This window comes from Acinetobacter sp. NIPH 298, from assembly GCF_000369505.1.
Classification (GTDB): Bacteria; Pseudomonadota; Gammaproteobacteria; order Pseudomonadales; family Moraxellaceae; genus Acinetobacter.
Genome location: NZ_KB850053.1, coordinates 435,995 through 493,665, shown reverse-complemented (window position 1 = coordinate 493,665; position 57,671 = coordinate 435,995). Strand labels below are relative to the sequence as shown.

Genomic DNA, 57,671 nt, shown 5'->3' with positions numbered 1-57,671 from the left:
GAGTGGATTACTGAAACCATGTTTAGCATCTTCAAAGATGATCACCTCATGATCCACCTGAGCATCATGCATTTCCTGACGGAAACTTGCCACATCATCTAAAGTTACCATGCTATCAAGTTCACCATGCAGCACTAAGATCTCAGCTTTCACTTGATCTTTCTGTGCTGGCGCTTTAGGACTGAGCACTGCATGGAAGGTTGCGACGGCTTTTACATCTGCACCAGAACGGGCTAAATCAAGCACAACCTTACCGCCATAACAGAAACCAATAGCCGCCAGTTTCTCAGCATTAACCTCCGGTTGAGCTGCTAGTGTTGCTAAACCCGCTTGCGCACGACTGACAATGGTATCGGCATGTTCAAAAGTCTGATTCATCCATTCAGATGCTTGAGGAACAGCAGTTGTGACTTTTTTATCACCATACATATCGATCGCTAAAGCCGCGTAACCATGCTCAGCAAGCTCACGGGCACGTTGCTCAGTATATTCATTACGGCCCCACCATTCAGGTGCAACAATGACACCTGCAATAGGCGTAGCAATCTCTGGGGCTGCAAAATAACCAATCAAACGTTGACCATCGGCAGCGGTGTATTCAATTTCACGTGTGGTAATCGGGAAGCTCATTTTTAAATCCTAATCTGTATTTTTAGAATGTATCGATTAAAGCATAAAATCGGAAAATTGAAGACCTCGCCAAGGTACAAATTTTGAGGTCTTGGATCACTAAGAGGAAAATGATGAAGCATAAAAAAAGAAGAATACCGAGATTCTTCTTTTTTTATTCATTGTTAATAAATATCTAGACTTTACCTCTAGATAAGAAACCAACGATTGCCAAAATAACAGCAACGACTAGTAAAATAACTGCAAAATCTTTTGATAAGCCCGCAACACCACCGAAACCTAATAAACTGGCGATCAGTGCGATTACTGCAAAAATAATGGCCCAACGGAACATAATGTGTTTCCTCCTAATTTATCGTTATGTTTCCACTATAGCGTGTGTTTTTTGAGCTAAATGTGGTGTTTCTGTGGTTGAAATGTTGAATAGATTAAGAAATGTTAATCGGATAATCTGTTTGAAAACCAAGTTAATGATGGATGAATGCTATAATAAAAAGCTCGCTTAAAATGAAAGCCTTGGTATGTCCATCGAACTTCGTCCAAATTTTTGGAAACAATACACACTTGATCAGCTCACGCATGCTGAGTGGGAAGCATTGTGCGATGGCTGTGGTTTATGTTGTTTGATTAAGCTTGAAGATGAGGAAACGGCTGAGGTTGCTTATACCAAAGTGGCGTGCAAGTTATTGGACTGTACAACAGCCAGTTGTTCTGATTATGCACAGCGTCAGCAGCATGTTCCTGACTGTATTCAGCTCACGCTTGAACAATTGCAGACCATCACATGGTTACCACCAAGTTGTGCTTATCGTCGTTTAAGCGAAGGGAAAAACCTACCCTCATGGCATTATCTCAATACAGGTTCACGTCAAAGTGTGATTCGGGCCAAGAAATCAGCAGCAGGACGATGTATTTCAGAAAGTGATGTCGATGAAGAACAGATCGAAGATTATATTGTTCGTTGGGTGCGTTGATCTGGATTGCAAATGGATTCTTTATAAATAAAAACAACACTTTTACAGCAGTTTTATTCGTCAATCCCCGTACTATTAGAACAAATAAGAGGGAGATATAAAATGATGATGAAGCGAGTCGCAACCCCACTTTTATGTGGTGGTTTTATATTTTTACAAGCCTGTGGTGCAAATAATACCAACTCTAAAACGCCAGAATCGAATGCTGCACAGCAGAGCTCAAAAACAGCAATCCAACAACAATCTTATCAAGTAGAAACCATTGCTCAATTCAATGAACCGTGGGCGATGACCACCTTACCTGACCAACGCATATTGCTTACTGAACGCAAAGGAAAATTAAAAATAATTGACCCGAAAACTAAGCAAAGTCTGGATGTGCAAGGTGTTCCGACGGTGAGTTATGGTGGTCAGGGTGGTTTAGGTGATGTTGTTTTACATCCGAAATTTCAGCAAAACCATTGGATCTATTTGAGTTACGCGACCAAAGGGCAAGGTGGCTATGGCGCTGTGATTTCACGAGCGAAACTTGATTTATCAAATCCAGCACAACCGAAACTTACGGATGTAAAAACAATATGGCAACAAGTGCCTAAAGTCTCAGGACAGGGACATTATGGTCATCGCATGCTATTTGGTTCTGATGGCAAGTTGTGGGTGAGTTCAGGAGAACGACAAAAATTTGATCCAGCGCAGGATATGAAAAGTAATCTGGGTAAAGTTTTACGGTTAAATGATGATGGAACAGCAGTGGCAGATAATCCATTTAGCCAACAAGGAGGCGTGACTGCGGAAATATGGTCCCTTGGGCACCGTAACCCACTCGGCATGGCATTTGATACGAAACAACAGCTCTGGGTGGTCGAAATGGGCCCTGAAGGCGGCGATGAACTGAACCTCATTGTTAAGGGTGAAAATTATGGTTATCCAATTGTCTCGAATGGAGACCACTATTCAGGTTTGAAGATTCCAGATCATCAAACTCGCCCAGAATTTAAAGCACCTGAAATTGATTGGACACCTGTTATTTCACCTTCAAGTATGATCATTTATACAGGCAAAGAATTTCCTTTATGGCAGCAAAAGGCCTTAATCGGTGGTTTGTCCTCTAAAGCCATTGTGGTGGTGGATTTAAATACTCGACCTGTAAAAGAAGTTCAGCGGCTGGATATGAAACAACGAATTCGGGGCTTGCACCAAGCTCAGGATGGCTCGATTTGGGTGATCGAAGATGGTCCGCAAGCCAAATTACTCAAACTCAGTACCAATTAAATTTTAACTTAAAGTGAAATGATGAATGATGAAGTCGAACCCTCTCGCGATGCCTTCGAAAAAATTATTGTTGATTGCAGGACTTTTGTCGTGCAATTCGATGCTTTGGGCACAACAACTGACGGAGCAACAAGTCAAACAGGTGCTTGATCAACAATTTAAACCATTGTTAGAACAATATAAAATTCCAGGTATGGCAGTCGCAGTGACTTTGAATGGTCAACATTATTTCATCAACTATGGTCTGGCTTCAAAGCAAAGTAAACAAGCTGTTAGCAGCGATACTTTGTTTGAATTAGGTTCAGTCAGTAAAACCTTTAATGCAACCTTAGCGGGTTATGCTCAGGCGCAAGGGCGATTATCTTTCTCTGATCATCCTGCCAAGTATTTTCCTGAACTAAAGAATACCGCCGTCAACCGCGCCACCATCCTCAACCTTGGCACTTACAGTGCGGGTGACTTCCCACTCCAGTTTCCTGATTCGGTCGTGAAACAGCAGGATATGTTGAAGTATTACCAAACATGGCAGCCGAAAAGCCAAGTAGGGACGACACGACAATATTCCAATCCGAGTATTGGTTTGATGGGCTATGTTACGGCTTTGGCGATGAAAAAACCGTATCCAGAATTGGTTGAGAAAACGCTTTTTCCTCAATTGGGAATGACACAAAGTTTTATCAATGTACCAGAACAGCACATGTCGAAGTACGCATGGGGATATAAAGCTGATCAAGCCATGCGTGTTTCTGCGGGTATGCTGGATGCAGAAGCCTATGGCGTGAAAAGTAGTAGTTCGGATATGCTAAAATTTCTGGATACACAGATCAATGTGCAACAGTTGCAACAGCCCATCCGTAAAGCCATTGAAAATACCCATGTTGGTTATTTTAAAGTTGGCTCAATGACTCAAGGCTTAGGCTGGGAACAGTATCAATACCCAGTGAAACTAGAGACCTTGTTGGATGGGAATTCCAGCAAAATGGCATTGGAAAGCCATGCTGTTACCCCAATCAAACAGCCGAAGATCGCTTCACCAGCAACGTTCTTTAATAAAACTGGTGCGACCAATGGTTTTGGTGCATACGCTGCGTTTATTCCGCAACAAAAAATTGGGATTGTGATGCTCGCCAACACCAATTTCCCAAATGCAGAACGCATTAAAGCGAGCTATCGAAGCATCGAGCAGCTCATTCAACTGCAACAAGTTCGATAGAATGATCAGTTGATCGCAGATTCAAATTGTAGATTTGAGTCAGACACAATAGACTACGGTAAAAGACCATAAAGCCATTGATAATGTCCGATACGCATATTCCTCTACCTGAACGTTTACGTCCTCGTGACTTGTCCGAAATTATTGGACAAGATCATTTGCTCGGTGAAAATGCACCGTTACGTCAAATGATTGATCAGGGACATCTACCTTCGATTATCTTCTGGGGACCACCGGGTGTGGGGAAAACCACGATTGCATTATTACTGGCTCAAGCGGTAGATCGTCCTTTTATTAGCTTATCTGCGCTCAATACAGGCGTGAAAGAGTTACGTGAAGTGATTGCGGAAAGTGGTGATCTACTCAACTTGACACCAGTGGTCTTTATTGATGAGATTCATCGTTTCAATAAATCGCAACAAGATGCCTTACTCAATGCCGTTGAGAAAGGCAAGATCACCTTAATTGGTGCAACCACTGAAAACCCCTCTTTTGAGGTCAACAGTGCACTTTTATCACGCTGTCAGGTGTATACCCTCAATAGTCTGGACGCGGATGCGATTCAAACACTGCTGAACAAGGCCATACAAAGCGATCAATTCTTAAAAGAACGTTTTATTCAAATTGAAGAATATGATGCGCTGACTCAATTTGCTGCGGGCGACGCTCGTAAAGCATTGAACCTGATTGATTTGATCGCCAGCACATTTGAGGCTGATATCGAAAATATCATCACTGATGCCATTGTGATAAAAGTAGCGCAGCAAAATATTGCGCGTTATGACAAATCGGGTGAGCAACATTACGATGTGGTTTCGGCATTTATTAAGTCTATTCGCGGCAGTGATCCAGATGCAACCTTGTATTGGATGGCACGTATGCTCAAAGGCGGCGAAGATCCTGTGTTTATCGCGCGTCGTATGTTGATTGCGGCTTCAGAAGATATTGGTAACTCCAATCCGAATGCATTATTACTGGCAGGTGAATGCTTCCGTTCAGTACAAGCAGTGGGCATACCTGAGGCGCGTATTATTTTAGGACAGACCGCTGTTTATTTAGCCACTAGCCCGAAAAGTAACAGTACTTATTTAGCGATTAATCGGGCTTTAGAGTTGGCTGAAAAGACCGCAAATCTACCAGTGCCATTACATTTGCGGAATGCACCAACCAAGTTAATGAAACAACAGGGCTATGGTGTGGATTATCAATATCCACATAATTTCCCAGAACATTTTGTGTTGCAGGAATACTTACCGCCAGAGTTGAAAGGTACAAAGTTGTATGAATCAGCGCGAAATAAACGTGAGGTTGAGGCCGAACGTTTACAACAACGTCGTTGGCAGCAAGAACAACAGCAACAGTAATGAACCCCAAAAAAGCCACACTCATTGGATTACTTGCGATCTTCTTATGGAGCTTGATCGTTGCTTTGATCAAGGATGTTAGTAGTCATTTTGGCGCAGTGGGTGGTGCAGCACTGATCTATACGCTCGCTTCAATCTTTCTATTTTTCTCGGTTGGTTGGAGCAGCCTCAGAACATTCCCTAGAACATATTTAATTTGGGGTAGTGTTTTATTTGTGGCCTACGAAATTTGCCTATCGCTTTCGATTGGTTATAGCAACAATAATCGAGAAGCAATTGAAGTTGGAATGGTAAATTATCTATGGCCCACGTTTACCATGGTGGCCGCCATTTTGTTTAATCAACAAAAAGCCAATTTTTTGATCATTCCTGGCTTTGTCATCTCATTATTGGGGATTTGTTGGGTTTTAGGCGGTGAGCAAGGCTTTGATTTAATTGGTATGTGGCAGAACATTCAAAACAATCCACTTAGTTATGGGTTAGCATTTATTGGAACGCTTTTGTGGGCAGCCTATTGCACGCTTACTGCAAGAATTGCCAATGGCAGTAATGGCATCACCTTATTTTTTATTCTGGTTGCGATTGTGCTCTGGATTAAATATCTACTCATGGGGGGAGGCGCGTTCCAGTTTGAATGGCAAGCTTCAATTATTTTGCTAATTGCAGCCGCAGCTATGGGCTTCGGTTATGCGGCATGGAATATTGGCATTTTGTATGGCAATGTAACGTTGTTGGCTGGGGCTTCTTATTTTATCCCAGTATTTTCTGCATTTTTTGCCGCGATCCTGTTAAATACCCCACTGGGCTTATCTTTTTGGTATGGCGCTTTTATGGTGTGTTTGGGTTCGATCTTATGTTGGATGTCGACAAGGGCACAACATTCGCATGCTGAAGATGTATAAATAAGACCTAATCCTGATATGTTCTCATAACCATAAAAAAACCAGCCGAAGCTGGTTTTTTTGACATTTCAGAGTGGCTTAAAGATCGTCTAAATTAATGCCTAAACGTGTCGCCACTTCTTCATATGCTTCAACCACACCACCTAAACCTTGGCGGAAACGGTCTTTATCTAATTTTTTCTTGGTGTCTTTATCCCACAAACGGCAACCATCTGGAGAGAATTCATCGCCTAGTACGATACGGTCATGGAATACACCAAACTCAAGTTTGAAATCAACCAGAATCATATTACCCGCATCAAATAATGCTTTAAGCACATCATTGACTTGGTAAGTGAGCTCTTTCATTTTTTCAAGTTGGTCAGCAGTTGCCCAACCTAACGCAATCGCTTGAGATTCGTTGACCATTGGATCGCCAAGCGCATCATCTTTAAAGAACAATTCAAAAGTCGGTGGTGTTAACACTTTGCCTTCTTCAACGCCTAAACGACGGCACAATGAACCAGCAGCGTAGTTACGAATCACGCACTCAACAGGGATCATCTCAAGTTTTTTCACCAGTACTTCTGTTGGTGAAAGTAACTTCTCAAAATGTGTTTCGATACCCGCTTCAGCCAATTTTTCCATGATGAAGGCGTTAAAACGGTTGTTGACCTTGCCTTTACGATCTAATTGCTCGATTTTTTCGCCATTGAACGCAGAGGCATCATCGCGAAAGACTAAAATCAGGTGGTCGGCATTGTCTGTTTCATATACAGATTTTGCTTTACCAGTATAGAGCAAGGTTTGTTTTAACATGGGGGAACCTTTTTGAAAAAATATGCCTAATAAACGACTAGGCTGGCCAATTTTGGTAAATCTGGGTTAACACTTCTGTTGCAATGGCTTGCTCTGCAAAGGTTGTGTCAAGTTTGAAGAGGGCAACGGTATTGTTTGAGCCTACCGCAGAAAGCTTCAATAAATAGCTTTGTTCATTGACTTGAATCGTGGCTTCATAACCATTGTTTGATTGTGAAATCACTTTGTAGTTCAAGCTATTTAACGTTGCAAAGGTATATTGCCACGCTGCAGCGGTTGGGCCTTCCACTTTCAGTAATGGATTTCTATTTCCATCCATCACTAACTGAGGACGACCAAGCGCGGTCATACTCTCTTCGGTATTACTCGCTTGTATTTGGATACCATCTGGACGAGGAAGTGCATAACGGTTGCCAGTTTTGTTTTCAAACGTTGGTGCATGTTCGATCGCCAGTGGATCAACTGTTGGAGCAGGATACAAAGGTGTAAATGGTCTAACCGTTGCGCCCTCAGGGAATTTAAGTGGTTCAAGTGCTTCTGCCTTCTTATAATCCAAAGAATGATTATTGAGGGCGAAACGGCCACAACCAGCTAAACTTAACGCTGAAATGACTAGGACAACACCAACACGTAATTGCATCATAAATTGCTCGTATTAAATAATTCCCGCAGCTTTTAAATCTGTGCGGAGAGGTTCACGATATTGTTCTGCAAGCGGGGTCAATGGTAGGCGAATACCTGTGCTCATATATCCCATCTCATGCAAAGCCCATTTCACAGGAATTGGGTTTGATTCGCAAAACAAAATATTGTGTAGATTTGCAATTTGTTGATTCAAACTTTGTGCTTTTGCTTTATCGCCAGCCAATGCCGCTTCACAAACATCACTCATTTGTTTAGGTGCCACATTCGCAGTAACAGAAATATTGCCTTTCGCACCGAGTAAAATCAGTTCCCAAGCAGTTTCATCATCACCTGAATAGACGGCCATTTTACCATTTAAACCTTCAATCAGTGCTTGTCCACGTGGGAGGTCGCCTGTGGCATCTTTGATTCCGACAATGTTTGGAACATCTGCAAGACGAATCACAGTCTCATTTTGCAAATCTACCCCAGTACGGCCTGGAACATTATAAAGAATTTGTGGAATATCAGCAGCTTCAGCAATTGCTTTGTAGTGTTGATATAAGCCTTCTTGGGTCGGTTTATTATAATATGGCGTCACCAACAGTGCGGCATCTGCACCGAGTTCTTTTGCAGCTTTGGTGAGTTCAATCGCTTCACGAGTCGAATTTGCACCTGTGCCTGCGATAATTGGAATACGTTTATTGGCAACACGAACCACTTCTTTGATGACTTGCGTATGTTCTTCCATGCTTAATGTAGACGCTTCGCCTGTTGTTCCAACAGCAACAATACTATGTGTGCCTTGTTGGATATGCCACTCAACAAGCTTCTCAAGGCTCTTCCAATCTACACCACCATGTTCAAACATTGGGGTAACGATTGCGACAATTGAGCCTTGTATATTTTGTGCTAGCTGAGTCATTTTAAAAAAATATCCTATTTTCCCATCCGAGATTGAAGTAATTAAAACGAAATATTGGATGGATGCAGTATTTTGATTGGTCGTTCAACAATTAAGCCACGTTGAATGACAATTATGCAAATTATGACTGATCGGAGACATAAGAACAATACGCTTTCGTTAAACTGTAAGAAACTTTAATGCATCTTTCGCTTGACTGATTTTCATCTTATAAAGTTAATGACTCACTGTAGTCAGATGCTTGAGAGCAGCGTATGGTACAAAGAGAGGCTTTAGCTGAAATGTTGGATGATCAAATGCAAGTACACTTGAAACATACTGCACTTATCGTGGTGGATGTACAAAATGGATTTACGCCTGGTGGAAACTTAGCAGTTGCCAATGCAGATCAAATTATTCCATTGATTAATCAACTTGCGCCAAGCTTTGAACATGTGGTGCTGACTCAAGACTGGCATCCTGAGCAGCATATTTCGTTTGCAGAAAATCACCCTAATAAAGTGCCATTTGAAACCATTGAGTTGGCTTATGGAACGCAAGTGTTGTGGCCTAAACATTGTGTACAAGGTTCGCATGATGCGGCATTCCATCCTGAGCTAAATATACCAACGGCTCAGCTCATTATTCGCAAAGGATGTCATCAGGACATTGATAGTTATTCAGCCTTTATGGAAGCCGATCGCAAGACACCGACAGGATTAAATGGCTACTTAAAAGAGCATCAAATTGACACGGTTTATATTGTGGGGATTGCTACGGATTTTTGTGTGGCGTGGACGGCTTTGGATGCGGTAGATTTTGGTTTTAAAACCTATGTGGTTGAAGATGCATGTAAAGCAATAGATTTAAATGGTTCATTGCAACAGGCTTGGCAAGCGATGCTGGCGCAGGGCATTCAACGGATTCAATCCTCCGCGATTTTTCCATGAACTTGTGAGGTTCGCGCTAAAAACGTTAAACTGCTCATCACCATGTATTTTCATTGTTTATTTAGCAATGCAACCCCATAACTGAGAGTTTCATGATCGAAGAACTTGATGATTTTGACCAGAAAATTATTCATCATTTACAATTAAATGGTCGTTTGGCCAATCAAGAATTAGCTGAATTAGTTGGGTTGTCGACTTCACAATGTTCACGCCGTCGAATTTATCTTGAGCAGAAAAAAATAATCACAGGCTATTATGCTCAGGTTGCTTTATGCGCTGATCCAACCCCGATCATGGGTATTATTGAAGTAAAGTTGCAGAATTATAATGATGCAACACATGATCGCTTTGTTGACTTTCTTTTGCATGAGCCCGCAGTCAAAGATATTCATAAGTTGACGGGGAGTTATGATTTTGCACTCAAGGTTGCGGTTAAAAACTTAGATGAGATGGTCAAGCTGATTGGGATTTTATCGTCGAGTGATTTTGGTGTCAGTAACTTAAATACGTCAATTGTCTTGGAGAAACTTAAAGAGAATGGGATTGCAATGAAATAAAAAGAGCAGGCAATGAAATGAAATCAGTACAAAATAGTCTTTTGCATTAAGATGGGGCAGTACATGCGAAAATCATTATTCTGAATATAAATTGCATTTATGACGAAAATATAAGAATAAATTGCGAAAAAACAATAAAAATGATCAAATATGCCATGTCTTTCCTTGAAAGATCTCTCCCTTTGTTGTTCTCCTGTTGAGTTGTACCGTTATGAATACCGATCAAAATGTATCTTTGGTAAGTCCTGTCACGCCTGTGATCGAACAACACTCAAAGATTGAAGATGCATTGGCGATGTTGATTGGAACATTTATCTTATCTTTTGCCATGGTGCTATTGAAACAAGCAGGGATTATGACGGGTGGAACTGCGGGCTTATCTTTGTTGATTCATTACATTACCGACATTCAGTTTGGTATTTTATTCTTTCTGATCAATATTCCATTTTATTATTTTGCTTATAAGAAAATGGGGCTTGCCTTGGTGGCCAAGACCTTTATTGCCGTGGCGTTATTGGCAGGTTTTACTGAAACCATTCCTCATTTTGTTCAGCTTGCCACTGTGCACCCAATTTATGCGACCGTTTTTGCCAATGTACTGATGGGCGTGAGTTTTTTGATTTTGTTTCGCCATCGCTCAAGCTTGGGTGGAATCAATCTACTGGTGCTTTATTTACAAGAACGTTTTAAGATTCCAGCAGGAAAGGCGCAGATGGGAATCGATGTGGCGATCTTGCTGGTGTCGTTATTTTTTGTGGATTGGACATTAATTCTGATTTCAATTTTTGGTGCGGTGATTCTAAATTCGATTATTTTACTGAATCATAAAACCAGTCGTTATGTGGCTTAGCATATTTTTTTAGATTTTTTTCAGCTTGATAAAACAGAAGGAGGCTTAAAGCCTCCTTCTATCTATTTGATTATTCTACAGTAACGCTCTTGGCGAGATTACGTGGTTGATCGACATCGGTTCCACGTAATACTGCAACATGGTAAGACAACAGTTGCACAGGAATACTGTAAACAATTGGTGCTAACCATTCATTGATCGTTGGAATATGCACGACATGTTGACGATCTTTGCCTTGAATGCCGCTATTTTCATCCGCAAACACAAACAATTCGCCGCCACGCGCTTGTACTTCTTCCATATTCGATTTTAATTTATCGAGCATTTCATCTTTTGGCGCTAAAATCACGATTGGCATTTCATTGTCCACTAACGCCAGTGGTCCATGTTTTAACTCGCCCGCAGCATAGCCTTCAGCATGGATGTATGAAATTTCTTTCAGTTTCAACGCACCTTCAAGCGCGATTGGGAAATGGGTACCACGACCTAAGAATAAGCAGTGATTTTTCTCAACAAACAGTGTGGATAAACGTAAGATTTCGGTATCACACTGTAATGTGTCTAAAATGACTTTAGGACAGTGCCACAATGCCGCTATGATTTCGGTGAGTTGTGCCGCAGAAAGCTGTTGCTTGACTTGTCCTACTTTGAGGATCAGTAACATCAATGCCGCAAGCTGTGTAGTGAAGGCTTTGGTTGATGCAACCCCAATTTCAGGGCCTGCCAACGTCAATAAATGATGATCTGTTTCACGAACCATTGATGAGGTCGCAACGTTACAAATCGTCATGGTACTAATGTCGATATTTTGCGCTTTCGCACGTTTTTGGATTTCACGTAATGCCGCTAAAGTATCTGCTGTTTCGCCTGATTGAGAGATACAGAGATATAAGGTATTTGCGACAATGACAGGATTGCGATAGCGGAATTCGCTGGCAATCTCAATTTGACAAGATACCCCAATCAACTGCTCAAACCAGTATTTTGCGATCATCCCTGCATGGTAGCTGGTACCACAGGCAATGATTTGTACTTGTTGAATTTGACTAAAATCTGCATTGGCGTGGCTGAGGAAATCTTCGCGCAGGGTGTTGCCATTCAATGCTTGAGCAATGGTCTGTTGCATCGCTTCAGGCTGCTCATAAATCTCTTTCAGCATGAAGTGCTTATATGCGCCTTTGGATACATTGCTTACGGTTGCGTCCAATTCTTTTACAGGACGTTCAACGGCTTCACCATTAACAAAAACCTCAATACTGCTACGTGTTAAACGTGCAATATCACCTTCTTCTAAATAAACGAAGCGGTTGGTGACAGGTAATAATGCCAATTGGTCTGAGCTAATAAAATTCTCGCCAATTCCCACACCGATGACAAGCGGTGAACCTTCACGTACAGTGATGAGTTCATCTGGATGTGCAGTGTGAATAATGCCCAACGCATACGCGCCTTTAAGCTGAGGTGTAACCTTTTGTACCGCTTCTAATAGGCTATCCGTTTGTTTCAGTGCGTCATTGACCAGATGTGCAACCACTTCAGTATCTGTCTGAGAGCTAAACACATAGCCTTGTGCTTGTAATGCATCCTTGAGTTCTTGGTAGTTTTCAATAATACCGTTGTGAACCACTGCAACATTACCAGATACATGTGGGTGAGCGTTGTTCTCCGTCGGTTTGCCGTGAGTCGCCCAACGCGTGTGTGCAATCCCGATATTACCCGTTAATTTTTGTTCAGAGACCGCTTCATCTAAATTGGCGACTTTTCCTACGCGGCGTTCACGTAAGATTTTTTGATTATTTAATAATGCTAAACCTGCCGAATCGTAACCACGATATTCGAGACGTTTAAGACCTTCAATGAGAATATCGGTTACACAACGTTCAGCAACGCCACCAACAATACCACACATAATTTTATCCTCTTATTTTTTCAACTTCTGGGGACGTTGATAATTCGCTTTTTCAAACTGCTTAGATCGTTCGACCGCTAAACTATGCCCAGTTACATCTCGGGTTAGGGTTGAACCAGCGCCAGTAGTAGCACCTTGACCAATTTTGATCGGTGCAACCAGCGAGTTATTGGTGCCAATAAAGACCTGATCTTCAATGATGGTTCGATGTTTATTTGCACCATCATAATTACAGGTAATCGTGCCAGCGCCGATATTACAATCCGCACCGATATCAGCATCACCTAAGTAGGTAAAGTGGTTGGCTTTAGAACCCTGACCGATATTCGAGTTTTTAACCTCAACAAAGTTACCAATATGCACCTCATTGGCTAATTTTGCACCGGGACGTAGACGAGCAAAAGGCCCGATCTGCGCATTTTCACCAACAACCGCATTTTCAAATACACTATAAGCTTGAACTTGGGTGCCCGCAGCAATACGGGTATTTTTTAAAATACACCCTGCACCGAGCTGGACGTTATCGCCAAGCTCACAATCACCTTCAATGATGACATTGACATCAATCAGTACATCTTGACCGCAGATTAAGCGACCACGGAGATCGAAACGACTCGGGTCAATCAAGTGAACGCCTTGTTGCATCAGCTCTTTGGCTTGTTGTTGCTGAAATTGGCGCTCTAGGGTTGCAAGCTGTAAACGATCATTGACACCCTCAACTTCAAATGCCAATTCAGGTTGAATAGATGCAATTTCTAAACCATCAGCAACCGCCATCGCCACAATATCGGTCAGGTAATATTCACCTTGTGAATTGTTGTTGGATAGTTTTGGTAACCATTGATGCAATTTGGCATTACTGACACAGTAAATGCCCGTATTAATTTCTTGAATTTGACGCTGTTCTTCATTCGCGTCTTTATGTTCAACAATCGCTTGAATTTTTCCTGCTTCACGAACGATACGGCCATAGCCTGTTGGATTTTCAACATTGAGCGTGATCATACCAATACCTGATTGGCTAGAAGCATCAAGCAGTTGTTCAAGAGTACTTTGACGAACCAAAGGCACATCACCGTAGAGAATCAAAGAAACGCCATCTTGAGGTAAAACGGGCAAAGCCACTTGAACGGCATGGCCTGTTCCAAGTTGTTCGGCTTGTTCAACCCATTCAATTTGTTCTTCAGCAAAGCTTTGTTTGACCAGTTCTCCACCATGTCCATAAATGGTAATAATATTTTGAGCCTGTAGCTTTTTTGCTGTTTGAACTACATGACCGAGCAGTGGACGACCCGCGAGTGGTTGTAATACTTTTGGTCGTTGTGAACGCATGCGCGTTCCTTTCCCTGCTGCAAGAATAATAACTGTTGTTGACATGATTAACTCTAATATCAATAGCTTAAGTTAGAAAATAAAAGTGAATAATAAAAATACAAAGCGCTGCCCAAATTCCAGCAATGATGTCATCTAGCATGATGCCTAGACCACCAGACACTTTTTGGTCCACCCAATTGATTGGGAATGGTTTCCAAATGTCAAAGATGCGGAACAAGATGAATCCGACCAGTACCCAGAGCCAATTTAGTTGTTGTAAATACAGTAAAGGAAGTAAGGTGATGGATTGTCCAGCAAACTCATCCCATACAATACGGCCATCATCATGTACATTGAGGACTTTGGCGGTATGTCCACAGATATAAATGCCGATCAGCGACATCAATAAAACCACCACAATACTTGCCGATAATCCAAGATATAGCCAAAGTGGGACAAACAGCAAGGCGAAAGCAGAACCAAAAGTACCCGGTGCTTTAGGACTGAGACCGGAACCAAAGCCAACACCACAGAAAACGATGCAGCGGTTATACCAAGTCATTTGATTGAAGCGAATGGGTGGTTTATGCAAAGTGTTGGTATCCATGAACATCCAATGGGTAAATCTCGCCCATATACTCAAATAGCAATCCAGTTTGCTGGGCAATTTCGCCGATTATTGTAAGCGGAACATCTAAGTGTTGTCGCAACAGTTTCTCATAATTTTGCGGTGATATTGTAAAGCATAGTTCGTAATCATCGCCACCAGCCAGCGCATAATGCCAAGCTTGCCGCATATCTTGTGCTTTCAGTGATTTATCTATCGGTAGCTGATCGAGTAATAATTTGGCACCGCACTTGGATGCTTTAAGAATATGACCAAGGTCTTGTGCCAGTCCATCTGAAATATCAATCATGCTGGATGCCAAGCCTTTAAGCTGTTGTCCTAAATGACAACGTGGCGTTGGATAGTCGAGGCGTTGTTGTAGAGGATGACCTAAATGTTGTAATCCGTATGCAGCATCACCGATTTGACCACTAACACAAATATAATCGCCGACTTGCGCACCAGATCGAGTAATTGCTTGACCGTGTTCAATCCAGCCAAGTGCAGTAACACTAATCGTCAGTTGTGTACTCTGAGTAGTATCACCACCAACCAATGCAACCCCAAATTGGTCACAGCAGTCAAATAGCCCACGGCTAAATTCGGCTAACCAATCGTGGTCGATCGTCGGAAGGCTTAAAGCCAGTAAAATACTATGTGGTTTTGCACCCATTGCAGCCAAGTCAGATAAGTTGACGGCCACACTTTTCCAGCCAATGGCGTGGGCTGAGGTGTCTAAGGGGAAATGCCGACCCGCAACAAGCGTATCTGCACAGATCACCAACTGTTGTGAGGGAGGTGGGGTGACAATGGCTGAGTCATCACCGATGCCTAAACTGACATCAAGCTTTGATGTGCGTTTAAAATATTGATCAATGATCGAGAACTCAGCCATAGAACATCAAGCCTTTATTTTGCTTGCTGTTTTTCAGCTTCACGTAATTTTGATGATAAACGGTCTAATACACCATTGATGTATTTATGACTATCAGCACCACCAAAGTGTTTTGCTAATTCAATCGCTTCATCCAGCACCACACGATACGGAACTTCGAGGTGATCTCGAAGTTCGTAAGCACCGAGTCGTAACGTTGCAAGTTCAACACCATCCAGTGCGTTCAACTCACGGTCAAGGACTGGAATAAGTAACTCATCTAAAGCGTCATGTTGAGCAACCACTTGCGTGAGCAATTCATGGTAATAGTTAAGGTCAACTTTATGCATGGCATTTTCGACACGGGTACGTGCTTCAATTTCATGGACAGGATTATGACTCATTTGCCATTCATAAATTCCTTGTACAGCAAAACGACGTGCTTTGCGTTTCGCTGCATAAGCGGCCTGAAGTGTTTGCGACATGCTTTAAATTGCCTTTAATAAGTTAACCATTTCGATTGCAGTAAGTGCAGCTTCGCTACCTTTATTACCTGCTTTCGTACCAGAACGTTCAATTGCTTGTTCAATGCTGTCTGTTGTCAAGACACCATTGATGACAGGCATTGTGCTTTCAAGTGCCACAACGCCTAAGCCTTTGGCACACTCACCTGCAACGAAGTCAAAGTGTGGTGTGCTACCACGGATCACCGCGCCTAATGCAATAATGGCATCAAAGTTTTTTGATGCAGCGAGTTTTTTCGCAACAATAGGCAGTTCCCATGCACCTGGTGCATGAATCACGGTGATGGCTTCTTCTGAAACGCCATGGCGTTTTAAAGTGTCGATAGCACCTTCAAGTAAATGTTCAACCACAAAGCTGTTGAAACGACCCACTAAGATCGCATAGCGACCTTCGCTTGCGAGATGTAATAAACCTTCAATTCGGCGAATTGCCATAGCAACCTCGATTATTTTGCTGTGATTTGATCGGCAGTGATGTATTCCACGACCTCTAAATTAAATCCTGATAGGGCATTGAAACGAAGTGGAGAACTCAACAACTTCATTTTTTCAACGCCTAGATCACGTAAAATCTGTGCGCCTACACCAATGGTTTGATATTGATGTGAAAGTGCAGCATTTGATTTGAGCGGTTTTGGTTGATTTAACTGATCGAAAGCATGACCCAAATCTTGTAAATGGTCCTGACCGATCCAAACTAAAACGCCACGTTCGCTTGCTGCAATGGTTTTAAGGGCAAGATCTAAATTCCAAGCAGAAGAACCATCTGCTTTATTTAGCTTTAATAAGTCACGAATTGGGCTGAAACCATGTACACGGACAGTGGTCACACCTTGCTTTGGTTCGCCTTTGACTAAAGCTAAATGAATATCTGGATTACCAAGCTCACGGTATTTATACAGTTCAAATGTACCATATTCAGTTTGTATACTTTCTTGTGACAAACGCTCTACCGTTTGTTCATTGGTCATACGGTAGTGAATCAGATCTGCAATGGTTCCAATTTTTAAACCATGTTTTTCAGCAAAGATCTCCAAATCCGCACGACGTGCCATAGTGCCATCATCATTGATAATTTCACAAATGACAGAGGCAGGTTCTAAACCTGCAAGTCGAGCCAGATCACAACCTGCTTCGGTATGTCCAGCACGATGAAGTACACCACCCGGTTGAGCCATTAATGGGAAAATATGACCTGGTTGTACAATATCACTTGGTTTGGCATGTGCAGCAACTGCAGCGTGAATGGTATGGGCACGTTCAGCCGCAGAAATACCAGTGCTAATGCCTTCCGCCGCTTCAATTGAAAGCGTAAAGTTGGTTGCATGCTGTGCGCCGTTTTGGTCAACCATCAGTGGGAGGTTGAGTTGTTTACAACGTTCGCGACTCAGGGTCAGGCAGACCAAACCACGTGCATGGGTGATCATGAAGTTAATGTCTTCAGGACGCACATGCGTCGCAGCGATGACTAAATCACCTTCATTTTCACGATCTTCGTCATCCATAAGGATGACCATTTTGCCTGCACGAATATCTGCGACAAGCTCTTCAACACAACTTAGCGGCATTCGTTTTCACCTTTTTGCTGCCCTTTAAGGCACTAGTATTCGATAAATCTGACATAGTTTAACGCATTTTAAAAAATTTCGCCTGTGCTTCTTAGCGGCTGTTGATATTTCACCTTAGGAGCTATAGTGCTCATTGCAGCAAAAAAATATTTCTGTCATCGAGCTTCGCCTTGCGCTGCGATCAAAGCAGTGCTTTGCTCTTGCTCAGGTATTGTAAAACGAACAAGACTTTGCGTCAGGGGAGGCGCAAAGTCTTGAATGATGGTGGATAAAACGAGATGACAGTTCTTTATATGAAGTATGCGTATTAAGATTCTGTCGCAGCTTTGGCTTTTTTCCCCATCAGGATTTCAGTACGTAGCGTTTGTGCCAAGGTCGCACACTCTTCATTCATACCATTAATCATAAAGGCATGACGCGTCATGATATTGCTTGGATTTGGCATCGCAACCAATTCATAGCGATGTTGAATGGTTTTGAGCTGATCGTGGTTGAGGTGTAAGGCCGCTTCTTTGGCATGTAAATGTTGGGTTAAACGTTTTGCGGCTTCGATTGCATCCAGTTGCATTGCATCAACAGCGCTAGCAACAGCACCACGGGTTTGTAGCGCAAAGCGTTTATCTTCACGATAGCGTTTGTAAAGTACTTCGGCCAATAATTGGAATACCGCACCAACCATCATCAAACATTCTAGTGCATGTGGTTGTTCCGAGGTGGTCGATAAGGTTGCACCTTCGGCATTGAACTCTTGTACTACGCAAATTTGAGCTGCATCGATTTGATAATGCTTGGCGCAGAGATCGATACTTTTATCTAAGAACAATTGGCACAATTTGAAATAAGGCACCGAAACAGACTGGTTGACACTATTTAAAAGCTGCTTTGGATCATAAAACTGAATATTGAGCGCCAAAGCTTGATGATTCATTTGAGATGGATCTATTGGCATTTTTTCAACACGCGGTTTGGCTTGTGCTTTGGTTTGTTGTTGCGCTTGAGCCACTAAGGTGATGGTATTTTGTTTTTCGAGCGCAAGTGCTTGGGTTAAACGCTGGATCTCATGTTTAAGATGATTTTCTTGATTGATACGTGCTAGGTATTCACTGCGTGTTGGTCGAGCAATCACACGATAAGCCAACCAAATGAGGAAATGTATAAATAAGGATACAAAGATCGCCAACCATTGGGTACGTAGGATTTCACCAATACTGGCTTGGATTAAGGTAATTTCAACCGTTCCAACTTTCTTTTCATTTTGCAATGCATCACGGACGAATACTTCGCCTTGACGTGTTTTGGCCATGCCGCTGGTCGCCAGCACTTGCTGATTTGCATTCAAAATACGAATCGAAGCAACGCTTGGATTGGTGGCATAACGATTGGCAACCAATGCCAACGAAACGGTATTGGCGGGTTCCAGTTCTGCAAGACTATCTGCCACCAGCTGACTGGTCATCAGCTGTCCTTGGCTGGCGCGATTTTCATTGAGTTGATGAGTCGTTGCAATCACCAATAAAAAGGTATGCAATGCAAAACTTACGATCAGTAGGCTAGCAAATAGCCCTTGGCGAGGCGCATTCAAGTTAAATTTCCAAGGCAAATAGATTCATGGGTTATGCTATGATTCTTACACAATAGTTGTCGCTCAAACACGAGTCAATTCATGCGAGAAATCATTCTTATATCCTTTTTAGGACCAGATCAACCGAATCAGTTTACTCGATTAATGCAAGTACTATCCGTACATTCTTTGCAAATACTCGATGTTGGACAGGCTGTTATCCACAATCAACTCACTTTAGGGATTGTTGTTGCTTCGGATAATGAGACTGCAACTGCATTAGCAATGAAAGAGATCCTGATTTTAGCACATGATATTGGCTTAACTGTTCGATTTAAACCAATCTCCAACGCAGAATATGAGCAATGGGTCAGTGAAGGTGGCAGAACACGTTATATTGTCACAGCGCTTGCGCCAGAATTAACCGCAGAACACTTGCAAGCCGTCACAAATATTGTCTCAGGTCAGGGCTTTAATATCGAAACAGTTACCCGACTGTCAGGTCGTTTGGCTTTAGAAGAAGAAAGTCATTTTCCTCGTCGTGCCTGTGTGCAGTTTGGTTTAAGTGGTCAAATGCTAGATGCACAAGCCATGCGTGCTGCCTGTTTAAGTTTATCGGGTGAGTTAAATATTGATGTTGCGGTACAAGAAGACAATGCCTATCGTCGTAATCGCCGTTTAGTCTGTTTTGATATGGATTCAACCTTAATCGAGCAAGAAGTGATTGATGAAATTGCTTTGGAAGCGGGTGTGGGCGCACAAGTGGCTGAAATTACTGAGCGTGCTATGCAAGGGGAGTTGGATTTTCAACAAAGCTTTCGTGCTCGCGTTGCTTTATTGAAAGGTTTAGATGCTTCGGTTCTACCTAAGATTGCAGAACGTTTGACCATTACTGAAGGTGCTGAACGCCTGATTACGACATTAAAATCATTGGGTTATAAGACTGCGATCTTATCTGGTGGTTTTCAGTATTTCGCTGAATATTTGCAAGAAAAACTTGGAATTGATGAAGTTCACGCCAACATCTTAGATGTGCAAGATGGCATCGTCACGGGTGAAGTCCAAGGTGCAATCGTTGATGGTGCACGTAAAGCCGAATTGTTACGCCAATTGGCTGAACGAATGGGGATCTCACTTGAACAAGCGATGGCGGTAGGCGATGGCGCCAATGATTTACCGATGCTTTCGATCGCTGGGCTAGGGGTTGCCTTCCGTGCTAAACCGTTGGTACGTCAAAATGCCAATCAAGCCATTTCTAGCGTGGGTTTGGATGGGGTGCTGTATCTATTAGGAATGCACGATAAAGATCTGAATCGTGCTTAAACACAGCGATAATTGCATTAAAATGGTGCCGCTTTTTGAGCGGCACTGTGCATTTTTATCCTGTCTTTTTTTCTTCATATTTATGTCTAAATGTATAGAAAAACAACGATAAAAAAATTCAGAAAAAAGTTTTTATACATCCGAATTGAGGTCTATTTTTTTGTAATGACACGCTGCAATTGATGCTATATGGAAATTCAGGACTTTTGTAATTTAAAAAAATGTAATGACAAAAGCATATTGCGACAGCTTGTGTCGTGTGGCTAATTTAAGGCTCTTTTTTTCTAAAAAAAACACTCCATAATGCTTAAAGACGCAAATGCAATACGAAGTACTGTTAGAGATACAGAACAATTATGATGAGGTCTGAATAAGAATACAGACCATCTTTTTTAAGACGGAGGTTCCTATGGAAGCAGCGAATTTCACCATGTGGGTTGGATTTGGCTTAATCGCTGTCGCAGTTATTGCTGTTTTCTTTTCTCCTTATCGTCGTTGGTTAGGTTTTATGTTGGCAGGTATGCTCTGTTGGGGACTGTTAGAAGTGGTACGCTTTGGTGTGCAAACCATCTTCGAAATATCAGTCGCTTATAGTTATCTGACGGCCCTGAGCCTCGCGATGGTGACGGTTACATTTATCCTTTTACGTGAAGACAAACAAGCACAAAAACAGTTAGCAAATCGTCAGTATATTGAACATACACCAGTATATAAGGACGATCAGCAACAATGTTCTAGCCGATAATTTATAATAATTTGAACAACAACAAAGGCATGCTCAGCATGCCTTTGTTGTATTCTGTGACAAAGCTTTTACCGACCTTTCTACAATTGTGCTAGGATACGGATTGTCTTAATTTCCACCATATACTGTAGGCATAAATGTCATGAAGCTTTCTTCTTTACCTGTGGTTAAGCTACCTATTGTTGATGTAAGTACTGATCCACTTGATTTGTTAGTGGCAGGTTTGGCGTTACGTATGAAGCAATTAGCACGTACTAGCCCGAAGTTTATTGAGTTGGTACATGATCGCGAATTCCGTATTCAAATCGGAACTGATCTAGGATTGGCGCGTCAAATCCTTGTGAACCATGGCAAGATTGAGACAGTTGCAGGTAGCCCAGAAAAAGCTGACTTTATTTTACAATTTGCTGATAGTGAGCAAGGTGTAAAAACGTTAGTGAAAGGTGATCCAACTGCATTCATGACTGGGATGCAAGATGGCAGTATTAAAATGGAAGGTGATTTTAGTTTGTTGGTGTGGTTCAACCAAGCTGCGAAATTAATTCCACCTAAAGTGCCAAAACCTGTAAAACAGAAGCTTCGTCAAGTTCGTGCATTTATTAAAGAAAAAACGGGCAGATAAAAAAGTTATAAAAAGACGCCCAAATTGGGCGTTTTTTTATTGTTTGGAATTATTCGATTTCTAAGTTAAAAGTCACTGGACCATCATTAATTAAGTGCACTTTCATATCCGCCGCAAAAATCCCTGTTTCAACCTGTTCAAATTGTTGACGACTATACTCAACCAATTGTTCATACAGCGCTTTGGCTTCAGTAGGTGGCATAGCAGGTCCAAAGTCGGGTCGTAAGCCTTTTTGGGTTTGAGCCATGAGGGTGAACTGAGACACTAATAAAATCCCACCCTTGGCTTGGCTGACATTCCAGCCCATTTTGCCTTGTTCATCATCAAAGATTCGATATTTTAGAATCTTATCAATCAACTTTTGCCCTTTCTCAAAGGTATCTTCTTTGCCGAGGCCTAAAAACACCAATAAACCGTGTTGAATCTCACCAGTCGTTTGACCGTCAACCACAACCTTGGCTTCGAGGACTCGTTGGATAACTGCGCGCATAACATTGAAAGAGAATTGAAAAAGACAGGAGATTTTAGCAGAGAAGCTTGATTAAAAAGTGACTTTGCAGCAAAAGTCTACTATCCAACAGCAGCGCTTTGGTTGTATAACGAAAGATATTATGCAAAAGAATGGGTTAAAACCAGCACCTATGTCTGCCATTATTCGATCTTTACTCGACACCGACTTATATAAATTCACCATGTTGCAAGTGGTGTTACATCAGTTTCCGCAAACCCATAGTGTTTATTTATTTCGTTGTCGGAATTTAAAAGATACGGCTTATCCTCTGGCAGAAATTTTAGCTGATTTAAATCATCAACTCGATTTGTTATGCGATTTAAAATTTGCAGAAGATGAGCTGCAATACTTACGCTCATTGCGTTTTATCAAAAGTGATTTCGTTGATTATCTAGAATTATTCCAACTGAAACGTCGTTTTATTCAGGCCAGTGTTGATGAAGCTGGGCGTTTGGATATTCGAATCGAAGGACCCATGGTTCAAGCGATGATGTTTGAGATTTTTGTCTTGGCCATCGTCAATGAATTGTATTTCCGCCGTATTCGTCATGATGGTGTTTGGGTTGAAGGTGAGCGTCGGTTACAGCAGAAGTTGATTCAGTTGCAACAGTACGCTGAATTACAGCAAGAAAATGATCCCCCCTTTTTGGTTTCAGATTTTGGAACACGCCGCCGTTATAGTTTTGAATGGCAGAAGCATGTGGTACAAGCGTTTCATACTGCTGCACCAACCGTATTTCGTGGAACCAGCAATGTGCTATTAGCCAAAGAACTTGGCATTAGCCCCATCGGAACGATGGCACATGAGTTTTTACAAGCCTTTCAAGCATTGGATGTGCGATTACGCAACTTCCAGAAAGCGGCATTAGAAGCGTGGGTACAAGAGTATCGAGGAGATCTTGGTATTGCTTTGACTGATGTGGTCGGTATGGATGCGTTCTTACGTGATTTTGATTTGTATTTTGCCAAGTTGTTTGATGGCTTGCGGCATGACAGTGGTGATCCGTATGAGTGGGGCGACAAAGCTTATGCTCACTACCGTAAATTAAAAATTGATACCAAGACCAAGATGCTAACCTTTAGTGATGGTCTTGATTTAGAAAAGGCATGGTCATTACATCAGTATTTTAAAGATCGTTTCCAAGTTAGTTTTGGAATAGGGACCAATCTGACCAATGATATGGGGCAGACACCGTTGAATATTGTGTTGAAATTGGTGGAGTGTAATCGCCAATCTGTAGCCAAAATCTCGGATAGTTCAGGTAAAACCATGAGTGATAACGAGACGTTCTTGGCGTATTTGCGTCAGGTGTTTGAGATTGAATAAAATAAAAGTTAATTTCTCATTCAGATTATTGTGACTGTTGTTTATTGCTAAGCATGATTTAAACATTAGGATAAACCTTCGGTTCGACCTACTTTTCTTTTGGGAAAAGTAGGCAAAACCATTTGTTTGGCTGATGATACTTCCTTGTATCACAGCCAAACGGACGGCATCCCTGCCGCCTCCACGATAGCTGCTGTCAGGTGCGTTAGCCTTTATTTTTATAAAAGCGAAATATGTGTTGGATGTGATGATTTAGATTATCCATATCCATTTTTCTGCTAAATGAATGCAAAAAATCAGACGAAGATAAAAAGTGAGCTATGCTAAAATCAATCACAATGCTGTGATCACAAGACTCCATAACAATGACTGACATTGATTTTAAACTCGGTTTACTGATTGAACCTGAACAACTTGTTCCGCATTTGGGGCATGAATTGATTCGTGTGATTGATTTAAGTCGGGCATCGGTTTATGAACAGTTGCATATTCCCCATGCGATTCATTTACAACCTAAATATTTAGTTGCGCAAAATGAACAAGCCAATGGTGTATTGCCCGATGTAGAGGGTTTAAAAGCCTTGATTGAAAAATTAAATATTTCACCTCAGCATCATGTGGTGGTCTATGACGATGAAGGTGGGGCTTGGGCAGGGCGTTTGATCTGGAATTTACATTGCCTTGGGTTTACTCGCACCAGTCTAATCAATGGCGGCATTCACGCTTGGTTGGGTGCAAGTTTGCCAACGACCACTGACGTTGAAACAGTTATTCCAGTTCGCGAACTTGTACAGGTGGATTTGAATGCGGTACAACAACACCGTATTGAATACAATGAATTATTAAAGCAGATTCAAGAACACAATATCCAGTTGTGGGACTGTCGTAGTCATGAAGAATATACAGGTCTGCGTTTAGCTGCGCGACGCGGCGGTCATATCCCAAATGCAATGCATTTTGAGTGGAGTACTGCCCTTAATCGCGAAAATCATCTAAAATTACACTCGCTTGAACGCACTCAACAACGTTTAGAGCAGTTAGGCTTTGATTTACAACAACCTGTCGTGGTGTATTGTCAGTCACATCACCGTTCAGGCTTGGCGTATATTTTGGCGAGATTGCTCAATTGGCAAGTCAGAGCCTACGATGGTGCGTGGAGTGAATGGGGCAATCGCCTCGATAGTCCTATTATTTCAGGGGAGTCACCGTCTTGAGTTTTGCAGCAGATTTAAAAAAACAATTCTTTATCAAAGCACAAAATTTAGTACCGCAACATCAGCTCAGTCGTGTTATTGGCAAGGTTGCCGCAAGTGAAAATGTTTTGGTGAAAACTGCTGTTATTCAGGCATTCAAAGCAAAATATGGTATTGATATGAGTATTGCTGAGCAAAGCAATGCCCTGCAATACAAGTCTTTCAATGAGTTTTTTACCCGTGCCTTAAAAAATGGTGTACGTGGTGTAGATGAGCGAGCAGATAGTGTTGTTTGCCCTGCGGATGGTGCGATTTCACAGCTAGGTAAAATTGAAGCGGGTGATATTTTTCAAGCCAAAGGTCAGAGTTTTTCTGTTGAGAAATTGATTGGTGATCCGCAATTGGCGAAGCCATTCCATGAAGGTCAATTTGCGACTGTTTACTTGTCACCTAAAGATTATCACCGTGTGCATATGCCATTGGCAGGCACATTGACGGAAACGTTATATATTCCGGGTGAATTATTTTCAGTGAACCAAGTGACTGCGGAAAACATCCCTGGTTTATTTGCTCGTAATGAACGCATGGTGTGTTTGTTTGATACTGAGCTTGGTCGTATGGCTGTGGTTTTAGTGGGTGCAATGATTGTGGCGGGGATTGAGACTGTTGCAACAGGTAAAGTAAAACCTACAGGTCGTGTTGAGTTACAACATCATCAAATGAAACTTGAGAAAGGCGCTGAGTTAGGGCGTTTCTATCTCGGTTCAACCGCAGTGATATTGTTTGAAAAAGACAAGATGGTGTGGGAAGAACAATTTAAAGCCAATTCGGCTGTGGTGATGGGTGAGCGGTTGGGTCATTCGGTTTAAGTTTTTAAATTAAATTATAAAAAGCCCCGTAAGGATTCTTGAGGGGCTTTTTAAATAATTGTTGTATGGTTATTTTAAAAGTAGTGGTATTTCAATAATACCTAATTGTTGTTTTGTCGCATAAGATAAATCCGAAATATTCTCATAAACCCAATCAACAAAATCAGAACCAACCATAACTCTAATATTGTTTTGAGAAGCTAGATCCAATGATAAATCAGTCATATCTGCTGTAGTAATAAACCACTTTTGGTATTCCATATCCTCAAAATCGTTGAAAGCCATCAATTGCTTAAGTCCGTGATTACCTGATATGTTTGAATGGTGCTTAACTTGTATCAGTAAATTTGATTCCGAAAAGCGGTCTATTCGACTTGCGATAATATCTATATCAGAAATATCAGAAGATTGATTTTTAGGTTGAATAGCCGCTGTATAACCTTCAATAATAAGAAGCTCTTTAACTAGTTGTTCTAGCCCATTTCCACCAGCAGACAACCAAGTTGTTCCAGATGTTATAGAAGTAAGAAGATCCTTTTTAAATTTTTGCTCTGCTTCTGATATTTTCTCTAGCAAGTATGTTTCTTGTTTATATGCGCCATTAGATTCAATAGAATCAATAATTCTAGTAATTTCCTCCTTAAAATCATTCAAACTTGTATTCGACTTTCTTACTTTTAGACGGCTTTCAAAGCCTTGTGTGAGAGATTTTCTAGGTATTCTTAGAATATGTCCATTATTGGTTCTAAAGAAATTTACTGAAATAAGATTGCAGGCTTTAGTTTTGGCTAGGTTTTGATCAAAGGATCTTTTACCATTTACGATACCAATAGCAATTGCTTTAGATAATGGCACGACAACAATATCTCCATTCGCTAAGTTAAAGAATCTTTTTATACTATTGGAATGTCTACCAATACCATTAGTATATTCTTTATTTATTTTGGCAATTACATCAGTGGCATTTTCATGTTCTGAAAAATCTACTTTAGCCCAACCATATCCAATCTGATCTTTTTCTAGTACAGATATTGGGCTTCTAATCATTATTGCTTTCATTAACTTCCCCTTTTGAAATCACCATTATGTAATTGACTGCTGTTTAGAGTAAAGTATGAATTCATCTAGTACGTCAATTGATGTCGTTAGGTTTAATAAAGAATATTGGATAAGACAGGAACCCTGTACGCTTTTTCTTACAAGGATTAGGGGCAATGTCCCATATTCAGACCCAGTCAAATTACCTAATATGAATTCATCAGGAACAGGAAGTTCCAAAACATAAAACAAGAATTATAAGTTTTCGCATCGGGATGTGAGATACAACAGGAATGGTATCTAGTGAAAGGAATACGGAAAAAAGCTCGACAGGATGTCGGGCTTTTTTCTTTCAAATTTTTACTTAAAGTCTGATCTATCACTGAGTGGATGCATTGAATGTCATTAATTTAAGTTTGCATCAACTGCATTACATTAATTCAATCAATTATTAATAATTTAGCACCATTCAAACTGAAGGATTGGTGCGGCTCGGCATGATCACCAACTTGATAGCTCATTCCTTGGGTTAAAATAAAGGTTCGGCCATCTTTTAATCTACTTTCAAGCTCACCTTCTAAACAAAATAAAATATGACCTTTTTCACACCAATGATCGGCTAAGTAATTGGCTGAATACTCGACAATTCTTACTCGAATTTTATTGGTTTCTTCACCAAAATACTGGGTCTTCCAATACGCTTTTCCTGTTTCTCCACTGTATTCTGTGGTTTCTATTTTTTCCCAATCAGTAACTTGAAATGGAAAAGGGAAAATATTCATATTCTGTTCCAAAAATTTAGGTTCATTCTTAAACTATAGATAAATTTAGTTTTTGCAATACGCCTTTAATATAATGGTTACTATATGAACGACAGTTGACTTCATAATCAAAATTAAAAGTTTATTCGCATCGACAACCATAAAAGCGGTAGATTTGAAACAAAATAGCTTTTTTATGGGCAGTTTAGGTACTTGTTGCCAGATATTTAAACGCAACGCTGTACGCTTTTTCTTACAACGATTAGGGGCAATGTCCCATATTCAGGCCCCATCAAATTATCTAATATGAACTCATCAGGAACAGGAAGTTCCAAAACATAAAACAAGAATCATAAGTTTTCGCATCGGGATGTGAGATACAACAGGAATGGTATCTAGTGAAAGGAATACGGAAAAAAGCTCGACAGGATGTCGGGCTTTTTTCTTTTAAAATTCTTTTTCCCAAAGCTCGATCAGCATCTGCACCGCCTTGCTCAACGGTTTATGGCTCGGCCAAATTGCATGAATCGGCATATCTAGTCCATTGGTGGTATCGTTAAATTCTAATCGCACCAAGCTCCGTTTAGAGAAATGCTCACTCACCACCGAAAGTGGAAAATTTCCCCAACCCATGCCTTGTTCCACCATATTGATGGCCATTGATAAATTATCGGTATACCAACAAGAATCAGAAACCAAGACACGAGGATCGGGAAGCGGATAGTTCTTACTGGCAACGATGATTTGTCTGAACTCGGAGAGCATGGTGAGTTCATTTTTATGCTGGGCCTTGAGATGCTGTGCCTCTTGGGGGGAAATAGCCGCAACAAACTGTTCAACACCCAATAATCTGAAACGCTCGTTGATGTCGATCACCGATGAGCTATAAGCAATATATAGATCAATTTCGTTATTTTGCAGACGTACTTTTAATTCTTGCTGTGGCGCACAAACCATTTCAATATTTAAAAGCGGGTGTTGCTGAATCAGATGTTCAATCCCTGCCAATAAAAACTTCTGATTCACATCCGCCGCGACACCGATCGAAAGATGAGTTTCCAAACCAGTAGAAAGTTCGGTCAAATGCAATTCCAGTTGGCGTATTTTGTTGACGATTAATCGAGCATGCGGCTCGATCGAAAGTGTCACTTCGGTCGGCGCAAGATGGTTTTTACTGCGTTCAAATAATTTTAAATTCAATTCGGCTTCTAAATTGGCGATCGCCATACTGACCGCGGAAGGAACTCGATTTAGCGCACGCGCGGCGGCTGAAAAATTACCTCGATCCATAATCTCAAGGATTAATTCCAGCTGTTCACTATTAAGTTTCATGCCTATTACCTTGTCAGTGAATCTGATAACGATTGACTTTTTTTATCAGACTTAAGGCGTAAAATCCACTGATTATTGATTTTAAGGTGTGGTCATGCAAGGAACCAAGAGAAGGGTCACTTACGTATTTTTCTATGAAGTGTTTAGCTTTTTTATCTGTGCGATGATTTTGGCGGTACTTTCAGGTACCACTTTGAGTCATACAGGGCCTTTGTCGATTCTGATTGCGGTGATCGCCGTCACGGTTAACTTCTTTTATAACTATATCTTTGAAATGTGGGAAAAAAACCAAATTTCCAAAATACGAACTGTGAAAAGAAGGGTGGCACATGCAATTGGCTTTCAAATCATATTGGTGATGATTTTGATCCCATTGATTGCATGGTGGATGCAGATTAGTTTGCTTAAAGCCTTCTTGCTAGATTTTAGTTTGATGGTGATCATTCCATGCTATACCTTTGTTTATAATTATCTTTTTGATCATATTTTTGGTTTGCCGAGTCATTTGCTTGAAGCAACGGAACTGGATGCAAAAGTAAGCAGCTAATTTTCAATCAGCTAAAGCTAAACAAGCCGATCTGTTGGGGTCGGCTTGTTTAAATTTAAAATGCACTATAACTATTGCGTAGAAGACTTAGATCATTCGATATAAACGTTCTTTTGGGAAAACAGCAGTAAAGGTCGAGCCTTCATTCTCTTTAGAGGTGATTTCTAAATGTGCGCCGTGCTGCATCAAGACATGTTTAACAATCGCAAGCCCTAAACCTGTGCCACCTGTTTGACGGCTGCGCGCGCTATCAACGCGATAGAAACGTTCCGTTAAACGCGGCAAATGTTTTGGGTCAATACCGATCCCATTATCTTGTACGCTAAAAAGAGCTTGATCGTTTTCTTCATGCCAACCAATGGTAATAATGCCGCCTTTCGGTGTGTATTTAATCGCATTGGTGATCAAGTTGCTGAAAGCACTGGCAATTTCCATATCTGAACCAATCAGATCACAATGACTGTCGATATCTAAGTTGAGCGTATGTCCGTAATCTAAATTATAAGCACGCGCATCATCAAAGATTTGATTCATTAAATTTGCCATATCAATGATCTGTTTTTTGGCGACTTTTTTATTATTTTCTAAATTGGACAGTAACAGTAAATCATTGACCAACGCATTCATACGTTTGGTTTGTGACTGCATTTGTGTGAAGGCACGTTTCCAACGTGGTGTAATATCATCCTGATCAGTAAAGGTTTCGATATAACCACTCAATACGGTGAGCGGTGTACGTAGTTCATGCGAGATATTATCGACAAAATCTTTACGCATTTGTTCGAGGTTGTGTACGCGTGTGGTGTCATAGGCCACCAATAGTCGACTTTCTCCACCAAAGCGAGTCAGTTTGACTTGTACATAACGCTCTTCATCCATCTGTACTTGTAGACGAATCCCATCGGGCGATTGATCACTTTGTTTGAAATATTCAATAAAACTCGGTTGACGCAAAATCGTCAATAAGTTGCGCCCACGATCTAAGGGTTCAATGCCTAATAGCTTTTCGGCTGCTGGATTCCACCATTCGATTTGATGTTGATCATCAATCAATACCACTGCTTCGGCTAAAGCGAACAGCGATGATTGTGCACGGTCTATCAAGCCGACCATTTCTGCCTGAACAATACGCTCTTGGCGTTGGGCACGATAGACATTGAACAGTAATGCACCCCAAATCCCATTTAAGTTCGGCGGCACATCATAAGGTCGATTTGAAATCCATTCATTGACCAAGTAGAGCGAGCGGAGCTGTAAAGTGAAAAACACCACAAAAGCGATGAAAATACAGCTCCCAAAATACCCAACGCCAAATCCGATTAAGCTCGCAATCAATAAGAAAAAAAGCAACAGTCTTAAATCTTGCTTTGCAAAGGCCCATAAACTACTGTAACGAAAACGTTGGTGTTCACGTGCCAGTTCAGGGACTGGATAAGGTTCGTACATAAAGGGTTTTAACCTGCTGCCAAATCAGCTCGTGTAGAAAAACGATAACCTGTGCCACGTACCGTTTGTACAAAACGATCGACACCATAAGGTTCTAACACTTTGCGTAAACGACGAATATGCACATCAATGGTACGGTCTTCGATATAGACATTACCACCCCAAACTTGGTCAAGCAATTGTGCGCGCGTATAAGCGCGTTCAGGATGAGTCATAAAGAAGGCGAGTAAACGATATTCGGTTGGCCCCATCTCTAAAATGCTGTCACCGAAGCTGACACGTTGGCTGACAGGATCAAGCATCAAACCATTGGCATCAATGACTTTTTCGCCACTGAGTGCATTGGCACGACGTAAGACTGCTTTGATTCGAGAAACCAGTTCACGGGTAGAAAAAGGTTTGGTCATGTAGTCATCTGCACCTGCATCTAGACCTTGTACCTTATGATCTTCTTCACCACGAGCCGTCAGCATAATGACAGGGATTTCAGCCAAATTTTCGTCGCGTTTGAGGCGACGACACAAATCTACACCACTGACACCGCCTGGTAGCATCCAATCAAGCAAGATGAGAGCAGGACGCTGATCAACGATAATTTGATGTGCTTGTTTGGCATCCTCTGCTTGTAAACATTGGAAACCTGCCATATCCAAAGAGGTATGGATCATTTCACGAATCGGTAGCTCATCGTCGACAATTAAAATATAGTCATCTTTCACAGCGCAATACCCTCAAATTTATAACGGTAATGTTGAACCGTTTTGTTGTTATGACAGGCTTATTACAAAGATTAATTATGACAATATCATTGCAAAAGAGTGGATAAAGTCGAATTTAGCAATAAATTGTGACAATTGTGCGGCAGCGTAGTGACCAAATGATGACAAGTGATTTATCAATAAAGCAAATGAATTCATTTGGTTAATACCATATTAGTTTAACAGTTTTATTTGTCACAAAACTGTAAAATGATTTTAATTTTTTTGTGATGTTGTTGCGATAAAGGAGATAAATACCGCACAGCATGCTGCTAACACGTCCTCTAATGGTTGTTTAAAGCCTTCTGAGACCCAACGAATAATAATATGCGTGACATAACCATTTAAGCCTGTCGCCATCAAAGACACTTCCTCAGTGCTTTGTTGAACATTGGGCATGGTGATCATCACAAAGCCTTGAATGATCCGATCAAACTGAGTCAAGGTCTCTTGGATCGTCGCTTGATTGTGTAAGTCTTGCACCAACATGGCATCAATATAAATAATCCGAGCCATACGTGGATCGTTTCGAATGGTGTTGAGTAAAGCCGATAGCCCCGCAGTGACCATGTTTTTTGGTTCGGGTGCCGCCAGTAATACCGCCTGCGTTAAACAACTTTGCATTTCACCAACCATTCTTAAAAAAACGGTTTGAAATAGCTCCTCACTTTTTTTAAACGATTCATAGAAATAGCGTTCGGTAAGTTTGGCTTCATTACAGACATCTTTGACGGTGACTGAGAAAAAACCCTGAGTGCCGTAAGTAGCGATCCCAGCTTCAATCAGTTTTTCACGGCGAGCTTCTTTACGTTCAGTTAAAGAAAGACCCTTGAATTGACGCTCTTTGGTTTCGCTGTTGTTTTTCTTCGTTTTGGCTTGCTTTTGAGTTGTCATTGAAAAAACCGTTTCCTAAAAGTCTTTATAGCGTATGTCTAGCTCAGTTTACATGATGCAACTATGCCTTGTATCGCCTAAAAATCTTATCTCATTAAATGTAAATAGACCCAATATGACAAGTAATGTGTGTGTTATTGCCATTTGTCTTAAAAGCATAGTGTACTATATTGACAACGTGTATTGTCAAAATTATATTGGTTACATCTTAAACTGCACGTAATCTAGGCGAATATGTGCATATCATTCGCAACACAAAGGATAGGCAATGAAAAATTTTAAAAATAAAGTCGCAGCGATCACAGGTGCAGGTTCTGGGATTGGGCAACAATTAGCTGTTTTATTGGCCCAACAAGGTTGCCATTTGTCATTGAGTGATATCAATGAAAAGGGTTTGGCACAAACTGTGGAGCTTTTGAAAGCATATCCTGAAATCACAGTGACCACGACAGTACTTGATGTCTCTAGCCGTGATGCGATGAAACAGTGGGCGCAAGATACCGTCCAAGATCATGGTTCGGTCAATATGATTTTCAACAATGCAGGTGTGGCACTCGGCTCAACGGTTGAAGGTGCAAGCTATGAAGACTTAGAGTGGATCGTTGGGATTAACTTCTGGGGTGTGGTTTACGGGACCAAAGAATTCTTACCGTTTATCAAACAAACCAAAGATGGCCATATCATCAATATTTCAAGTATCTTCGGTTTAACCTCGCAACCAACGCAATCAGCATATAACGCGACTAAATTTGCAGTGCGTGGTTTCACAGAATCTTTACGCCAAGAACTTGATATCGAAAAGAGTGGTGTTAGTTCGCTTTGTGTACACCCAGGTGGGATCCGTACCAATATCGCAAAAGCGGCGAAAATGAATGACAGCATGAAAAGCTTGGGCATGGATCCAGGTAAATCAATCAAACAATTCGATAAATTCTTGCGGACGCCACCAGAAGAAGCAGCACGTCAAATTCTAAATGCGGTGTTGAAAGACAAACGTCGTTTATTGATTGGTGCAGACGCGCGTATTGTTGATTCTTTCCAACGGTTGTTCCCAACGGGATATCAGCGTATTGCTGCACTTGCAACGAAAATGATGTAAGTTCCGCTACTAAGATAAAAAGCCATTCTTGTTTGAATGGCTTTTTTTTGACGCTAAAGATTATGATGAACTTTTACGTTTAAATCAGAATCTTTATCTCGCGTTTCTTCCAGACAAATTGATAATAAGCGGCTTGGAATATGCATAAACACACAAAGGCGAGTGCATAAGCCATCCAAATTCCCTTGAGTCCCCAAAGTGTGTTAAACCAATACGCACAAGGCACTTCGATTAAAAGAATAGTAAAAATATTGATCAGCATTGGCACGTTGACGGTTCCGCTAGCCCGCATGATCGAGGCAAAAATTGCACTTGCGCCAAAAAACAGCAGCGACCACAGCACAATGAATAATAATTGCTGTCCCAGTTCGATAACTGCAGGATCAGTAATAAACAGCGCCATTAAATATTTCGAGAATAAATACGCCAGTATGATCAGACTACCCGTAAATAAAAAATTCATACTTAATGCGGTGCGGGTGACTTTGGCCAATAGATCTGGTTTGCCTGCACCGATCGCTTGGGCGGCAAAGATCGATGCTGCGATGGCAATCGACAATGCCGGAAACTGAATATAGTTGAGGACTTGATTGACTGCACCGTAGGCTGCAGTTGCCTGTGCGCCGTAGCGGTTGATCAAGCTTATAATCACCAATCCAGCCAAAGAAGTGGTGACCATTTGGATGCCTGTTGGAATGCCTAGTTTAAAAATCAGTTTGCTTAATTCTGCATCATGGCGGATATGTTGGAGCAATTGACGATCTATTTTAAGTGGATGATTTTTATAGTTGAGGTAGAAAGCTAGAAAAATCAACACTGCACTATAGCCTAAGATGGTGGCAATCGCGGGTGCGATGATGCCTAAGGCTGGAAAACCAAAATAACCTTTAAGTAAGACTGGCGTGACTGCTAAACCGATGAGGCTGGTTAAACCTAGGGCAATCAAAGGGGTAACACTATCACCGACACCCCGTAAAATAGAGGTGTAAATAATATACACAAACAATAACGGGCTACCTGCCAACATCCACTGCACATAAGGCAGTGACATATGCATGACTTTGGGATCAGTACCTAAAAGATTGAGAATATGTTCAGCAAAAACAAAGCCTAAGATTGCGATAATTGTGCCACCAATTAAGGTGATAAAAAGGGTTGACCCAACCACACTACGAACTTTTTCTAGATTTTGTGCGCCCCAAGCTTGACCCACTAAAACAGTGGTACCTGCCGAAATACCAATAGTAAATGCCAGCAAAAAAAACAGAATAGGGAAGAAAACCGACACCGCTGCAATTGCATCGACCCCCATCATTTGTCCAACAAATATGGTATTAATCGTCCCCGACAAGTTTTGCAAAATGTTGGTGGCGATCAGCGGCACTAGAAAAACAAAAAATGTTTTCCAGAGATTGGGTTGCATCACCAATGTTTGGTGTGGGGTCATTCAAATTCCTTTGTTTCTTCCTCTACGCCATTTGCAACATGATTGCTTATTTTTGTTCGGATAAATCATTACGGTTGAGATCTTGGTTGCAACCAAGAAGGCATTTTGTGATGTCCATCTTTACGTGAAAAGTTGAGTATTTCAAGCCATTTACAAAACATTTTCAACAAAGGCACGAATGAGACCCAAGATCAAACCGATAAAGGCCCCGACAATCACACCATTGACACGGATCATGTGTAAATCACCACCAACTTCACTCTCGATTTTGGCAATCATTTCGCGTGAATCCCACTCATGGATGCGTTCACTAATATAACGAATGATTTTGTCGCTATATTGCTCACTGAAATTGGTGGCTAAGCCCACCATTTTGCTATTGAGGACTTCACGAACATTTTCATTTTGGATCAGGCTCACACCAAGTTGTTGAATAGCTGCTTGTAAATTGGTGGCAATGCCTGAATCGGGTTGCATCAAATCTGTTTTGATGGCATCGCATAAAATCGCGATTGCACCGCTAATAAAGTTTAAAACTTGTGGGCTATCCAGCAAGGCATCTTTACCACTGTTCAAACGTTGGCTTGCTTCGCTATCGGTATCAGCAAGTTGTAGCATGAGGGCATGAGTGGTTGCCTCAATGTCTTGTCGCCAAGGATGTTCAGGATTGGCCAACATGGATTCCACGCGTTCAATCAGTGAATCAATGGTGCGCTGTTGTACATCGATACCAATCCAGCTCGCACCTTTAGCCAGTTTCCAGACGCCCAGTTCTTTAAATAATGTGCGAGACAGCTCACGCGCTTCTTCGGGATGTGACACCATCCATTGATGAGCCAGATCGAGTCCACGTTGTAACACATCTTGATGGAAGTCATTTTCCAAAACCGCACGTAACATTTCACTAGCAAGGGTATTGATCTTGGTACTGCGCACCCATTGCACACTATTGTTTTGTACAAAATTAGCGATTTGATCCTGACTGACGAACTCAAAAATTTTCGGAACGGTTTGTTGGATGATCTGAACCACGTGTCCGTTGTTTTTTGGGTTGGCTAACCATTGACCGACCGCCAAACTGAGGTCGGTATTTTGCAAACTACGCTGTACGATTTGGGGTGATAAAAAGTTTTCTTGAACAAATCGACCCATTGATTCAGCAATACGTGCCTTATTCCGTGGAATAATCTCAGTATGATCACGTAATAGTTTGGGTAAGGGGATTTTCCCAAATGGATTGCGGAATAACACTGTCACCGCATACCAATCGGCCAAACCACCGACCACACCTGCTTCGGCGCTTAACATGAAAATATGGATCAGCCACCGATACTCAGGCAGAAAATGCGCCACGACCATTAAACAAATCCACGTCATCACTGCAATCACCAATGCTACGGTGGCGAAGTATTTACTTCTTTGCAGGCTTGGTACTTTGTGGATTTCTTCGGCTGAATTCATTGAGTCATCCTATTCATTCATTTTTGTTTTGAGGTGGTGCAGGGGGTTGCAACACTTCTCCTGTTGGACTCAATCCGTATTTTTGTCCTAAGGATCGCAAAATTAGCTGTGCATCAAATGCATCAGGTGATTGCTGTTGAGTCTTAAAGCATTCAATAGTATACGACACTTGGATGGGATCAAGATTGACCACTTGTGGTACATCATAGAATGGATCCGGCCAAAAGGCGGGGTGACGACGATAATAACCATAAGGATAATACGGTCGACTCGGATAAATCACAGCTTGGCGTTGCTCCTTGAACCGCGCATTGCTTGGATCATCAACTACAGTGAAAAAACGGAACCCATTTTGGAGTGTGGTTTGTGCTGCCTTGAGTAAGGTAATTTCCTCAGCTGTACCATAACTCAGATTATTTCCTGCTTGGAAGCCGATACGGAAGCTTTTGTTATTTAATGGATAAGCGGTGAATTGCCCCAATTGATCAAAGGTCTTGGGTTGAGACGGTATGCTGGCACACCCTGTAAATGCCAATGTGACCAATAGCGGGGCACAGATGAGTAACGATTTCATATGCAATTCCTCTTTCTGACGTCGAGGGGAGATCGACTTAAAAGCTGCTGTTTGGCTGTGTTAAGAATTCAAGTTCTTCGGCGCTGGATGTTCGTCCCAAGATCGCATTGCGATGAGGATAGCGTCCGAAGCGATCAATAATCACTTTATGCTTTTTCTCAAAATTTAAATTGATTTCATTGCCTAAACGTTGAAACAGTTTTAATGCGTACTCATGCATCATTTTTGATTCACTATGCATAAATGGCATATATAAAAAGGAACGTTGTTCGGGGCTTAACTGAGCATCTAATTGTAGGCTAATCGCTTCTTGAGCCAGCATCAACGCCATGCTGTCATAGGCAAAAGCTTGTGCTTTATCACGATATAAATTACGTGAGAATTGATCTAAAACAATAATTTCAGCCAAACGGCCTTCAGGTGTTTGACGCCATGACCAAAGTTCTGCTTGGGTTGCTTGATCATGAATCGTTTGAAAAAGCCCGCGAATTTTGGTATTAAAATCATCGCTTTTGGCAAACCAGAGTGAGCGATGATCGGGAGAAAACCAAAAATCAAGAATGTCTTGCGCTTGCATCGTTGAGTATCCCTTGGAAGATTTATTTTTAATAAAATCACAATTTCAGCATGTCTTATAGAGCAAGATTGTGATAAAAATTGCCAAGCTAAGCGAATACAATCAGATGACTAGATCGTAATAGTCGTTATAATTGGCAGAGTTGTGGGCGTTGACATGTTTTGCATGCGACTACACGTAACGAAGTCGCCAGCCTTGATCTGGTTGGCCGAGCATGAATAACCGAGCATATAAATTATGAACCAACCTTGCACACTTTCGTCCGCTATCGTACCGACTTGGGTAAATGCCTCACAATTAGACGGTATGTTACGCGGTATCGAGCGTGAAAGTTTGCGTATGCAAAGCAATGGATTTTTATCACAAAAAAATCATCCAAAAGCTTTGGGTTCAGCACTCACACATCCCCATATTACGACTGATTATTCAGAAGCGTTAATGGAGTTCATTACCACGCCACACAATACCATTGCCGCTGCATTAAATGAGTTAAGCGATATTCATCAGGTGGTGCATCAGCAACTTGAAGATGGTGAGAAATTGTGGCCGCTTTCCATGCCTTGTATGCTGGATGACAATGAAGAAAATATAAAACTTGCTCAGTATGGCACGTCTAATATCGGGCGTTTTAAAACCCTTTATCGCCATGGCTTGGGGGTGCGTTATGGTCGTCGGATGCAGACCATTTCAGGTGTGCATTATAATTTATCTTTTCCCGATCAGTTGTTTGCAACTTTGCAGCAGCATGAAAAAAATGAAGAATTAAAACAACTCAGTTTGCAAGATTATCGAAGCCATCGTTATTTTGCCTTGATCCGAAATTTTATTCGTATGACTCCCTTGGTGATGTATTTGCTTGGCGCAAGTCCATCGGTCTGTCGTTGCTTTTTAACAGGGCGTAACCACCATTTACAGCCTTTGGTCAAAGGAACCTTGTACTTACCAGAAGCGACTGCCTTGCGTATGGGACGTTTGGGCTACCAAAACTCAGCACAAAAGCAGCTGGGGATTTATTATAACGACCTGCATGATTATTTAGATGGATTACAAAAGGCCGTCCATACGCCATATCCTGCATTTACTGATTTAGGTTTGAATGATGAGACAGGTGAACCGATTCAAATCAATGACCATGTTTTACAGATTGAAAATGAATACTACAGTCTAGTGCGTCCCAAGCAAGTGCCTCAAGCAGGTGAAACACCTTCGCAAGCATTGAAGAATCGTGGTGTGGGTTATGTAGAGCTGCGTGCGGTCGATGTGAATCCCTATAGTGCGATTGGGATTGATGAAACCACAGCAGGGTTCTTAGAAAGTCTGGCCTTGTATTGTTTATTGCGGGAAAGTCCTGATCTATGGTCTAACGAACAAGATCAGATTGATCAAAATCAAACTGAAGTGGTCAATCGCGGGCGTGCAGCAGATGCCCATATCAAAGAGGGGCATCTAACAGTGTCATTTCAGGATTGGGCACAGCAGCATCTAAATGAAATTCATACTTGTGCCGCGACACTAGATCAAATGGATGGTACTTCTCTTTATCAGGATGCTGTTTATGTCATGCAACAGCGTTTAAATGATGTTGAAAATACCCTTTCAGCACAAGTGATCAAAGATACTTTACAACATGGTGGAACATGGAACTTTGGTAGTGTCATGGCTCAACAGCATGTAGATTGTTATGACCAGCATCAGCTCAGTGTAGAAAGACAACAATATTTTGAACATTTAGCGCAAACGTCGTTGCAAAAACAGTGGCAACTTGAACAAGAAAATGACACGAGTTTTGAACAATATCTTGCACAATACCGTTAAATCTTTTGAGGACTTCCTATGCGATGGAATTACCGTTTGGTCAGTGCAGTATTGGTACTGACCAGTATTATCGGACTCTCGTTCGCGCTGTATTTAGAGCATGTGCAAGGATTGGAACCTTGCCCATTGTGTGTGTTTCAACGTGTAGGTCTAATTGGAATGGGATTGATTGCACTGGTTGCATTCATTCATAACCCGATTTCAAATGTATTTAAACGTTTTTATGCATTGCTGGCGACATTAGCGATTGGTTGGTCAGTGGGTGTTGCAGCACGACATGTTTGGTTGCAAAACTTACCTGCTGATCAAGTTCCAAGTTGTGGTCCAGGTTTGGATTATTTGGTTGATGTCTTGCCCATGAAAGCAGTATTGCAACAAGTGCTTTCTGGTTCTGGTGAATGTGCTTTAGTCGATTGGAGTTTCTTGGGTCAGTCATTACCAGTATGGTCATTGATTTATTTCAGTCTGATATTGCTGATTTGTTTATGGCAGCTTTTTAGAAAATATAGTACAGCTAAACAATAACCATAGCGTTTTTAAAACAACTAAAAAACCCTTGAATATATATCAATATTTAGGGGTTTTTTCTTTTAAATCAGTTGGATATATTTTTATATAAAAACAACTATTTTTTATGTACAGAAAGGTATTTTTCTTATAAAGTTCAACCGATTCTTAAAATTATGATCATAAAAAATGCTTTTGAATATATTTAATGTATTAGAAAAACTGGGGTTAAATGCACAGAAGCGTGCGATACACGTCCAATTTGCAGATCCGATGTTAACGGCGCAGGTGTTCTTACAACGAATATCTGGAAAACATGTTTTAAATCATGGGTTAACATCAGAGCTCATTTGCCTATCTACCAATGCGAGTATTCCGCTTAAAAAATTTATTGGATGTACTGTTGCAGTCGATCAGGTCACTGATACGGGCCAATTGGCACGCAGCACAGGGATTATTACCGCGGCAGCTCAAGGTCAAAGTGATGGAGCACTTACGCTTTATCGTCTGACCATGCAAGATGCGACATCATTATGGACAAAACGCCGTAATAGCCGGGTATTTATGAACCAATCGGTGGTTGAAATTGTTCAGACTTTATTTAAAGAGTGGCAACAACGCAGCCCACTATTTGCAGCGAGTTTGACATTAGATATCAGTGGGCTTAGCAAAGACTATGATGTTCGTCCCTTTACCATGCAGCACAATGAACTCGATTCAATGTTCATTCAACGATTGTTGGCTTCAGAATCGATCAATAGCTTAATTGATGAAGCTCAGCATCTTGTTCCGTTCAGTGCATCTCCAATTCAAGCGCAAAAACTCCGACTGATTGATGACAATAACCACTACCAAGCGCTTGAGCGCCATAGTATTCGTTACCATCGTAGTAGTGCTACAGAACAATATGACAGCATGACCAGTTTGGTTGCAGAACGTAGCTTGCAACCGACCACGGTGCATATCCAACGTTGGCAAGCGGATGCGCTTGATCAAGAAGATGGCGCAGGCAGCGTCCAAAGTACCCACGGACACAGTGATCACTATGACAATGCAAGTTTAGGATTAGAGGATGCATGGCACTTCACGCCTGCATGGATACAAGATCTGAATGGTGAGGATGGTGCGAGTACCTCAGGCAATCATCAAATCGAACGCATCAATGAACAACTGAGCAATTACCATAGTGCGCAGGCAAAACAATTTATTGCCAATACCACGGTTCGTGATGCGCATGTGGGTTATTGGTTTGAACTCAAACAACACCCAGAAATAGACCAGCACGCCAGTGCGGATAGAAACTTCCTGATTACCGCGAAGCAGTTCTATAACCAAAATAATCTGCCTAAAGAGTTGAACCAACAGGTCAAGCAATTGCTACAGCAAAGTCATTGGCAACCTCTGTTGAGTCACTCAATGTTAGAAGAACGTCAAGGCAACCAACTCACACTGCAACGCCGTCATATTCCCACCGTACCTGAATATCAGCCCTTGCAACACCGACCCATTGCATATCCTCAACGAGCAAAGGTGGTAGGCCCAGCAGGTGAAACCATTCATGTGGATGAATGGGGACGGATCAAAGTACGCTTTCTATTTACCCGTGTCGATGATCATGGCCATGATGGTGGTGCTGGCAGCAATGACAATGATACCGACTCCGCTTGGGTGGATGTTCTGACACCTTGGGCGGGTGAAGGCTATGGTGCGCGATTCCTACCACGCATAGGTGAGATCGTTGTGATTGATTTCTTTGATGGCAATATTGATCGCCCCTTTGTGACGGGGCGAATCCATGAGGCGCAGCGCTCACCGACTCGATTTGATATCAAAGGGCAACTCCCTGACACCAAAAAACTCAGTGGTATTCGGAGTCAAGAGGTCGATGGTCGAGGATTCAACCAACTCAGATTTGACGATACCACGGGGCAGATTAGTACCCAATTACAAAGTAGTCATGCTGCAACTCAACTGAACTTAGGGCATTTAAGTCATCCAAAAGAACAAGCACAGAGTGCAGGACGTGGTGAGGGTTTTGAACTCAGAACGGATGCTTGGGGTGCGGTACGTGCAGGTAAAGGCATGTTGATCAGTACTTATGCACAAGAACAAGCGATCGCAGATCACTTGGAAGCAGCCCAAGCGCAATCATTGCTGACTGAAGGTTTTGAAAGCATGAAAATGCTAAGCGACATTGCCCTCAAACAACAAGCCGATGCGCTCAATGTCATTGAACGTTTACCCAAATTTATACAGTCTTTGGAGTTAAAAACCAAAGGACAGGCATTGAATAATACCGTAAATCTTTTTAAAAATGAGATGCAAAGCAATCCGCTAAATGCCTTAAAAGATTGTGGTGGTTTTATTGGTGATATCGGTGCACTCGGTGGAAATAGTAAAGCCATTGTTGATGAATTCAATGCATTTTTCGCAGATGCAAAAGATGCAGTGGAGAATCTTAAAACGTTTATTGAAAATGTTGAAGAACACGGTGCAGATATTGTCAAAGGACAACTAGCAGCCCTCAAAGATAAGATTCAACACAACCCCTTTGAAGGTCTAAAAGAAGTCGGACAAGTCCTTGCGAATGTCGATATTAAAGACTTTGATTTGATGAGTAGCTGTGGCACGTTTAGTAAAGGCAGCAGTTTAAAGGTCAGTCCATTACAAGCATTGGGTTCTTTGCAAGGCTTTATGGAAAACTATACCCAAGACTTAGAAAAGAGTAAGGACAGCAAACAACAAACCCAAGGAAAAATCTTTAGACAAGCATTGATGCTGTTGGCCTCACCGAATGGAATTGCGCTGACCACACCTGAGAATATTATTTTACAAGCCTCGCAAGACATTGCAGAAAGTGCCAGTGGTTCCATCAATTTGAGTGCCCAGAAAAATATTATTGGGCATGCGCAAGACAAAATCAGCTTGTTTGCAGCCCAAAAAGGAATACGAGCCTATGCCGCCAAAGGAAAAGTAGAGTTGCAGGCACAGGATGACATGATCGAGGCAATCGCCCGTCGAGTGATCAAGATTATATCGACAGAAGAAAAGATCGAGATTACCAGTCCAATCGAAATCGACCTAAAGGCAGGAGGCTCGCAGCTTAAGATTAATAAGGATGGAGTATTTGTAAATACTGGCGGTAATTTCAAGGTTAAGGCAGGACAGCATGTCTTTGAGAGTGGTGCAGTTGTCAATGCTGAGTTACCGACCATGCCAAAGAGTGGGGTGTACAGCCGACGTTTTGATTTTAGTGGTTTGGTTTCTCCTGAATTATTACAAGAAGGTTTTCTTTATAAGGTGATTAATCGCGCGAAGAAAACAGAATATGTGGGTGTGCTTGATGATGGAGCGAGAACACAAAGAATCTTTAGCGACAACCCTGACCAAATCGAAGTTGTTTTACTTGGAAAAGACAAAGAAAGTGCAGATAAGTTGCTATTGGTAGAAGAGCCGATGCTCGAAAATCACAGCTCGGATGAGGCGTGTTGCGGTGGCGATGAATACCATCATGATGACTGTGAACATGCTCAAATAGACGCTACAGATGAATCGAATTTAGAACATGATTTTAAGCAATTTGGATGTGGGGATTAAGAAATGAAAATAGCTAAAGTATTTATTGGCTCATTGGTTTTATTGCAAAGTGTGAGTTTATATGCAGAGAGCTTTAAACAATGCTTAAAATATTGGAATGAGCCAGTAGTGGAGATTAAAGTTCTAGGGGAAGTTGAGTGTGAGCATGTCTGGGAGTTCGGTCAAAATAGTGCAAGCCAGAATCGACTCAAACTGCTAGATCAACTGAATTTAAAACGGAAAAATAATCAATGGATGTCAACTGGTATTTGCTCTAAGGTTTTGTATAACCATAAAGAATATTATATTTATAATGCAAATTACAAGGAAGACAAAGATGATGTATGGATCGCATATGATAATAAAAATGCTTTTGCTTATTTTAGAAAAATAGTTGCTCCTTCAGAAGAAGGTGCTCGCTCAGGTGTTATTTTAAGTTGTGCTAGTATTGGTGTGGATGATAAATCTAGATACGTTCTAAATAGCTATTTAAAAAATAATACATCTGTGAGTATGAGTTTTTATAAGACCAATGATTGGTATAAAGAGAATTAAAATGATAAAAACAATTAAATTTGATAAAAATGATACCAAGAATTTTGAAAATAATTTAGCAGGTTTTATTGAGGCAGTAAGTTTTAAAGAGTCTTCATCTGATCTCTCTTTGTCAATAGATCACCCCATAAATACTCGTGCTGCGAATAAGGTAAATGGGTCCGGTTATATGGGGTTGTTTCAATTTGGGGAAGAAGCTTTATATGATTTGGGTTATTATTTGGGAGACCACGGAATATCGTACGAGGATATTAAAGGTGCTGACAAAAAATCGCCTATACGGAAAAGATGGCAGAGTCAATTTGATTCAAATAATTGGATTGGTAAATGGTCTGGTAAAAGAAATATAAACTCAAAGCTAGACTTCTTGAGAAATCCTCAAATTCAATATGAAGTTATTAAGGAGTGGATTGGTTATTTATGTAATCAATTGAGAAATAATAATCTAAATGAGTATTTTGGAAGAACGATTCAAGGTATTGAAGTTTCAGAGTCAGGCGTCATAGCTGGTATGCATTTAGTTGGCATTGGGGGGCTGGGTGCTTTTTTGGGCATTCCAAAATTTCAGGGTTCAAATCAAATAGATGGAAATGGCACACATATCAGTAAATATATCGAAATGTTTAATCATTTTGATTTAGAAATCTGTTGCAAAAGAAAGATTTATATAAGTTTAACTGACTCAGAGAAAAGTGCTTTAGCAAATAAAGAAGTGGTATTAGTTTCGCGTTATGATGGGAAATATGTATCTGGTGAATCGCGAGTAAGGGTAAAAAGCGATGAGCATGGCAAGCTTCCAGTTATTGTTCGTCATCCGAATACAGAAATAAAAATTATAGCGGATGGAAAAGAGTCTAATAGCATCATCCAAAAAGCCAATGAGAAGCAGAAAGCTACCTTAAGTGATTTCACGGTTTCAAGTTATCCAGCAACCTTAGAAGCAGAAAATTCACCTCAGCCAAAACCACAAGCCAATAAGACTCCGCAAGAAGTGAGGAATGAGCAAGCTGCACCATCTTCGCCATCGGTAGACTCAACTTCCGCATTAAAAGATATTCAATTCAACGTTCAAATCGTGGAAGGTGATTCAGGGAAACCTATTCCGAATATGAATTTTTTCCTCACGTACAAAGGGAATATTAACAAGCATACCGCAAATAACAATGGTGTAAGACAAGGAGTTGTTGCAGAAGAAGGTCAGGATATTGAGGTTTCTGTAGAAGGGGATGGATATAAACAAGTGATTCATCATTTTAAAGTGGATGCAGCACTTAATAATCAAACCGTAAAAGTACGGTTACCTGTACATAGTTTTAGTATAAGCGTCACTCAAGACGGTCAACGCGTAGCAAACACATTGTTTAGTATTTTTTATAGAGGGCGCGAGATTCCTAAAAGAACAAATGCATCAGGGATTATTACTGTAAAAATGCTTACAGGCTTTGTTTTTGGCTTTGGAGTCAAAGGTAAAAATTTGGTTCCAAGTAGAGTTGAAAAGTCTGTTGTAACTAAAGGGTTTATTGTAAATGCAAGTGCAATAAAAGCATCAAGACTACATGAAGTAGCGGATGAACAACAAAAACAACAACAAGCAGAAACAGCGAGATTGCAGCAACAGCAAAAAGAAGCTGCCGAAAAGAAAGAAAAACAAGCTGAGGAGGAAAGAAAAAAAGCTAAAACCGAAGCGGATAAGAATAATCAAGCCCGACAAAATAATAGCTATACACAAAATGGTGGTCGACCGATCACCACAGTGAGTCGTCAAGCACCTGTAACCAGTGATACAACTCGTTATCATATTTATCATAATGGAAAAATTAAAAGAGAGAATAGAGCTGCAACGGGGTATGCAGAGTTTATTTATTATGATCAGAATGGTGGCGCTCATAATTTAGGGAAGTCGAGGTATATTGTTGCTAATAGGTGGAATTCAAAGGGAGTTAAGGGGGCGGGAAGCGTTTTTTTAGTTGATATTAGACCCTTTAAGCAATATAGAAATGGGGATGTTGGTTATAAAATGCTACTTAACACAAGTAGTGGGAGATATTATTTAGGTGGTTTAGAAATGGCTGCTTTCCTAGGAGCCTTATGTAAATGTGGTTATGATGATATTAGCTTTAATGGATTTAGTATGGTTGATGGATCTCCTGGTGTAAGTTCTTCACATATTAATGGAGTGGCAGGCGATATTCGTTATTTAAGAAAAGACAAAAAAACCCAGTATGTCGATTTAGGACAAAGTAATTTATTGGATTTTGATCGAACTTTGCGGATGATACAAATACTAATTGAATTTAATTGGGGGAAGACGAGACGTATGTTTTCTGAAAAATTTAATCATAATGGGAATGCAAATTATGTATTTCCAGGATGTATACATATGAGAAAAGATGGCAAAAATGGTTATAGACATCATCATCACCTTCATATGAATGGGTTAGGTAATGATGTTGAGGATATATAAATTATGTTTGTTAATGTAACAAAAATATCATTTTTAATGATTACTGTTATGCTCATCAGTTGTACTGATAGCAATGAAAAACAGCCTTTCGTTGAGAGTAAACCTATAAATTTAGAGGTCTCTGATAGAAGTATATTATGTAAAAAAGCAAATAATACTTTATCTGATCTTTTTCAAATTAAAAATGTGTTGTGTATTCATAAGCTTCCATTTACTAAAGAAAACTATATTGAGAATAAGCTAGTTTATCAAATTACACATGCTCCACTTTTCTTTAGCCTTCAAAATGATGAGTTTTTTGAAGGAGAAGAAGATACAAGTGAGAAAGTACTGGTTGGGGTCATGCCAATTAATGATCAGAAATTTGCGTTTATTTTTGCTCAAAAACAGGGAGATGATGGATTTAGTATAAATGGGGAAAGTATATATTTGTCAGTTATAAACTATGGGCAAGTTGGCAATCAGGATACTAATCCAGATTTAGGACTGTTCAAAGTAATCTATCATCAAAGTAGCCTAAGCGAAATTGATAATATAGACTTCAAAATTATATCTCCAAATACTCTTAAAATTTTTTACGCTCATGAGGGCATGGAGAACGAAGTAGTGAATCTTTCTCAACAGTGAATGTATTTTTTATATAAAAATCTGGTGAAATCTCATCCTAAAAAATAAACACCGCAATCCTTCCAACATCTAAAAAATGATCGACAACTAATAAAATAATAGCCGATCATTTTCATTTAAGTCTCAACAATTCCTTCTAAATCATCAAAGGTATAGTTATTTGGTACATTAATCAGATGCGTTTGGACACCTTGTTCAACTTTATCACTGACATCAGGATAGAGCCAACGCGTAATTTGTTCAGCTACACTTGAATGGTATTGAATCTCAAAATGATTCAAACCATAGAACACCGCTTTATGTGTATCGGGCAATTTAAGTTGAAAACGAGGATTTGGGTGTTCACCTAACGCACTCTTTACACTGACCAAATAATCACCGATCACAGTGAGCGCTTTAGTCCGTAATTTCTCAAACTCTAAAGTCCCTGCAATTAAGAAGGTGTTGATATGTGAGGGTAAAGGTGCTGGTTTGCGATTGTCATCTGCAAAACCAATACGTGCATCATTATGTTCCCAATCATCATCACGAACACTACCATGACGCAGATCTAAAATACCGTTACTGCGAATATTGACCAATTGGCCAATAAGACTAATAAACGGGAATGCCCCAATCTTGTCTTGTAAAATAAAACCAAAACGTTCCAGTGCTGCACCATGATGTGGAGAACCGATACAGACCAAGTTTTCAACCATGTGTACCCATTGACAGAGATCTTGTTTTCCATAGAACAATGCACTACGAGAAACCAATCCCCCCATACTATGCCCAATCAAGTCAATACTGGTAATACGTGGATTACGTTGGATCAAATCTTCAAGTACACTGGCAAAACTACGTCCATTAGCGGAAATTCGTCGCCCAGTATTGTAGTTAAGATACAACATGGTGTTGTTATCGCGTTGAGCCAGTAAACGCTCACCAATACCACCAAAACGATTATTCGACCACGTCAAATGGTTCATGCATAAACCATGCGCTAAAATCACCACTCGACCTGTGAGTTCACCTTGTTGTAAAGATCCATAGTGATCATAAAGCACCATCGGCAAAGCCATTGGATTATGTTGCCTCAAGAAAAAATCACCAAAGATCCCATTCAGTACACCCACCGCAAAATGTAAAGTGGGAGTGAGCGGTTTATCATGTAAAGCAGGAAATTTTTCAATTACTTTGCGCAAGTTTGGTGCAAGAAAACTACGACCATACTTTTGGATGGCGACATAAGAGAATTGATAGAATTTCTGTAGTTGTGGGTGCGTTTGTAATTTTTTGGCTTTTTGTGCACTTAAACCGAGCGTTGTCCGTAACACTTCAGTTTGTACCAATTGCATCAATTCGTGTACGCCACTTAAGCTGGTACTGACGAGTTGTGCCAAACCTTCCAAAGCATCTGCCTGACTGGGAGGGGTACTGTCCCACTTACAGTAGGTTTCATGCAGAGGTGTTAAACTTGGCATATTGATTTCCTCATCCTTGATATATACCGAAGGGTTGAATTTATGAACCTAATACTGTTTAGATAAACTACAACAAACGCTTATATATTTTGCTGTTTCATCCGTAATTTTTTTAGAATACTGATGAACGGTGCATAGTATCGGTTTTTGTGTCGGACAATTTCAGGGTTATATGCAAATTATATTGTTATTTGTTTATCAATTATGATTAATAATGTGATTTATTTCACTATCTGTCAAGCTGCTGTCTAATTTGGTGCATATGCAAATTATCTATTTACATGGTTTTCGTAGTGGCCCGATGTCAAAAAAGGGGCAACAATTGAGACAATACTGTGCAAAGTATGATTCTATTCAGGTGCATTTGCCAGATTTGAACCAGTCTCCTGAGCAAGTCATTCAGCAGGTTTCTCAACTGATTGAATCTCAACCCAAAGAGCAAGTGGTTTTGGTCGGTAGCAGTTTAGGTGGGTTTTATGCGACGTATTTTGTCGCCAAGTATGCGTGTCCTGCTGTATTGATCAATCCAGCTATGCAACCATGGCAGCTATTTCAAACGCTATTCGGGATTGATCAAATCCCACTCAAAATCACCGAGTCATGGACACTTAATGCTGAACACTTGCAACAATTACAGTCGATTGCTGAAGTAGAGCTAAAAAATGCCGATAAAATTTTAGTGCTATTGCAACAAGGCGATGAAGTCTTGGATTATCATCAGGCACAACGTTATTATAGTGCGGCACATCCGTCCTCTTTGATTCTCACTGATCAGGGTGGTAATCATGCGATGGATGATTTTGAAGAAAAATTAGCGTTAGTCATCGAATTTTTATCGGCAGCGATTCAATAAGGAAGTCAGACCAAGTGACACAATATACAGCACAATCTCTTGAAGTTCTTTCTGGTTTAGATCCTGTGCGTCGTCGTCCAGGCATGTATACCGACACCACACGACCGAACCATTTGGCTCAAGAGGTGATTGATAATGCTGTCGATGAAGCGCTTGCAGGACATGCCAACCAAGTCTATGTCACGGTTTATGAAGATGGATCGTTGTCTGTCGAGGATAATGGACGAGGTATGCCCGTCGATATTCATCCTGAATATGGTCAAAGTGGTATCGAAATTATTTTAACCAAGCTGCATGCAGGCGGTAAGTTTAGTACTGATAATTATCAATTTTCAGGCGGTTTGCATGGGGTTGGGATTTCGGTAGTCAATGCGTTGTCTACACGGGTTGAGGTTGCAGTACAACGCCACGGAAATTTATATCAAATGGCGTTTGAGCAGGGTGAACCTGTTGCACCGTTATCTGTATTAGAGGGCAAGGTGGCAAAGCGTGCCACAGGAACAACCGTGCGTTTTTGGCCCGAAGCAAAATATTTTGATAGTCCGAAGTTTGCATTAAAAGCCTTAAAACATAATTTAAAAGCCAAAGCAGTTCTAGCCGCAGGCTTAAAAATCATTTACGACGATAAGATTAATAACGAACGGATCGAATGGCAGTTTGAAAATGGTTTAGTCGACTATTTGATGGATGAGTTGCAAGATCGTGAGATTTTACCTGATCCAGCATTTGTCAGTAGTGGAAAAGCAGACCGCGCAGCATGCGAGCTTGCGATTTGCTGGAATGTGGAGGGTGGCGAGCAAATTCAGGAAAGCTATGTCAACCTGATTCCAACCGCGCAAGGCGGAACACATGTTAATGGTTTACGTTCAGGTGTCACAGAGGCGTTGCGTGAGTTTTGTGAGTTACGTAATTTACTGCCGCGCAATGTGAAACTCTCTGCTGAAGATGTGTGGGATGGGGTGAATTTCATTTTATCGTTGAAATTCCAAGAGCCTCAGTTTTCAGGACAGACCAAAGAACGTTTATCTAGTCGTGAAGCATCCAATATTGTGTTGAATATTGTGAAAGATGCCTTTGCTCTATGGCTCAATCAACATGCTGAGATTGCAACGCAACTGGCCGAGATGGCGATTGCAAAAGCTGGCCGTCGTTTAAAAGCTGCGAAAAAGGTTGAGCGTAAGAAGATTGTTGCGGGTCCTGCATTACCCGGAAAATTAGCAGATTGTGTCGGGTTGACCCGTGAAGACAGTGAATTGTTTATTGTCGAAGGGGATTCCGCAGGTGGAAGTGCCAAACAAGCTCGGGATAAAAACTTTCAAGCAATTATGCCGATTCGCGGAAAAATCTTAAATACGTGGGAGGTGTCTTCGGATGAGGTATTAGCCTCGCAGGAAGTACATGATATTGCCATTGCAATAGGGGTTGATCCAGGCAGTGATGATCTATCGGAACTCCGCTATGGCAAAGTCTGTATTCTTGCCGATGCCGACTCGGATGGTTTGCATATTGCGACCTTATTGTGTGCTTTATTTGTCAAACATTTTCCAACCTTGGTGGAAGAAGGTCATTTGTTTGTTGCGATGCCACCTCTATATCGTATTGATGTTGGCAAAGATGTGCATTATGCCCTTGATGATGAGGAGCTTGAAGCGATCTTAAAGAAAGTGAAGGGCAATAAAAACCCACAAATTACCCGATTTAAAGGACTGGGTGAGATGAACGCAAGCCAGCTTCGTGAAACCACGATGGATCCCAATACGCGTCGTTTAGTACAGTTAGATTTGGATGATGCTCATTTCACTGCAAGTTTGTTGGATAAATTACTTGCCAAAAAACGTTCGGCTGATCGTAAGCATTGGTTAGAGCAAAAGGGTAATTTGGCTGATATTGTGGTTTGATTTGAACTTATTTTTTGAATAGCCCAGTTTGATCTGGGCTTTTTTTTAGATTATCTCAAAAAATATTTGAATTATTAATAATAAATATAAAACTGGTATGTTATTTGCTTTTTATCGATTGGTAAAAATATATCCAAAACCTAAATCAATAAGTTAAAACTAACAACTTAATGTCATCACATAGGCAGAGGAATAATTTTAAAGAGATTAAACATTTAATTGATGCTGGCAAAAAATAAAATGAATAGGTTTTTAAGTATTTTTTTCCCCATCCTGTTAAGTAATACCATTTTCATTTTGAGTAGTGTAATTGATACAGCATTTATATCGCATTATAGCCATGTGCATTTAACAGCTTTGTCAGTTGCGCTTTCAGTTTATATGATTGTTTTTGTAGTGGGTTATGGCTTGTTACAAGGCCTGTTTCAAATTCTTGCAGAAGAAAATGGTCGAGGTCTAACCCAACAAATAAAGAATAGGGTTGTGGGGCAAGCCGTTTTAATTGTTCTAGTCTTTGGTCTTTTTGCCGTTATTTTAATCAATAATGCTGGTTTCTTATTCGCCTTTTTTGAAGCATCTGAGATGGTACAAGTGTTGGCGAATAATTGTCTTATGATTTTTTCATTGGATCTTTTGATCCGTTTGTTTATTCGTATATTGACAATACAGGTACAGATATTAGATCGGCCAGTAGTCGTGACGTATATCGGATGTATCTTCTTGGTCGTGAAAATACCATTGTCCTACGGTTTAATTAATGGTTTGAATATCTTTGAACTACCGCCATTGGGCGTATATGGCGCGGTGCTCTCAACCCTAATCGGGGATAGCATCATGTTGATATTATTGTATGGCTATATGCGGCGAAAAGCTGTTTTTAATTTCGATTTAAAAGCGATTTCACTGAATTTGGAGCTGTTGTTTCGCTTACTTCGGATCGGTATACCAACAGCGATGATGATTGTGATAGATGTAATTGCTTTCATGGCAATCTCAATCTTGGCTTTACCACTAGGGACTGTTGCGATTGCCTCTCATCAGGTGATCGCAAGTATATGTTCTATGTTGTACATCCTACCAGCTGCATTCTCTATCACATTTAGCATCATGTTGTCGGAAAAAATCGGCGCAAATCAGAAACAAATTGCGTTGCTTTGGTCAAAAAAAGCATTTCAACTTATTTTTATTCTGGCCGTGATTCTGTGCACCTTATTATTTATTTTTAGAGATCAACTGATCGCACTTTTTACACAAGAACAAGCCGTTATACAGATTACAACTTCACTCTTTATATTAGGCATACTCTTTCACCTTGCTGATGCAATGTTAGGTATTTTCGCGACCGTTTTACGCTGTTGGGGAATCACGATTGTACCAAGCTTCATTTATTGTGGTTCATTATTGCTATTTGGCTTGTGTGGCGGGCAGCTATTGGCATATTGGGGGATGAGTTGGGGTGTTTTTTCGATTGCACCCCTCGGGATATATGGGTTTTGGTTTGCTTTGGTTAGCTCTTATAGCTTAGCAGTAATACTTTGTTTTTTATGCTTTAAATATAGGGGTTTTGTATGGATTCGCTAACAAAATAATGATTCTAAGATTGATCAATTATAAATTTATGTTGTGCTTTTTAATTATAGATTTTTACTTTAATTGTTGACATAAATCATCACAGTTTTTCTACTGCGTAAAAATGCATCATTTTAGTTCACGATGTATTTTTTGTATGCAATGTTGTATACAAGATTGGATTTTTCTCTTGAGCTTTTAATTAATATTTATATAAAACAATAAATTAACTTGTTGGCATAAAAATTGAATAACTCCACTTAGTCAACATCACAACACACTAAATGTGGAGAAAAAAGATGCAACAAAAATTAATGCCGATTTCTATGCTTATGGCTGCCATGATGGGTATGGGGCTAGTGGGTTGTTCTAAGCCTGCTGAAACATCTGAACAAACAAAAACAGAAACCAAAGCTGCACCAGCCGATGGTGAAACCATTAAAGTCGGAATTTTACATTCCCTTTCGGGCACGATGGCGATTTCTGAAACTTCGCTGAAAGATACGGCATTGATGACCATTAATGAAATCAATGCCAATGGTGGGGTACTTGGTAAAAAGTTAGAGCCTGTGGTGGTCGATCCTGCATCGGATTGGCCATTATTTGCGGAGCGTGCACGTCAGTTAATTACCCAAGACAAGGTCGCGGTGATTTTTGGGAGTTGGACATCGGTATCACGTAAATCTGTTCTCCCTGTGGTGGAAGAATTGAATGGTTTAATGTTCTACCCTGTGCAATATGAAGGTCAGGAACAATCTAAGAATATTTTCTACACTGGGGCAGCCCCGAACCAGCAAGCGATTCCTGCGGTGGAATATTTAATGAGTGATGAGGGGGGTAAAGCTGAACGCTTTGTCTTACTCGGCACGGATTATGTCTATCCACGCACCACCAATAAGATTTTACGCGCGTTTTTGAATTCGAAAGGCATTGCTGATGCCGACATCATGGAAGAGTACACTCCATTTGGTCATAGTAATTATCAAACCATTGTTTCCAACATTAAAAAATTCTCAGCCGGTAAGAAAACCGCGGTGATCTCCACCATCAATGGTGACTCAAACGTGCCTTTCTATCGTGAGTTAGGCAACCAAGGGATTAAAGCCTCAGAGCTTCCAGTGATGGCATTCTCTGTTGGTGAGGAAGAGTTGCGTGGGATCGATACTAAACCATTGGTGGGGCATTTGGCGGCATGGAACTATTTCATGTCGATTAAAAATCCAAAAAATACTGAATTCGTGAATAAATTCAAACAATTCGCGGTGGAATACAAATTGCCAAATGCGGACAAAGTGGTCACCAATGACCCAATGGAAGCAACCTACGTCGGCATCAATATGTGGAAACAAGCTGTTGAGAAAGCAGGCACGACAGATGTAGATAAAGTACGTGAGACAATGGCAGGTCAAACCTTCGCTGCGCCATCGGGTTATACCCTCAAAATGGATGCCAGCAATCACCATTTACACAAGCCTGTGATGATTGGTCAAATTCGTGCTGATGGCCAGTTTGATGTGGTTCATAAAACGCCTGAAACCATTCCAGCAGAGCCTTGGAGTCCATACATTCCGAAATAAAAGCTTGTTAGAACCTGCCGTTGATGCGGCAGGTTTTGTTCATTTTTTGATTTAACCATTCAAATATAGATTCAATAAAGGGGAGTCATATGGCGAAACACTATGTGTTAGCACTGCTCTGCGTTATGGCACAGTTTTTTTGTGGTCTTGCTTGGGCGGAGCAAAGTACTTCGGCGTCCACATCTCCTATCGTAACGCCTACAACTACTCAAGATGCGATTCAAAGTTTTGTGAAGGCAGATTTTGCCACGCGTCGCGCCATGCTAAATCAATGGCCAGCCAGTATTGAACAGTTGGATCAGTTAGTTGCGTATATTGACCAAAATGAGTTGTATACCGATCGTGCAGGACAGACCTACATTTTACATAATGATGAGCTCTTGTTGAGTTATCCTGCCAAACAGGTATTGGAAGATTGGCCTGCCGATTTGTCCCAAGTTACTTTGGTCAATACTTTACGCAAAGCGCTCAATTTTGGGCAAGCAAAAGCCAAGCTTGATTCTGACGATGCCTCGCAACGTTTGGCTGCGGTAGATATTTTGGAAAATAATCTCGCTGAAATCGATTTAGCGATGGTCAAACGACTGTATTTGACTGAACAGAATAATAAAGTCAAAGCCAGATTAGCACAGCTCAAAGCCCGATTAGAGTTTAATGATTCTGATGTGTTTGGAAAAATTGCAGCGGTTAATGTCTTAGCTGCGTCAAATCGCCCTGATGTATTGGCATTGATGGAACAAAGTCTAGCGCAACCTATTCACAATCAAGAACTACATACCGCGCTGGTTGATGCCAAGAGCAAGATTAAAACCAGAATACAAGCCAGTGAATGGTCTGGACATGTGTTTTCAGGATTGAGCACCGCCAGTATTTTATTGTTGGCTGCGCTCGGTCTTGCGATTACCTATGGATTGCTTGGCGTGATCAATATGGCACATGGGGAATTGATCATGATCGGCGCTTATACCACTTATGTGGTGCAAAGTTTCTTTAAAACCCATTTTGCTGGATTGGTCGATTGGTACTTACTGGCTGCGATTCCTGCTGCATTTTTGGTGAGTGCTTTGATCGGCATGTTGATTGAACGCACGGTGATTCGTCCCTTATATGGTCGCCAACTTGAAACGCTGCTGGCAACTTTTGGTGTCAGTTTGATTTTGATGCAATTGGTTCGCATGTTTTTTGGTGCGCAAAATGTCGAAGTCTCCAATGTTTCATGGCTCAGTGGCGGTATTGCACTGACGCCAAGCTTGATGCTGCCGTATAACCGTATCGCGATTATTGTGTTTACCGTTGCAGTGTTATTGCTGTTGATTTTCCTACTCAATAAAACGCGTTTTGGTTTATTCGTTCGTGCGGTCACGCAAAACCGTCAGATGGCACGTGCAGTCGGCATTCGCTCAGCGCGGATTGACATGATGGCTTTTGGACTAGGTTCTGGCTTGGCTGGATTGGCAGGCTGTGCGTTGGCACAAGTCGGCAATGTTGGGCCTGATCTCGGACAAAACTACATTATTGATGCTTTCCTCGTGGTGGTGGTTGGTGGCGTTGGACAAGTGTGGGGCGCAGTATTGGCAGCACTCGGTCTAGGCATTAGCGGCACGATGTTGGAAATCGGCATGGGTGCTGTATTGGCAAAAATTATTCTACTGGTACTTGTGATTTTGTTTATCCAAAAACGTCCACAAGGTTTGTTTGCCATCAAAGGCCGTTTTGTGGAGTAAGCCAATGAAAATCACTTCTTTATTTGCAGATAAACCCTATAGCGCAGTCGCCACTGGCTTTTGTTTCGGGATTTTATTGATACTCCCTTGGTTGCATCTGTTACCGCCTGATTCAGCATTTTACCTATCTGCCTACTGGATTACCTTGATTGGCAAGATCATGTGCTTGGCTTTGGTGGCTTTGGCACTGGATTTGGTATGGGGCTACGCTGGGATTCTCAGCTTGGGGCATGGTTTGTACTTTGCCTTGGGCGGATATGCCTTTGGTATGTATCTGATGCGCCAATCCGCAGGGGATGGGTTGCCTGATTTTATGCGTTTCCTCAGTTGGACGGAGTTGCCGTGGTATTGGGCAGGAACCGATTATTTTGTGTGGGCAATCGCTTTGGTGGTGTTAGTTCCAGGAATCGTGGCCTTTATTTTTGGTTTCTTTGCCTTTCGTTCCAAAATCAAAGGGGTGTATTTCTCGATTATCACTCAGGCGATGGTGTTTGCCGCAGCGTTGCTGTTCTTCCGTAATGAAACAGGTTTCGGTGGCAATAACGGTTTTACAGGCTTTAAAACCTTATTGGGTTTTGACATTACCTCTGCACCGATGCGCGCCACACTGTGCTTTACCACAGCGTTGGTCTTGATGTTGTGTTTTATCGGGTTACGTCAACTGATGAACCGCCCTTATGGTCGAGTCCTTGGGGCGATTCGTGACAGTGAAAACCGTTTGCAATATTTAGGTTATCGCACGTTATGGTACAAGCTTTCAGCGTGGGTATTGTCCGCGGTGATTGCAGGCATCGCAGGCGCACTGTATGTGCCGCAAGTTGGCATCATTAACCCAAGTGAAATGAATCCTGTCAATTCGATTGAAATGGCGGTGTGGGTCGCGGCAGGCGGGCGCGGTACGTTGATTGGCCCAATTTTGGGCGCAGGTCTGATTAATGCGGTCAAAACTTATTTTACCGTCGCAGCACCAGAAGCATGGTTATTGATCTTAGGCGCATTATTTATCGTGGTGACGATATTCCTTCCGAAAGGTGTCATCGGTTTATTTGACCGCTTTAAAAAGGAGCGCAACTAAATGAATGAAGTCAGCACCAATTCAGCACAACATGGCGGTCAGCTTGGCG

Annotated in this window: 54 protein-coding genes (2 of these 54 running past the window's edge); 29 read left to right on the top strand and 25 right to left on the bottom strand. The window is 41.2% G+C overall.

Going from position 1 to position 57,671, the window contains the following annotated elements:
- Both F903_RS02230 and F903_RS16320 read right to left on the bottom strand, forming a co-directional pair.
- A protein-coding gene (locus tag F903_RS02230; RefSeq protein WP_005194152.1) for a dienelactone hydrolase family protein crosses the window boundary here: on the bottom strand, window positions 1-630 show its 5' portion. 108 nt of this gene lie to the left of the window's left edge; 630 of the gene's 738 nt are visible here — the first part of the coding sequence; its start codon is at window positions 628-630; the stop codon falls past the left edge of the window.
- A gap of 175 nt (window positions 631-805) precedes the next feature.
- Window positions 806-964, bottom strand: coding sequence for a DUF1328 domain-containing protein (locus F903_RS16320; protein ID WP_004656956.1), 159 nt, complete (start codon window positions 962-964; stop codon window positions 806-808).
- A gap of 187 nt (window positions 965-1,151) precedes the next feature.
- On the opposite strand from F903_RS16320, the gene F903_RS02220 reads away from it, so the two are divergent.
- The 5 genes from F903_RS02220 (at window position 1,152) to yddG (ending at window position 6,355) form a co-directional block, all read left to right on the top strand.
- On the top strand, window positions 1,152-1,604 hold the full coding sequence (locus F903_RS02220) for a YcgN family cysteine cluster protein (protein ID WP_005194150.1): 453 nt from the start codon (window positions 1,152-1,154) through the stop codon (window positions 1,602-1,604).
- A gap of 105 nt (window positions 1,605-1,709) precedes the next feature.
- Entirely contained in the window at window positions 1,710-2,876 is a 1,167-nt protein-coding gene (locus tag F903_RS02215; RefSeq protein ID WP_034594742.1) for a PQQ-dependent sugar dehydrogenase, read from the top strand.
- A gap of 25 nt (window positions 2,877-2,901) precedes the next feature.
- Complete coding sequence (ampC, locus tag F903_RS02210; RefSeq protein ID WP_005194146.1) at window positions 2,902-4,089, top strand: class C beta-lactamase; 1,188 nt, start codon at window positions 2,902-2,904, stop codon at window positions 4,087-4,089.
- Between the two features lie 83 nt (window positions 4,090-4,172).
- Window positions 4,173-5,453, top strand: a complete 1,281-nt coding sequence (locus F903_RS02205; RefSeq protein WP_005194145.1) for a replication-associated recombination protein A — start codon at window positions 4,173-4,175, stop codon at window positions 5,451-5,453.
- On the top strand, window positions 5,453-6,355 hold the full coding sequence (yddG, locus tag F903_RS02200; protein WP_005194142.1) for an aromatic amino acid DMT transporter YddG: 903 nt from the start codon (window positions 5,453-5,455) through the stop codon (window positions 6,353-6,355). Before F903_RS02205 ends, yddG begins: the two co-directional genes overlap by 1 nt.
- 78 nt (window positions 6,356-6,433) lie before the next feature.
- Here the strand turns inward: yddG and purC are convergent, their stop codons facing one another.
- From purC to dapA, 3 genes are read right to left on the bottom strand one after another with little or no spacing between them, the layout of a single operon-like run.
- The gene (gene purC, locus F903_RS02195) at window positions 6,434-7,153 is read right to left on the bottom strand and encodes a phosphoribosylaminoimidazolesuccinocarboxamide synthase (RefSeq protein WP_005194140.1); all 720 of its coding nucleotides are present in this window, start codon (window positions 7,151-7,153) and stop codon (window positions 6,434-6,436) included.
- 37 nt (window positions 7,154-7,190) lie between these two features.
- Window positions 7,191-7,793 carry a hypothetical protein gene (locus F903_RS02190; protein ID WP_004673592.1) on the bottom strand — a complete coding sequence of 201 codons (603 nt, stop codon included), beginning with the start codon at window positions 7,791-7,793 and terminating at the stop codon, window positions 7,191-7,193.
- 15 nt (window positions 7,794-7,808) lie between these two features.
- Entirely contained in the window at window positions 7,809-8,702 is an 894-nt protein-coding gene (dapA, locus tag F903_RS02185) for a 4-hydroxy-tetrahydrodipicolinate synthase (RefSeq protein ID WP_005194138.1), read from the bottom strand.
- Between the two features lie 296 nt (window positions 8,703-8,998).
- Here dapA and pncA point away from each other — a divergent pair, with 296 nt between their 5' ends.
- From pncA to F903_RS02170, 3 genes are all read left to right on the top strand, one after another.
- A complete protein-coding gene (pncA, locus tag F903_RS02180; RefSeq protein ID WP_034594740.1) occupies window positions 8,999-9,631 on the top strand; it encodes a bifunctional nicotinamidase/pyrazinamidase in 633 nt (210 codons plus the stop codon).
- Window positions 9,632-9,723: 92 nt separating this feature from the next.
- Window positions 9,724-10,188 carry an Lrp/AsnC family transcriptional regulator gene (locus tag F903_RS02175; protein ID WP_005194133.1) on the top strand — a complete coding sequence of 155 codons (465 nt, stop codon included), beginning with the start codon at window positions 9,724-9,726 and terminating at the stop codon, window positions 10,186-10,188.
- Window positions 10,189-10,399: 211 nt separating this feature from the next.
- Window positions 10,400-11,038, top strand: a complete 639-nt coding sequence (locus F903_RS02170) for a YitT family protein (protein WP_005194131.1) — start codon at window positions 10,400-10,402, stop codon at window positions 11,036-11,038.
- A gap of 70 nt (window positions 11,039-11,108) precedes the next feature.
- Here F903_RS02170 and glmS read toward each other — a convergent pair whose 3' ends face one another.
- The 8 genes from glmS to F903_RS02130 form a co-directional block, all read right to left on the bottom strand.
- The gene (glmS, locus tag F903_RS02165) at window positions 11,109-12,947 is read right to left on the bottom strand and encodes a glutamine--fructose-6-phosphate transaminase (isomerizing) (protein ID WP_005194130.1); all 1,839 of its coding nucleotides are present in this window, start codon (window positions 12,945-12,947) and stop codon (window positions 11,109-11,111) included.
- A gap of 12 nt (window positions 12,948-12,959) precedes the next feature.
- Complete coding sequence (glmU, locus tag F903_RS02160) at window positions 12,960-14,324, bottom strand: bifunctional UDP-N-acetylglucosamine diphosphorylase/glucosamine-1-phosphate N-acetyltransferase GlmU (protein WP_005194129.1); 1,365 nt, start codon at window positions 14,322-14,324, stop codon at window positions 12,960-12,962.
- A 22-nt stretch (window positions 14,325-14,346) separates the two neighbouring features.
- On the bottom strand, window positions 14,347-14,868 hold the full coding sequence (locus F903_RS02155; protein ID WP_005194127.1) for a phosphatidylglycerophosphatase A family protein: 522 nt from the start codon (window positions 14,866-14,868) through the stop codon (window positions 14,347-14,349).
- Complete coding sequence (gene thiL, locus F903_RS02150) at window positions 14,846-15,763, bottom strand: thiamine-phosphate kinase (RefSeq protein WP_005194125.1); 918 nt, start codon at window positions 15,761-15,763, stop codon at window positions 14,846-14,848. Before thiL ends, F903_RS02155 begins: the two co-directional genes overlap by 23 nt.
- A gap of 14 nt (window positions 15,764-15,777) precedes the next feature.
- Window positions 15,778-16,227 carry a transcription antitermination factor NusB gene (gene nusB / locus F903_RS02145; RefSeq protein WP_005194123.1) on the bottom strand — a complete coding sequence of 150 codons (450 nt, stop codon included), beginning with the start codon at window positions 16,225-16,227 and terminating at the stop codon, window positions 15,778-15,780.
- A 3-nt stretch (window positions 16,228-16,230) separates the two neighbouring features.
- Complete coding sequence (gene ribE, locus F903_RS02140) at window positions 16,231-16,701, bottom strand: 6,7-dimethyl-8-ribityllumazine synthase (RefSeq protein WP_004673571.1); 471 nt, start codon at window positions 16,699-16,701, stop codon at window positions 16,231-16,233.
- Between the two features lie 11 nt (window positions 16,702-16,712).
- Entirely contained in the window at window positions 16,713-17,834 is a 1,122-nt protein-coding gene (ribBA, locus tag F903_RS02135; protein ID WP_004673570.1) for a bifunctional 3,4-dihydroxy-2-butanone-4-phosphate synthase/GTP cyclohydrolase II, read from the bottom strand.
- A 307-nt stretch (window positions 17,835-18,141) separates the two neighbouring features.
- A complete protein-coding gene (locus F903_RS02130) occupies window positions 18,142-19,434 on the bottom strand; it encodes a hypothetical protein (RefSeq protein ID WP_171065185.1) in 1,293 nt (430 codons plus the stop codon).
- 63 nt (window positions 19,435-19,497) lie between these two features.
- Between F903_RS02130 and serB the strand changes: the two genes are divergently transcribed.
- From serB to F903_RS02115, 3 genes are all read left to right on the top strand, one after another.
- Complete coding sequence (serB, locus tag F903_RS02125) at window positions 19,498-20,718, top strand: phosphoserine phosphatase SerB (RefSeq protein WP_004673567.1); 1,221 nt, start codon at window positions 19,498-19,500, stop codon at window positions 20,716-20,718.
- 409 nt (window positions 20,719-21,127) lie between these two features.
- The gene (gene aciT, locus F903_RS02120) at window positions 21,128-21,463 is read left to right on the top strand and encodes a ciprofloxacin tolerance protein AciT (protein ID WP_004673565.1); all 336 of its coding nucleotides are present in this window, start codon (window positions 21,128-21,130) and stop codon (window positions 21,461-21,463) included.
- A 142-nt stretch (window positions 21,464-21,605) separates the two neighbouring features.
- Entirely contained in the window at window positions 21,606-22,085 is a 480-nt protein-coding gene (locus F903_RS02115; RefSeq protein WP_004673563.1) for a hypothetical protein, read from the top strand.
- A 49-nt stretch (window positions 22,086-22,134) separates the two neighbouring features.
- Here the strand turns inward: F903_RS02115 and dtd are convergent, their stop codons facing one another.
- Entirely contained in the window at window positions 22,135-22,575 is a 441-nt protein-coding gene (dtd, locus tag F903_RS02110) for a D-aminoacyl-tRNA deacylase (protein ID WP_005194117.1), read from the bottom strand.
- A gap of 151 nt (window positions 22,576-22,726) precedes the next feature.
- Here dtd and pncB point away from each other — a divergent pair, with 151 nt between their 5' ends.
- The 3 genes from pncB to asd all read left to right on the top strand — a co-directional run bounded on the left by pncB (window position 22,727) and on the right by asd (window position 25,985).
- The gene (pncB, locus tag F903_RS02105) at window positions 22,727-23,923 is read left to right on the top strand and encodes a nicotinate phosphoribosyltransferase (protein ID WP_034594738.1); all 1,197 of its coding nucleotides are present in this window, start codon (window positions 22,727-22,729) and stop codon (window positions 23,921-23,923) included.
- A 365-nt stretch (window positions 23,924-24,288) separates the two neighbouring features.
- Window positions 24,289-25,137, top strand: coding sequence for a sulfurtransferase (locus F903_RS02100; protein ID WP_005194115.1), 849 nt, complete (start codon window positions 24,289-24,291; stop codon window positions 25,135-25,137).
- Window positions 25,134-25,985: an archaetidylserine decarboxylase gene (gene asd / locus F903_RS02095; protein ID WP_005194114.1), complete on the top strand. Its 852-nt coding sequence runs from the start codon at window positions 25,134-25,136 to the stop codon at window positions 25,983-25,985. The genes F903_RS02100 and asd overlap by 4 nt, the downstream gene beginning before the upstream one ends.
- A gap of 69 nt (window positions 25,986-26,054) precedes the next feature.
- Here the strand turns inward: asd and F903_RS02090 are convergent, their stop codons facing one another.
- The 3 genes from F903_RS02090 to F903_RS02080 form a co-directional block, all read right to left on the bottom strand.
- Window positions 26,055-27,044, bottom strand: coding sequence for a restriction endonuclease (locus F903_RS02090; RefSeq protein WP_005194113.1), 990 nt, complete (start codon window positions 27,042-27,044; stop codon window positions 26,055-26,057).
- A 419-nt stretch (window positions 27,045-27,463) separates the two neighbouring features.
- Window positions 27,464-27,805 (bottom strand): DHCW motif cupin fold protein, encoded by a 342-nt coding sequence (locus F903_RS02085; RefSeq protein ID WP_004673553.1) that lies wholly within the window; start codon window positions 27,803-27,805, stop codon window positions 27,464-27,466.
- A 426-nt stretch (window positions 27,806-28,231) separates the two neighbouring features.
- Entirely contained in the window at window positions 28,232-29,116 is an 885-nt protein-coding gene (locus tag F903_RS02080) for a LysR family transcriptional regulator (RefSeq protein ID WP_005194112.1), read from the bottom strand.
- Between the two features lie 94 nt (window positions 29,117-29,210).
- Here F903_RS02080 and F903_RS02075 point away from each other — a divergent pair, with 94 nt between their 5' ends.
- The gene (locus F903_RS02075) at window positions 29,211-29,663 is read left to right on the top strand and encodes a PACE efflux transporter (RefSeq protein ID WP_005194111.1); all 453 of its coding nucleotides are present in this window, start codon (window positions 29,211-29,213) and stop codon (window positions 29,661-29,663) included.
- Window positions 29,664-29,750: 87 nt separating this feature from the next.
- Here the strand turns inward: F903_RS02075 and phoR are convergent, their stop codons facing one another.
- The 3 genes from phoR to F903_RS02060 form a co-directional block, all read right to left on the bottom strand.
- The gene (gene phoR, locus F903_RS02070; RefSeq protein ID WP_005194108.1) at window positions 29,751-31,109 is read right to left on the bottom strand and encodes a phosphate regulon sensor histidine kinase PhoR; all 1,359 of its coding nucleotides are present in this window, start codon (window positions 31,107-31,109) and stop codon (window positions 29,751-29,753) included.
- A gap of 8 nt (window positions 31,110-31,117) precedes the next feature.
- A complete protein-coding gene (phoB, locus tag F903_RS02065; protein ID WP_004673541.1) occupies window positions 31,118-31,828 on the bottom strand; it encodes a phosphate regulon transcriptional regulator PhoB in 711 nt (236 codons plus the stop codon).
- Window positions 31,829-32,083: 255 nt separating this feature from the next.
- Window positions 32,084-32,761, bottom strand: a complete 678-nt coding sequence (locus tag F903_RS02060) for a TetR/AcrR family transcriptional regulator (RefSeq protein WP_005194107.1) — start codon at window positions 32,759-32,761, stop codon at window positions 32,084-32,086.
- Between the two features lie 268 nt (window positions 32,762-33,029).
- On the opposite strand from F903_RS02060, the gene F903_RS02055 reads away from it, so the two are divergent.
- On the top strand, window positions 33,030-33,860 hold the full coding sequence (locus tag F903_RS02055) for an SDR family NAD(P)-dependent oxidoreductase (protein WP_005194106.1): 831 nt from the start codon (window positions 33,030-33,032) through the stop codon (window positions 33,858-33,860).
- Between the two features lie 79 nt (window positions 33,861-33,939).
- Here F903_RS02055 and F903_RS02050 read toward each other — a convergent pair whose 3' ends face one another.
- The 4 genes from F903_RS02050 to F903_RS02035 all read right to left on the bottom strand — a co-directional run bounded on the left by F903_RS02050 (window position 33,940) and on the right by F903_RS02035 (window position 37,919).
- Window positions 33,940-35,307, bottom strand: a complete 1,368-nt coding sequence (locus tag F903_RS02050) for an MATE family efflux transporter (RefSeq protein WP_005194105.1) — start codon at window positions 35,305-35,307, stop codon at window positions 33,940-33,942.
- Window positions 35,308-35,457: 150 nt separating this feature from the next.
- Window positions 35,458-36,768 carry a DUF445 domain-containing protein gene (locus F903_RS02045; protein ID WP_005194103.1) on the bottom strand — a complete coding sequence of 437 codons (1,311 nt, stop codon included), beginning with the start codon at window positions 36,766-36,768 and terminating at the stop codon, window positions 35,458-35,460.
- 13 nt (window positions 36,769-36,781) lie between these two features.
- Complete coding sequence (locus F903_RS02040) at window positions 36,782-37,342, bottom strand: CC0125/CC1285 family lipoprotein (RefSeq protein ID WP_005194100.1); 561 nt, start codon at window positions 37,340-37,342, stop codon at window positions 36,782-36,784.
- Window positions 37,343-37,379: 37 nt separating this feature from the next.
- On the bottom strand, window positions 37,380-37,919 hold the full coding sequence (locus tag F903_RS02035) for a DUF924 family protein (RefSeq protein ID WP_005194099.1): 540 nt from the start codon (window positions 37,917-37,919) through the stop codon (window positions 37,380-37,382).
- Between the two features lie 237 nt (window positions 37,920-38,156).
- Between F903_RS02035 and gshA the strand changes: the two genes are divergently transcribed.
- The 6 genes from gshA to F903_RS02005 all read left to right on the top strand — a co-directional run bounded on the left by gshA (window position 38,157) and on the right by F903_RS02005 (window position 47,463).
- Entirely contained in the window at window positions 38,157-39,734 is a 1,578-nt protein-coding gene (gene gshA, locus F903_RS02030) for a glutamate--cysteine ligase (protein ID WP_005194098.1), read from the top strand.
- Between the two features lie 18 nt (window positions 39,735-39,752).
- Window positions 39,753-40,259, top strand: coding sequence for a disulfide bond formation protein B (locus F903_RS02025; protein WP_004673527.1), 507 nt, complete (start codon window positions 39,753-39,755; stop codon window positions 40,257-40,259).
- Between the two features lie 171 nt (window positions 40,260-40,430).
- The gene (locus F903_RS02020) at window positions 40,431-43,838 is read left to right on the top strand and encodes a type VI secretion system Vgr family protein (protein ID WP_005194097.1); all 3,408 of its coding nucleotides are present in this window, start codon (window positions 40,431-40,433) and stop codon (window positions 43,836-43,838) included.
- Between the two features lie 3 nt (window positions 43,839-43,841).
- Window positions 43,842-44,372, top strand: a complete 531-nt coding sequence (locus F903_RS02015) for a hypothetical protein (protein WP_005194096.1) — start codon at window positions 43,842-43,844, stop codon at window positions 44,370-44,372.
- Window position 44,373: 1 nt separating this feature from the next.
- Window positions 44,374-46,836 (top strand): hypothetical protein, encoded by a 2,463-nt coding sequence (locus tag F903_RS02010; protein ID WP_005194095.1) that lies wholly within the window; start codon window positions 44,374-44,376, stop codon window positions 46,834-46,836.
- A gap of 3 nt (window positions 46,837-46,839) precedes the next feature.
- Window positions 46,840-47,463, top strand: a complete 624-nt coding sequence (locus F903_RS02005) for a hypothetical protein (protein WP_005194094.1) — start codon at window positions 46,840-46,842, stop codon at window positions 47,461-47,463.
- A 116-nt stretch (window positions 47,464-47,579) separates the two neighbouring features.
- On the opposite strand, the gene F903_RS02000 is transcribed toward F903_RS02005, so the two are convergent.
- The gene (locus tag F903_RS02000; RefSeq protein WP_005194091.1) at window positions 47,580-48,926 is read right to left on the bottom strand and encodes a PGAP1-like alpha/beta domain-containing protein; all 1,347 of its coding nucleotides are present in this window, start codon (window positions 48,924-48,926) and stop codon (window positions 47,580-47,582) included.
- Between the two features lie 262 nt (window positions 48,927-49,188).
- Here F903_RS02000 and F903_RS01995 point away from each other — a divergent pair, with 262 nt between their 5' ends.
- From F903_RS01995 to urtD, 7 genes are all read left to right on the top strand, one after another.
- Window positions 49,189-49,779, top strand: a complete 591-nt coding sequence (locus tag F903_RS01995; protein ID WP_005194090.1) for a YqiA/YcfP family alpha/beta fold hydrolase — start codon at window positions 49,189-49,191, stop codon at window positions 49,777-49,779.
- 14 nt (window positions 49,780-49,793) lie between these two features.
- Window positions 49,794-51,677: a DNA topoisomerase IV subunit B gene (gene parE / locus F903_RS01990; RefSeq protein WP_005194089.1), complete on the top strand. Its 1,884-nt coding sequence runs from the start codon at window positions 49,794-49,796 to the stop codon at window positions 51,675-51,677.
- 240 nt (window positions 51,678-51,917) lie between these two features.
- Window positions 51,918-53,258: an MATE family efflux transporter gene (locus F903_RS01985; protein ID WP_034594736.1), complete on the top strand. Its 1,341-nt coding sequence runs from the start codon at window positions 51,918-51,920 to the stop codon at window positions 53,256-53,258.
- 287 nt (window positions 53,259-53,545) lie between these two features.
- Complete coding sequence (gene urtA / locus F903_RS01980) at window positions 53,546-54,823, top strand: urea ABC transporter substrate-binding protein (protein WP_005194087.1); 1,278 nt, start codon at window positions 53,546-53,548, stop codon at window positions 54,821-54,823.
- 89 nt (window positions 54,824-54,912) lie between these two features.
- A complete protein-coding gene (urtB, locus tag F903_RS01975; RefSeq protein WP_005194086.1) occupies window positions 54,913-56,547 on the top strand; it encodes an urea ABC transporter permease subunit UrtB in 1,635 nt (544 codons plus the stop codon).
- Between the two features lie 4 nt (window positions 56,548-56,551).
- The gene (gene urtC / locus F903_RS01970) at window positions 56,552-57,622 is read left to right on the top strand and encodes an urea ABC transporter permease subunit UrtC (protein WP_005194084.1); all 1,071 of its coding nucleotides are present in this window, start codon (window positions 56,552-56,554) and stop codon (window positions 57,620-57,622) included.
- Window positions 57,623-57,671, top strand: partial view of an urea ABC transporter ATP-binding protein UrtD gene (urtD, locus tag F903_RS01965; protein WP_005194082.1) — the 5' portion only. The gene runs 779 nt beyond the window's last position; the window shows 49 of its 828 coding nt (coding positions 1-49); its start codon is at window positions 57,623-57,625; its stop codon lies off the right edge, out of view.

What these genes read in the sequence shown, in the direction of transcription:
- F903_RS16320 (WP_004656956.1), bottom strand. Translation starts at nt 964, where the DNA reads ATGTTCCGTTGGGCCATTATTTTTGCAGTAATCGCACTGATCGCCAGT.
- F903_RS02220 (WP_005194150.1), top strand. Translation starts at nt 1,152, where the DNA reads ATGTCCATCGAACTTCGTCCAAATTTTTGGAAACAATACACACTTGAT.
- F903_RS02215 (WP_034594742.1), top strand. Translation starts at nt 1,710, where the DNA reads ATGATGAAGCGAGTCGCAACCCCACTTTTATGTGGTGGTTTTATATTT.
- ampC (WP_005194146.1), top strand. Translation starts at nt 2,902, where the DNA reads ATGATGAAGTCGAACCCTCTCGCGATGCCTTCGAAAAAATTATTGTTG.
- F903_RS02205 (WP_005194145.1), top strand. Translation starts at nt 4,173, where the DNA reads ATGTCCGATACGCATATTCCTCTACCTGAACGTTTACGTCCTCGTGAC.
- yddG (WP_005194142.1), top strand. Translation starts at nt 5,453, where the DNA reads ATGAACCCCAAAAAAGCCACACTCATTGGATTACTTGCGATCTTCTTA.
- purC (WP_005194140.1), bottom strand. Translation starts at nt 7,153, where the DNA reads ATGTTAAAACAAACCTTGCTCTATACTGGTAAAGCAAAATCTGTATAT.
- F903_RS02190 (WP_004673592.1), bottom strand. Translation starts at nt 7,793, where the DNA reads ATGCAATTACGTGTTGGTGTTGTCCTAGTCATTTCAGCGTTAAGTTTA.
- dapA (WP_005194138.1), bottom strand. Translation starts at nt 8,702, where the DNA reads ATGACTCAGCTAGCACAAAATATACAAGGCTCAATTGTCGCAATCGTT.
- pncA (WP_034594740.1), top strand. Translation starts at nt 8,999, where the DNA reads ATGCAAGTACACTTGAAACATACTGCACTTATCGTGGTGGATGTACAA.
- F903_RS02175 (WP_005194133.1), top strand. Translation starts at nt 9,724, where the DNA reads ATGATCGAAGAACTTGATGATTTTGACCAGAAAATTATTCATCATTTA.
- F903_RS02170 (WP_005194131.1), top strand. Translation starts at nt 10,400, where the DNA reads ATGAATACCGATCAAAATGTATCTTTGGTAAGTCCTGTCACGCCTGTG.
- glmS (WP_005194130.1), bottom strand. Translation starts at nt 12,947, where the DNA reads ATGTGTGGTATTGTTGGTGGCGTTGCTGAACGTTGTGTAACCGATATT.
- glmU (WP_005194129.1), bottom strand. Translation starts at nt 14,324, where the DNA reads ATGTCAACAACAGTTATTATTCTTGCAGCAGGGAAAGGAACGCGCATG.
- F903_RS02155 (WP_005194127.1), bottom strand. Translation starts at nt 14,868, where the DNA reads ATGGATACCAACACTTTGCATAAACCACCCATTCGCTTCAATCAAATG.
- thiL (WP_005194125.1), bottom strand. Translation starts at nt 15,763, where the DNA reads ATGGCTGAGTTCTCGATCATTGATCAATATTTTAAACGCACATCAAAG.
- nusB (WP_005194123.1), bottom strand. Translation starts at nt 16,227, where the DNA reads ATGTCGCAAACACTTCAGGCCGCTTATGCAGCGAAACGCAAAGCACGT.
- ribE (WP_004673571.1), bottom strand. Translation starts at nt 16,701, where the DNA reads ATGGCAATTCGCCGAATTGAAGGTTTATTACATCTCGCAAGCGAAGGT.
- ribBA (WP_004673570.1), bottom strand. Translation starts at nt 17,834, where the DNA reads ATGCCGCTAAGTTGTGTTGAAGAGCTTGTCGCAGATATTCGTGCAGGC.
- serB (WP_004673567.1), top strand. Translation starts at nt 19,498, where the DNA reads ATGCGAGAAATCATTCTTATATCCTTTTTAGGACCAGATCAACCGAAT.
- aciT (WP_004673565.1), top strand. Translation starts at nt 21,128, where the DNA reads ATGGAAGCAGCGAATTTCACCATGTGGGTTGGATTTGGCTTAATCGCT.
- F903_RS02115 (WP_004673563.1), top strand. Translation starts at nt 21,606, where the DNA reads ATGAAGCTTTCTTCTTTACCTGTGGTTAAGCTACCTATTGTTGATGTA.
- dtd (WP_005194117.1), bottom strand. Translation starts at nt 22,575, where the DNA reads ATGCGCGCAGTTATCCAACGAGTCCTCGAAGCCAAGGTTGTGGTTGAC.
- pncB (WP_034594738.1), top strand. Translation starts at nt 22,727, where the DNA reads ATGTCTGCCATTATTCGATCTTTACTCGACACCGACTTATATAAATTC.
- F903_RS02100 (WP_005194115.1), top strand. Translation starts at nt 24,289, where the DNA reads ATGACTGACATTGATTTTAAACTCGGTTTACTGATTGAACCTGAACAA.
- F903_RS02090 (WP_005194113.1), bottom strand. Translation starts at nt 27,044, where the DNA reads ATGAAAGCAATAATGATTAGAAGCCCAATATCTGTACTAGAAAAAGAT.
- F903_RS02085 (WP_004673553.1), bottom strand. Translation starts at nt 27,805, where the DNA reads ATGAATATTTTCCCTTTTCCATTTCAAGTTACTGATTGGGAAAAAATA.
- F903_RS02080 (WP_005194112.1), bottom strand. Translation starts at nt 29,116, where the DNA reads ATGAAACTTAATAGTGAACAGCTGGAATTAATCCTTGAGATTATGGAT.
- F903_RS02075 (WP_005194111.1), top strand. Translation starts at nt 29,211, where the DNA reads ATGCAAGGAACCAAGAGAAGGGTCACTTACGTATTTTTCTATGAAGTG.
- phoR (WP_005194108.1), bottom strand. Translation starts at nt 31,109, where the DNA reads ATGTACGAACCTTATCCAGTCCCTGAACTGGCACGTGAACACCAACGT.
- F903_RS02060 (WP_005194107.1), bottom strand. Translation starts at nt 32,761, where the DNA reads ATGACAACTCAAAAGCAAGCCAAAACGAAGAAAAACAACAGCGAAACC.
- F903_RS02055 (WP_005194106.1), top strand. Translation starts at nt 33,030, where the DNA reads ATGAAAAATTTTAAAAATAAAGTCGCAGCGATCACAGGTGCAGGTTCT.
- F903_RS02050 (WP_005194105.1), bottom strand. Translation starts at nt 35,307, where the DNA reads ATGACCCCACACCAAACATTGGTGATGCAACCCAATCTCTGGAAAACA.
- F903_RS02045 (WP_005194103.1), bottom strand. Translation starts at nt 36,768, where the DNA reads ATGAATTCAGCCGAAGAAATCCACAAAGTACCAAGCCTGCAAAGAAGT.
- F903_RS02040 (WP_005194100.1), bottom strand. Translation starts at nt 37,342, where the DNA reads ATGAAATCGTTACTCATCTGTGCCCCGCTATTGGTCACATTGGCATTT.
- F903_RS02035 (WP_005194099.1), bottom strand. Translation starts at nt 37,919, where the DNA reads ATGCAAGCGCAAGACATTCTTGATTTTTGGTTTTCTCCCGATCATCGC.
- gshA (WP_005194098.1), top strand. Translation starts at nt 38,157, where the DNA reads ATGAACCAACCTTGCACACTTTCGTCCGCTATCGTACCGACTTGGGTA.
- F903_RS02025 (WP_004673527.1), top strand. Translation starts at nt 39,753, where the DNA reads ATGCGATGGAATTACCGTTTGGTCAGTGCAGTATTGGTACTGACCAGT.
- F903_RS02020 (WP_005194097.1), top strand. Translation starts at nt 40,431, where the DNA reads ATGCTTTTGAATATATTTAATGTATTAGAAAAACTGGGGTTAAATGCA.
- F903_RS02015 (WP_005194096.1), top strand. Translation starts at nt 43,842, where the DNA reads ATGAAAATAGCTAAAGTATTTATTGGCTCATTGGTTTTATTGCAAAGT.
- F903_RS02010 (WP_005194095.1), top strand. Translation starts at nt 44,374, where the DNA reads ATGATAAAAACAATTAAATTTGATAAAAATGATACCAAGAATTTTGAA.
- F903_RS02005 (WP_005194094.1), top strand. Translation starts at nt 46,840, where the DNA reads ATGTTTGTTAATGTAACAAAAATATCATTTTTAATGATTACTGTTATG.
- F903_RS02000 (WP_005194091.1), bottom strand. Translation starts at nt 48,926, where the DNA reads ATGCCAAGTTTAACACCTCTGCATGAAACCTACTGTAAGTGGGACAGT.
- F903_RS01995 (WP_005194090.1), top strand. Translation starts at nt 49,189, where the DNA reads ATGCAAATTATCTATTTACATGGTTTTCGTAGTGGCCCGATGTCAAAA.
- F903_RS01985 (WP_034594736.1), top strand. Translation starts at nt 51,918, where the DNA reads ATGAATAGGTTTTTAAGTATTTTTTTCCCCATCCTGTTAAGTAATACC.
- urtA (WP_005194087.1), top strand. Translation starts at nt 53,546, where the DNA reads ATGCAACAAAAATTAATGCCGATTTCTATGCTTATGGCTGCCATGATG.
- urtB (WP_005194086.1), top strand. Translation starts at nt 54,913, where the DNA reads ATGGCGAAACACTATGTGTTAGCACTGCTCTGCGTTATGGCACAGTTT.
- urtC (WP_005194084.1), top strand. Translation starts at nt 56,552, where the DNA reads ATGAAAATCACTTCTTTATTTGCAGATAAACCCTATAGCGCAGTCGCC.